This window comes from Vibrio sp. B183, from assembly GCF_000740665.1.
In the GTDB taxonomy this organism is placed as follows: Bacteria; Pseudomonadota; Gammaproteobacteria; order Enterobacterales; family Vibrionaceae; genus Vibrio; species Vibrio coralliilyticus.
This window is the reverse complement of sequence record NZ_JPQB01000010.1, coordinates 287,491-338,379: the sequence shown is the minus strand read 5'-3', so window position 1 is coordinate 338,379 and position 50,889 is coordinate 287,491. Positions and strand designations below refer to the sequence as shown.

Genomic DNA, 50,889 nt, shown 5'->3' with positions numbered 1-50,889 from the left:
AAGGGTGTGTCTCGGTGTAGAAAGGCGCTGGGACAATCAATGCTTTCTCTTGGGTCGTGCTTCCCGCTTAAATGAAACCCGGCTTTGCGGGGCGGGCTGCTTCTGCCGCTAATGCAAGTATTTTTTTAGCCTTTTCTCCACCGCCATAAATTTCTGTCGCCATTGCTTTGTCGTGCAGCCAAGGAGCAACCACGGCTGCGGCTTTTACTTTGTCGTTACCTGTCACCGCATCTAGCATGTAGCCTGCTGACGCACAGATACCCAAACCTGCGATGCGTGATGCATCAACACCGTCCAATTGACTCACCACATCAATTACTGCGCGGATGTCTGCCGTTTTACGTGCAGGATCTTCTAGGTACATCACTGGGTCTTTGCTTTCACCCCACCCACGAAAGTCAAACGTCAGTGCTGCGTAGCCTCGCTCTGCTAGTGCTTGAGCGTAAACCGCTGGCATCTGCTCTTTCACCGTTGTCCATGCGCCAGTCACAATCACAACTGGAGCATCTTTCGCGTCATTTGGTAGGTAAAGGTTTGCAGCAAGTTGACCTACTTGAGTATTAAGTTTGATGTGTTTCATGGTGGTCTCCTCTAATGCTAGGTTCGTGTTGTCATCATTTGCAGAAACTGAGTGAGCAAAAGTGGTGAACGGTAAACTACTCAATAGTAGTAAAAGCGATTTCTTAAACATGGCATCCTCTCTGTCTGGTGCATTGCCTGAGCTATGCGGCTAACTTGGGTATAGATTAGCGCTGCAGCGCGAGAGAAGATTGAACATTCCTGCCTGAGTTTTTGTATTTTCTTGCCCCTCAATAAGTTGACGAAATGTGCAAAACTTAGCTAGTTTCAGCTAGCAAGTGGAAGATAACTAAGGGAAGAAAATGAAGTCCGAGCTAAAGTTTTATGACTCTGAATCTAGTGAGCTATCAGGTTGCGGCGATGTGCTGGATATTGAGTTTTCAAACCATGGATTAGATTGGCTCGGCGTGTTGGTAGAAAAAGGATCATCCCCTTACTTCTACCCTAAGAATGTCTACACTCCATACTTCTACTTTGCTCTGGCGCTAGAAAAAGATTTGAATTGGAGTGTCGAAAAGGATGGCACGTTCGCCGACCTCAAAACCAGCCCAGGCAACATTTGGATTAACCCGCCTAAAACCCCATTTACCCACGATGTAGCTGAGCCTTGTTATTTCGTTATCTTAGCGATTGAAGAACAGGAGTTTTTCTCACACTGTCCATTAAATTTAGACGGGATTGAGCTGCAATTTTTGAACAACTACAATGTGTTAGATGAAACCATCAAAGGCATCATTGAATTGTTTATGCTGGAAGCAAAAGCTAAAGGGCGAAATGGTAAAACCTACCTCAATAACTTGGTCTCGTTGCTGGCAACCCACTACATTCAAAACTATTCCAACTACTTTGATCTAAAGAACAACCAGCTTGCTGCCTCTAAGTTCGACCAACACCAAGTCGATAAGATTGACCAGTACATTGAAGAAAACATCGGCAACAACATCGCGGTTGATGATCTCGCCGACTTGCTCGGCTGCAGCAAGTTTTACTTTCTGAGGGAGTTTAAAAAGCTCATCGGGGTAACGCCTTATCAATACTTGATGAACAAGCGTTTGGAGCAAGCACGATTGGTACTTTCGTTAGGCTCAGCGAATATTGCGTTAACGGCACACGAACTTGGGTTTAATGATCAGTCTCATTTTACGCGTGCGTTCAAAAATCATTTCGGCATGACGCCAGGGCAATTCGTAAAACAGAATGAAAACTAATAGACGAATTAAAGATTGGAAAGAGGGCCTTTTCGTATAAAGGCCCTCCTCAAAACCTGATTAATCCATCAGACTTTTGGATTTAATCGCTTTCTTGGCCAGCTCTTTAGCAAATTCACGGATATCGGCTTCGAAGGCTTCAACGCTCTGGCGAATGTCGTCTAACTGCACGGTTTCCATTTCACGTTCATGCATGACGACCTGTCCGTTGACGATGGTAGTTGAAACATTGCTTGGATTAGCTTGGTATACCAAAGTCGCGTACGGGTCATAGTTTGGCATCATGTTCGCAGACTGTGTTTCTACAATAATAATGTCCGCTTTTTTACCTTTCTCCAATGAACCGATCTGGTCTTCCATATGCAGGGCTCTTGCGCCGCCGATGGTAGCCAGCTCTATAGTTTGCTGAGGAATCATGATGGTACGGTCGTTATGCTTCAGTCTTTGCATGTTGGCGGAATAGCTGAGCGTACGCCAGAGATCGACTTGATTGGAACTCATTGGCCCGTCTGTACCCAGCCCCATACGTATACCAGATCGATACATTTCCCATGCTGGGGCAATACCTGTTGCACCTTTGGCGTTGGCCATTGGGTTGTATGACACACCTGCATCAGCCTGTTTGATCAGTTGTTGATCTTGTTCTGAGAGGTGGATGGTGTGAGCCAGAACGGTGCGTTCATCCAGTGCGCCAATCTGTGCTAGGTAATCAACCGGAGACTTGGCGTTGTGCTCCTCTTTGATGCGCTCCTGCTCATTCGGAAACTCGGCAACATGGATTAGTACAGGCACATCATGTTGTTTTGACAGCTGATTGATTTGTTGCAGCTTTTCTTTGCTGACCGTGTAAACGGCGTGAGGTGCGTAAGCTGGAGTGATCAGTGGATCGTTTTTGTATGTATCGATAAAGTGTTCCGCGTATTCAATGCCACCATAGGGTTCTTTGGCATCAACGACGGGAAACTTTATCACGGTCTCACCTAGTACCGCGCGCAGCCCCACTTCTTTAGTCGCTTTGGCCATCTCATCCATGTGGTAATACATGTCCGCGTAGGTCGTTACGCCACTTTGAGCGAGATCGATAGTGCCGAGTTTTGTGGCGTTATAAATCAGCTCTCGGCTGAGCTTTTCGCCCTCTAGAGGGAAGAAGTAGGCAAACAGGCGGTTGGAAATCCCTTCTTCGCCAAGGCCGCGAAAGGCAATCATCGGCAAATGGTTGTGGGCGTTGATAAAGCCAGGTAATACGATGCCATCATCAGCATCGATAGTTTGTTTAGCGTGATACTGATCTTGCAGTTCCTTTCCACCAATCGCGACAATGGTGTCATCTTTAACGACAACGACACCATTGTCGATCACGTCCATGTCGGCGTTAATGGTCAGAACTTGACCGTTGGTGATCATCAGATCGACTTGGTTTTCTGGTGCAAGTTGAGCACAACCAGAGAGGAATGTTGCTGCTATAGCAATGGAGAGAGTTTGCTTTTTCATGGATGCCCTGAAGCCTCTTGGTTTTCGAAACGTATCGATAGCAAGAGAAAAATTATCTGTATATAAAAAGCGCGCCAGCCTAACACCGAAATATGACAGTTTTAGGTCAGTGCAGTTACCGAATTTAGTAAAGTATCATGACGTGAAGAAAGAGGTTTGTCTGTGTTTAGTATCAAAAAATGCCAGTCGGCAAATGCTGACTGGCATTATTGTTTAAGGAAAAGTGGGAGAGTTAGTAGCTAGCCTGAACGCTGACACCGCTAAAGCTAGTGTAGCCATTAAGCATCACGTAGTAGCGACCATTTTGAGTGCTAGACACTGTGCATGTCTCAGTGTTGCCGTAGCGATATGGGCGGCAGTCCCAAGAGCTAGTCGTTGGTTTGGCGCCAAAGCGAACATAAAGATCGGCATCACCCGAACCACCGCTAGTGCTTACAGTCAGTGTCTGGCCAGCAGTCACGTCGATGTAGTAGTGCTTCTGTTCACCACGGCTGCCGCTGATACCAGTCACAGGTGTGCCGTTGGTGAGTTCACCATCTGGAGAAGGTGTACCACAATCTGGGTCACAACCGCTGTCGGTTTGGCTGTATAGCAGTTTATTCACGGTACCTTTAGTATCACTGACTTTGTTTACGCTCGCACGTTCACTGATCAGCGTTGATACTTGAGCAGGTGACAGAGAGTTGTTTTCTTGCAGATACAGAGCCGCGACACCTGCTACGTGAGGTGTTGCCATTGATGTACCACTGATGGTGCGGTAACCGCCATCGTACCAAGCTGATTTGATATCTGAACCTGGCGCAAATACATCAACACAGCTTCCCCAGTTTGAGAAGCTTGAGCGGCTATCGCTGCTGGTTGTTGAGCCTACAGTTACGCCGCTAGACTCGCGAGCTGGAGAAGAGTTACAAGCGTCAGCGTTCGAGTTACCTGCTGCTAGCATAAAGCTGATGCCTGATTGAACCGCGCTGGCAACCGCTTGATCAAGCGCTGTAGAAACGCCACCACCCAAGCTCATGTTGGCTACTGATGGGCCAGAAGCGTTTGCTGCTACCCAATCAACACCGCCAATGACGCCTGAAGTTGTACCTGAACCGCTACAACTTAGTACACGTACACCTACGATATTGACGTTTTTCGCCACACCATATTGTGAGCCACCAATGGTACCCGCTACGTGGGTACCATGACCGTTACAGTCGGTTGCGTCACTATCGTTATCGACGAAGTCATAACCTGATCTTGCGCGGCCACCGAACTCAACGTGAGTGTTTGTTACACCAGTATCGATAACGTAAGCGGTCACACCTGAACCATCGTAGTTGTAGGTGTAGCTGTTGCTGAGTGGTAAATCACGTTGATCGATTCGATCTAATCCCCAAACTGGGTTAGTCTGAGTCGCGTTGGCGGAGACGACAGGATCAAGTGAGATGATTTGGTCTTGCTCAATGAAGTCAACTTGTTGATCTGCACGAAGTGCTTTCAGTTGTTCAGCCGAAAGAGTCGCTACAAATCCACTTAACGAACGGTCGTAAACTTTATCGATCTTAAAGGCGTGTTGGCTAGCTAAACCAGAAACGGTTTGCTGCGTAAACTGCTGAAGGGCTTGTTGGTCGTTGCTCATCGTTAATGGCTGTTTTAGCACAACGATGTATTGATTTTTAATCGCAGATTCTGCCGACGCCGTCATTAAAGGCGCAAGCATTTGATCCTCAGATGCAATGGCTCCTCCTTCGTTCTGTTGCGCAAGCCCCGAGGTTGAGATCACTGAAAGAGTCGAGGCGATACAACAACTTAATAATTTCTTAAACATACTGTCTTCCTTTGAATAGTAAAAGAGATTGTTGAACATGGCCTACTACAAACATCAAGCATGTCTGGTGGGTTCTCGTGGTTCAAAGAGAACCTGACTACAGAATTCACACTATGCATATATTCAATATGTTGCATATTGTTGTTTTAGTTAGTCTATAAATCTGCGCGTGGTTTATAAGATTATTGAAATTGACTTATTACTATTTCTTGAATCGTGGGATAAGAATCATAAATGAGAGCTTTTGCTCTATGTGGTGGAATCTACGTGCTAAGGCAATAGTGATTTATTTTGGATGACGGGTTTGCAGAAGGCCCCTGTTAGACAAGAGGCCTTACTGGGGCTTAAATCAGTTGCTCAGTGTTTATCAACGGAACACGTGTAGAGATGGCATGAAGGGCGATATTATGAATCATTTCATCTGTGGTGGTGCAACAACCGGCCAGCACAGATACTTCATATTGCTCTGCTGCTTTGGAAATCGCAGTGTGAGTCACGCAGTTTTGCGTCATCATGCCGCAAACAATCAATTCAGTTACCCCATGCTTTTTGAGCACATTTTCTAGCTCTGTTTGTTCAAAGCTGTCTGCGAAAGATTTAACGACAATATCCCCTTCCGGTGCGCTCGCGAGGATCTCTGAGTGGATATCTGCACCTGTACTACCTTTGTTGAAAAAGGGTGCGATACCCATAGCAGGGTCTGCAATATGCTGAATGTGAATCACAGGAATTTGTTTCTGTTGGGCTTTTTTAATCGCTGCTTTGATATTGGTTAACGTGTTCTCTGTGTTCCAAAGAGGGAATTTCCCGTTTGGAAAGTAGTCGTTTTGTAGATCGATGACGAGTAGTGCTTTCTGGCTCATTTTCCCTCTCCTGTTTGGTATCGTTCAAAGTAGAGTCATTATGGCGCTTTATTTTTTGGCTTTTTAGAGTCTAAAATGACACAAATAATGCTAAAAACGACATTGTATGCCTAAGATTAATATTGCCGTATTTAACTATCCTTTTGCTCTCAAATCGGCCGTATTTGGTTTTGAAGAGCTTTTTCAGTTAGCCAACCGAGCATGCCGTGAGAGTGAACTTGAGACGGAGTTCAAAGCGCACATTATTGACGCGTGTAATATGCCTCCCAAGCAATTTGATGTCGTGCTACTCCCGCCCAGCATTGACGATCAGTTCTACCGAAAACCAGAAGCACCAGTACTCGAATGGCTGGTTGAGCAACACCGACGTGGCAGTGTGATTGCGTCGGCGTGTGCTGGCGCGTTTATCTTGGCGGCGTCAGGGATTGGTGGACAAAGGGCTCTGACTACCCATTGGGGGCTAGCTGAGACCTTTAAGTCACAGTACCCATCGCAGCCCATGGAGATAAATCAAATTTTAATTGATCATGGCGATGTGATTACAGCTGGTGGCATGATGTCTTGGTTGGATCTCGGACTGGAGTTGGTATCCAGGTATGCTTCACCACAAATCATGCGACAGCTGGGTAAGATGTTAGTCATCGATACTGCGCCAAGAGAACAGAGGTTTTATCAGCAATTCACGCCATCATTCTCTCATGGTGATATTGCAATTATTGAAAGTCAGCACAGAATCAGTGCCTGCTTTTCTCGGACAGTGTCGGTAAAACAATTGGCTGTTGAAGCAAACTTGACCGAAAGGACTTTTCAGCGTCGATTTATGAAATCCACAGGCATGAATCCAAACCAGTATTTGCAGCGAGTACGGGTGCAGAAGGCTTGTGACTACCTGGAAGGTTCAACTCATTCTTTTGATTGGATAAGCCATCAGGTAGGGTATGAAAACGCGAGTGCATGTCGCAAGGTATTCAGTCAGATAATGGGGCTGACCCCGGGGGAGTTTCGTCGGCGCTTTAGACGATAAATAAAAAGCCCGCAATGATTGCGGGCTTCTGGGAGCTGGAGGCTTACACCTTAAATCTGTCTACCAATTCGTACAGCTCATTGGCGCGTTGATTCAGCTCTTGGCTACCTGAACGGTTTTCGTTGGCCAGTTCAGCTGATTGAGAGCTCTGGTCAGAAATCACCACTATGCGCTGTGAAATTTCCTGGCCTACCAAGCTTTGCTCTTCGGTCGCGGTTGCGATTAGGGAGTTCATATCCATGATGGTGCCGATGGATTCCTGAATCTGAATCAGCGCCTGAGCAGCAGCATTGGCTTCTGCTACCGTGCTGGCACCACGCTTCTGGCTTGACTCCATGGCTCTTACCGCGTCGTCCGATGCAGCTTTTAATTGTTCAATCATCTGATGAATCTCACCAGTACTGTCTTGGGTACGACTCGCCAGTTTACGAACTTCATCGGCAACAACTGCAAATCCACGACCCTGCTCACCGGCACGAGCGGCCTCAATGGCTGCGTTCAGTGCCAGCAGGTTAGTTTGTTCTGCGATGTCTTGAATCACTTCCAAAGAGGAAGAAATGTTTTGCACATCACCTTCAAGACGAGAAATAACGCCATTCGCCTGAGAGACTTCTTCGGCCAGCGCTTCCACCGATTGGGCGGCAGAATTGACGATGCCTTGTGCTTCTTTGGCATTGTCATCAGCTTCTTTGGCAGAATGCGCCGCTTGGCTGGCATTGTTCGAAATTTCGGATGCGGTTGTGGTCATCTCGGTCATCGCGGTTGCCACTTGCTCAGTCTCTTGACGTTGACCTGAGGCCAACTCATCTACTTTCGCTGCGCGACCCGTCATGTCGCTGGTCTCGGAAACAACTTGCTGACCTACATCACTGACGCTTCGAATGATGGTTTGCAGACTAGCGACAAAAGCATTGAAGTTTTTGCTGAGTTGGGAGAATTCTGGCGCTTTGAAATCTTCCATACGGGCGGTCAAGTCCGCATCGCCGCTGGCAAAAGAACTGATCGAAGCATCGAACATTTCTAATGGCTTAAGAATGGTTCGGTTAACAGCCACAGCAAAGGCAGCAACGATACCAGCGATCACGATACAGAACAAAATGATGGCAGAGAGGGTTTCCTGTAGCGCTTCCGTCGTCGCATTTTCCATTTCAGCCACAATGGCATCGATGTCGTCGGTATAGAAACCAGTACCTAGCATCAAATCCCATTCAGGAATAAATATAGAGTAACTCAGCTTAGGTAATGCTTCGGTTTCTCCCGGTTTCGGGAAGTAGTATGTGGTGAATTCACCTGTTTTGGCGTTACGTATCAGATCTTGGATTAAGTAATTGCCTTGTTTGTCCTGTAGGTTCCAGAAACTGTCGCCAATCCCTTTGCTACTTTGACCTTGGACTCTTCGTATACCTTTAGAGTCGTAGCCAAACACATAACCTGTCTTACCGTATTCTAAAGTCTTTAGGGTTGGGTAGGCTTCTTCTAGGCTGGCGCCTCTATCAAGAAAAGGTTGGACGGCAGATTTTGCCATTTGAAGGTAGTTTCTCAGTTCCGCTTTCTTCATGTTCATCATGTTAGTGCGGGTTACATCGATTTGTTGGTCATTGAGTTCACTGGTTTTTACGTAAGTAAAACCAAGCATGCCCAGTGCAATTACCAGTAAAGGAACAAGCGCCAAAATGTACAGGCGACTTCGAATAGTTAGACTCATACAAACATCCTGTCTTTGAAAGGTCTTTGGCGTTTTTACATTGTCAGAGCTGCTTCTGGTATGAAACGCCTGTTGTTATTAATTTGGTTCACGCGTTCTTCTTCTGCTCGAGTTTGTGAGCAAAAGAAGGGCATTGTTCCAAACGTTTATTTTATAAGACTAGCCAATTTATCGACGTAGGACTGTGAATCTTGATAGGTTAATTCGTGTTCGATGTTAGACATTAGTCCTATTTTATCGGAAACATTGACCGGAATCGCATTTTCGCTTTCCAGTCAGCAGCTTAGAAATGGTATATCGGTTGTTTGCAAATCTGAGATAGCACCAATCTGCAACTGGACGGATGAGCTTCCAACGCAATGGAGCGTACAACCAGCCTTTTCCGACCAGTTTCCATGCGAGATAAGTCACATCTAAACCAAGCAGAAGCGTCCCGTTGTTATCCAATGCGTGAAGAATTTTAGTCGCATGTCTGGCGTCAATCTCAGGATAATTGAGGAAGTTTTCGGAGTGAATATCAACCAGCATCAAATGCTCTTGGTTGTCGTAGTGTGCAAGACGCTCCATTTCTTTCACACACAGTGGGCAGGTACCATCGTAGAAAATCGTAAGTTGAGTCATAGGTTTATCCTTTTTTCATCTTCTACGTATATACGACTTCATTGATCAGCCACAGGCTCTTTTAGATAAGTGTGCCAGTTATCGCTGAGCGACTGGTACTGGAAAACACAAAAATCTTTTCGATCAGCCAAGTAATCATTTTCTACTTCATCCAGCAAGTTGCTGTGCTTTTCAGGGTTACTGCCGTAAACCAAACATAAAGTTGAGAAGTAGCGTTGTAAGTCAAAACTGTGCTCGTCGATGTATTCACCAAAGTCGTAGAAATCTGGCCTGTCGTCGGACTCAAAAGCAAACATATCGGCGGCACTGATCGCGGCTTCATCACCATTATCCAAGTATTCGATCATCAAAATCGCCGCAAGGTTGTCTACCGCATCTTCTTCTTTACCAAGAATGGGAATATTTTGATCGGCGATATACGCATGCCCTGCTTCGTGGAGCAGAGTGTGCAAAACTGTGTCCATCGCCCCTAGTTTTGCCTCTTTGCCGTATTTTTCGTCGTACTTGTTGTTGATAAAGTAATCCAACGCTTCCTGATAGAAGTGATAAGGCATATGTACCGTGTGCTGCTCTGGGTCATACAATGGCCCGTCCTCGCTACCGTATTGAATCGTTAGCGTCTTATTAAATGGGAATAGCGTGTCTGACAGCTCTATTACGGTGTCGTTGACTCCGCTTGTTTCAATGTCTGCTTTCAGTTGTTTTTCGGCTTTGTTGGCGGGTGGCAGATATTGGATCTGAATGTTCTGATTAGCGGCATAGGTTGCTGGCGTGATGGCTGCCGTCATAGTAACTAGAGCCAGCGGAAAAAGGTGCTTATACATAGGCAAACCCAATCTAACAGTGTATTTAATATGCTGACTCAATATTGACATAAAAACCGCCTTTTTGCGTAAAGTTGCACCTCGAAAGGAGACCTGACCATGAAAATCATCCCGCTGCTTAAGCAGCCGCGCATCCAATAAGCGTTGTTTAGCTGAACGTCTAAGCAACGCCACGAAATTCGTTCCGTGGCAAATCTGAATTAAACATTGAGGATTTTGTCATGTCACAAAAACATTGGTCGACATTTCAGTTACTGCATCAAGTGGTGCAGAACAAAAACATTCATATCAAAGGGACTCACAGTTACTACAGCGATTGTTGGGATAACGGTTTTGAACAGTCTGTCGTCCGCTATTTGCATGGTGACGAAATCAGTAAGCAATGGCAGCCGAGATGGGATATTGATCAGCTCTATATCGGTGACTATGTTTGCATTGCAGCAGAAGCCGTAATTTTGATGGGTGGAAATCACAACCATAGAACGGACTGGTTTTGTCTCTATCCATTTATGGAAGAGGTTGAGCGCTCTTATCAAGGTAAAGGCGATACCGTCATTCATGATGGAGTATGGATAGGTATGCGTGCCATGATCATGCCGGGCGTGACCATAGGTGAAGGTGCGGTTGTAGCGGCCAACAGTGTGGTGACCAAAGATGTGGAACCATACTCGATTGTCGGCGGAAATCCTGCCAGATTGGTTAAGCATCGTTTTGCCCCTGAGCTGATAGAGAAGCTGGTGGCACTGGAAATTTACCAGTGGCCTGAAGAGAAATTTGCTGCGATGCGTAAGTTTCTGACTCAACCAGACTTCGAATTGCTCGAAAAAGCCATGAAAGATTACGACCAAAAACATGTCTAACGACTAAAATTAGGGCAGCGAGTCAGCTTGTGCTACACTCGCCGCCCTTTCCTGTTTCAATGAGATCAATACCATGAGTACTAAGCAAGAACTTCAAAACCTTCACAATCGTCTGGACAAGTGTCAGCGTAAGCTGGATGCGGCGAAATCTCGTGGTGATCAGGAAATGGTGACTAAGTTCACTGATGAAGCAGATAAGCTAAGCAAAAAAATTCACGTGATGAAAAGCAAACAGAAATACGACATGAACAAAGAGCGTAAGAGCTTGATTGACATGCCGTTCTCACGTGCAATTACTAAAGAAGAACAAGCAGACATGGGTAAGCTGAAAAGATCAGTCAAAGGTCTAATCGTGGTTCACCCAATGACTAAGCTGGGTAAAGAGCTGAGACTTGAAGTCATGACAGGTTACGCACCGAAAAAATTCTGATTTCCAGATAGCTGAAAAAGCGCCGTAAGGCGCTTTTTTGTTATTGCTTTCTGCTATCAAAGGAGACTTAGTGAATATCGAGTTTGCTAAGCAATGATGGATATCCCCAGCCATTTTGTCCGGCTTTGACGTCATCTCCGGTCAGGTATTGATACAGAGTCGGAGCCAGAGAGCCGTTCTCCTCACTACTCAGTGGCGTAGCTTGTTTGCCAATTGGAGCGCCCCAAAATCCGATAAAGGCGTCCTTCTCCAAATAGCTTTCGCCTGCGTGACGGCCCGGAACTTTCGTGTTGTAGCCAATCCCTTCTCGAGGGAACAAATTCACTGTACCTGCTCGCGGTTCGGCGTAAAGCTTGGCGAGTTGTACGACGGAATCAGGCCTAGGCGTAAATTGGGTTAGTTCGCGCCATTGTATTTCATCACACCAGCTTTGTGGGTTGTCGATGTCTGCTCGGTTGACACATTGATTGACCAACTGAGCAAACGTCTCAAGCTGTGCTTGATTTGGTGAAGGCAGATAAGGGTTGAGTTTGTTGACTTCCAGTAACGCTGTTTTGCTATTGGCTTTGTAGAAATAGCGCTCTCCTTGTTTGATGATGATCTCATCGATTCGTTTGCCGTCACGCTGAGCGACCAAACGTACCTGACACTCTGTCTCAAAGCAGGTTGATTCTCTGACGACTAGATAGTCGAGACTATCTGAAAGCTTTTCTACTGACTCTGCAATGATGTTCAGCTTTTCACCTTGTGGTGCATTGACCGGTGTCCAGTTGGTCAGCTCCGAATAGACAGGTTGTGTTTGCCAACCCGATTGCGAATTAAACATATCCATCATGAAGTTACCGCCAGCGGTAGAAGCTACCACAACATCAACACCTTGGTTACTCGGATAATTTAATGCATTGGTGATCTTTGGTCCTTCGCCTTCATCAGATGAGATTTTCTTGATCACTAGAGGGTAGTCGAGTGATTCCGAAAGTGGCTCAAAGATCTCTTTCTCCGGATTTAAGGTGTAGTAGACCGGAGATAAACCATGGTCCCCCGCCATTCCCCAAAGTGTCTGCTGGTAAATGCCGGCGTCCTTGTACGCTTGTTCAATTTGACGTATCCAGTAATCGAGGCGGTTGAGTTCACCTGTTGGCATAATGATTTCATCACTGAAAGGGCCAACAAAGTGGGCGAAGTGATCCGGCCACGGATTGTAAATCAGGGCGTAATCTGGCATCCCTTGGCCATCAAGCTCTGCATAAGTAGCGATGTCCTGCTCAATCTTCCATTTTCGGGTCAGCTTGGTGTAGAAGTCCCATAGCGGTATCGCTTGGTAGCTTTGAATATTATCGATGAGGGATTGGCGCTGCTTCGTTAGCACGTTTTCGACTTCGGCTCTTTCATTCAGCTCTCTCAAGCAACGTTTCTCACCAAAGTCACGCAGTGCTTCGCCTGCGCCAAGGTTAACCAGACCATCGTAACTGGTATGGGCATTCCAGTCGTATTGGGCGTTACAGTTAAGCGTTTTCAGGTGAACCAGTCGGTCAAACATCGTCTGAACCTGATTGGCCTGCATTAAGCGATCAAGTTGAAGGGCATCATTACCAAAGAAGTAATAGGCCCTGTCTTCGTTTCGGTCGACAAAGTGGAAATTCGGGATTCCTGTTCCTTGTTCGCCAGAGACTTTTGCCCCGGTTTTGATGATGGGCAGGTTTCTTACGCTGATCGTCGGTGTGGAGGAGATACCTACCCGAGCAATGGAGTCGGTATGGTTTTGGTAAAGTCGCTTGAAGAACGGTAAGTAATATGGGTCACGATACGTTTGTTCTGACAGAACCTGAAGAAAACGCATGGATTGAACGTGCTCTGGGCTGCTTGTTGTGACAGGGCTGCCGAGCTCAGTGCTCTTGATATGTTGCTGGTAAGCGTGGGAGAGAAAAGGTTTGTTAGGGTCAACCAACCCTTCGATTAATCCTTGTTGCAACCCGTCGACCGTTATCTGAACAGCAAAGCGGCGGTTCTGTTGTGACTCGAGAAACTCAATTGCTTGTTGAGGGTGATCGTCAAACGCGTTTTGTAGCCAGTCATTGAGGCGTTCTTGTCTCTCATCCTGATAGACAAACTGACGATAGGCTTTCAGCACATTGAGACGCACAAAATCAATTAAGGTAATGGTTAACGCTTGTGCTTTGTTATTCGGTTCGCTGGCTCTGTCGGCTGCACCATCGGCCACAATGCCGAGTATGGCCTGTTTCATGTCGCTCTCTTCCATCCCCGAAGCGGCTTGTTGCATGATGCCAACCACGATAGGTTGAATTTTGGCGACCAGTTCTAAATCCTCAGGTGACTTGGTCAGATATGTGTATTGCTCAGGCAGGCGGTCCATATCTTGCCATTCGCCAATCTGAACCAAAGCGTCATATACGGTCACCATAGCCGCCATAAACTGACCATTAATTTGGATGCCTTCGTGGTGAGCCTGGTCTTTAGCGTGTTGTTTAGGCTCTTTTTTGGCTTTCTCCTCAAGAGCAAAGAGCGAGTGCTCAAAGCCTTTCAGAGCTTGTTTGTCATACACAGTTTGCAGGTAGGCTTTAAATTCATCGTCACTGCTTATTCCTGTGTAGCGATCGTAGAACTGATAAAGAAAATAGCCGAGAGGAATGGAGTACGTCGGGTCGGCGAGCTGTGTCATGACCCGACTTTTCGTGCTTGCATCAAGTGGTAATGTCAGTAGGTAGGTCTCTAGAGTTAGGCCGCCAATGGTAAACAGGGTCATATCGCGAGCAAAGCGCGTCGAGTAGGACAATGATGAGGTGATTTGATTTTTCAGCACTTCTGTTGAGTTAAATAGCCCACCGATTACTGGGGTATCGCCGATATCGGCGTAAGCGGAACTCAAAGGGGTAAGTGCTGCCACAATTGCAACAGGAAGAAGCCGTTTTCTCAACCAAGCCATTGTTTATATCTCATTCATTATACTGATGATTTTCATTCTGGCAGGCTTATAGGAGAGTGCAAGAACAGGCTGACCAAAGCCTCGATTTGATAGCGTCAGAATGTGACTTGGTTCCAGTTGTCGTTGCTGCCAGATATTTATTCCTAGCTAGCAAAGTTGCACATTCGATGAATTTACAATGTAAACCCTAAGGGATGAGAAGGGAGTACCAAACTTTAAATGATGATTTTTTATCATGATTGGAATGATTTAAAGTGATTTTAATTCATTCTTGATTGGCCTTATCTTATTAGCTGTCCAAGATGATATTGAAGAGAGATGACTATGAGCCAAGAAAACCTTCGTATAGTGCCTATCACAGCGCAACACGACGCAGCGATCTGCCAGATAATCAAGCAGGTTGGCAAAGAGTATGGTGCTGTGGGAGAAGGGTTTGGGCCGTCTGATGCTGAGGTCGACAATATGAGTCAGCATTATCACGAGCAGAACCGTAGCTTGTACTTAGTGGCGCTCTTAGATGAAAAGGTGGTTGGCGGTTGTGGTGTTGCGCCTTTTGGGCAAGATGAGCAAACGTGCGAATTGAAGAAGCTCTTTTTACTTAAAGAGAGTAGAGGGCTTGGCTTGGGTAAAACCTTGTCGTTGGCCTGTTTAGAGTTTGCTAAGCAACAAGGTTTTGAACGTTGCTATCTGGACACTTTGTCCAATATGTCTGCGGCGGTGCGACTCTATGAAAGCTTGGAATTCGAACACCTCACTGAGCCTCTTGAGGGTACTTTGCATAACGGCTGCGATGTTTGGATGCTTAAGTCTTTGTGATTCTAAGAAGGTGATATGAATAACTACAAACTGCTGCGCCCATTGCTTGTATTGCTCCAAACTCGTAGCTTGACCGAGGCTGCACTGCAGCTCAACGTCACTCAGTCAGCGATGAGCCGAACCTTGAGCCAGATAAGGACGGCCTTTGATGACCCTATTTTGATTCGTGAAGGTAAACAGTTTGTAGTCAGTGCCAGAGGCCAGCAGTTACTAGCTCAACTGCCTGAGTTGATTGGGTCATTAGATGAGCTTTATGCAGTGGAAGCATTTTTGCCTCATGCTTGTCAGCGAGAGTTCAGACTGGCCTACACGGCATTTTTGTCTGAATCGAGTGTGCCTCTGGTGTCTTCTGAACTGCTTAGATTGGCCCCAAACGCAGGGGTAAATGGAGAATTGTGGCAAGATCAGCATGTCAGCGTTCTCGGTGACAGCCCGATTGATGTACTGGCGACCACACTCGACTACTTTCCTGAGAATATCTACGGCAAAAAATTGCTTGAAGACGAATATGTAGTACTGATGTCTGGTAATCATTCACTGGCTGACGCCAGCCTTGAAATGGATGATTATTTTAGTGCTTCCCATGTGATGGTGCATGGTATGCGAGAGATGCGTCAGTATGTGGGCGAGCAGTTCGAACAGCACAAGGTTCAGCGTAAGGTGATCGCCAGAGTGCCATCGTTCACTGCGGCAATGGAGTTGGTTTGTCAGAGTGACGCGCTGGTTACCGCGCCTTTGCATCTGGCGGGCTATTTTGCTAATCGGTTTGACTATGTTGTAAAACCATTGCCTTTCGACTTACCCAAGCATAGCTACTATCTGCTGTGGCACAGTCGGCATCAAAAAGATCCTGCCCATCGATGGTTTCGGGAGCAGAGCTTTGCGGCATTGCAGCGGCATTTGAAGCTGATGCACGCTTCAGGCGTTGAGTTGATGTAAAAAAGCCCTGATAGTCAGGGCTTTTTGCTGAGATTGAGGGCCTAGTATCAGTAACCCATTAATTGCAGGAGGTTTTCTGCTGTTTTTATCGCCTCTTTTCGATTCGCGATATTGAGTTTCTGGTACAGGTTACGAATATGAGTTTTGATTGTGGTGCCCGCTACATCCAACTCCTGAGCAATTTGCTCGTTACTAAAGCCAGAATAGATTAGGCCAAGTACCTGCCATTCACGTTGAGTTAGTGGACTGGTGCGAACCAGCTCAGGAATATTCGGGTGGTTAACCAGCTTTTCAACAAATTCTTCATCAAAGTGAACCGAGCGGCTACGCTGAGTTGTCGAGATATCTTTGAGCAACTGCTGAGCGCGATGGCGTTCAAGATCACCCAACTCATTTTTGTTGACCAGCTTTTCGAGAATATGACCGATCTTGCCGCCTTCAACGAGGAAGTTACCCAAAATACCCGTCTGATTCGTCAGTTCCAGTGCTTGTTTGAGCAGTAACTTAGCGCGCTCTTCATCTTGCTGTGTGGTCGCCAGTACAGCTTCAACAATCAGGTTGCGGTTATTGTCCGTGACCAGACTGTTGTGATTCGCTTGCTCTTGAAGGAATTTAAGCGTTTCAGCCGCTTCATCAAACATACCTAGATTGATCTGTGCACGGGAGATGTTACGCCACTGCAGTTGAGTAAAGTGGTTACACGCTTTTTCTGGGCGAGGTGTGGTTTCCAGCCAATGTTGGATGGCTTCCATATCGCCTCGTGCCTGCCAGAACAGAATCAGAGACAACGAAGCGTTAGCCGTCCAGTCAACATGGTAGGTAGACTGCTTCTGTAGGTGAACAATTTGCTCAATGAACTTGTTGGCTTTGTCCAGCTCACCACGGCCAATAGCGATGCGCGCCAGCATAGAGTAGCTATGTAGGTGTTTACTTGGGCTGTGATTACCCAGTACATCCAAGCCCTTATAGGCGCATTCCTCAGCTTCATCAAGACGGTTCCAGCACCAGAAAATCTGTGCACGAATACGTAGCAGAAACTCATGCATCGGAACTTGCTGCAGCTGCTGCTCTTCGATCAGCTTGAAGGCATTTTCCTGCACTTCAAAGGCTGCTTGAACATAACCTTGGGCAATTAGAATTTCGCTTTGCTGAAGCATCGCCCATAACGCCTGATGGTAAACTTGATACTGACGTGCCAGTTTTTCGGTCTGCTGCATCATAGGCAATGCGCGGCTAAGATGACCTAGCACGTGGTTTACTTCACCCACAACGGACGTTGCTACGATGCGGCTTCGGTAAACCGTGCTATCAAGTTGTCCTAGTGATAACTCAGCGAGTTCGAGCGCTTTTTCCGGTTCATTTTGGTTAATAGCTACCTGCGCACGTAAAGCGTTAAATTCGCCCTGTTCTTTAGTGCTAAGCGTTACATTGAGCGCTTTCATTTGCTCATCCGCTTTGGATAGCAGATCGCCAACATCATTATATCTGTGCTGACTTTGCGCTAACCATGCCTGAAGCATGCACAATTTTGGCTCACTATAGAGCTGCTCAGGGGCAAGGGTGTTGATCGCTTTTTCTACCGTTTGTAATTCACCACCATTAAACATTTTCCAGCCATATTGGCTCAAGATGTCCGCAGTAAGCTGACGGTTCCCTGCTTTTTGCGCATGACGAAGCGCCTGATGAGGAGAAGATAAATTCAACCACGCCTTGGCAGCGGTTTGATGCAATTCTTGCTCTTGCTGAGGAATACGTGCCGAGCGCTCATGGGATAAGAATTCAGCAAACAGATTGTGGAAGCGGTACCAGTTCTGTTCGCCTTCAAGTGGGTGGATAAATAGGCCATAGCGGTTGAGTGACTCAATCATGCTCAGGGCATCATCACGTTTTGTCAGAGTAGAAACCAACACATCGTTGAAATGATCGAGAACAGAACATTGCAGCAGGAACAGGCGTGTTTCTGCATCCAGTAGGTCAAACACCTCTTCCACCAGATAATCCCAAAGGTGGGCATGGTTAAACTGAGAGAATGACTCGGCGGATTGAGCCAGTGTTTTGTGTTGGTGTTGAGCCTGAAGCGCGATCAGTTGCAATGCTGAAGGCCAGCCTTCGACATAGTTTCTTAAGTTGTCAGCAGTCGTATCATCAATCCCATCTGCGACTCGCTGATTAAAGAAGCGGGTGGTTTCTTCTGTATCGAATGCCAGCAATTCGTCACCAATCTCGATCATCAGGTCGCGAACACGTAAGTTAGCCGTACCGAGCGGCGGTGTCGCACGACTGGTGACAACTAGGGTTAGGTTGTCTGGCATGTGTTTGAGGAAAAAGCGAATCGCCTCATGGATATCATCGTTAGAGATAAGATGGTAGTCATCCAGGACCAGATAACACTCTTGATGAAAATTGGCGAACTCGGCAAACACTTCGCTGAAAAGGGAGTGAAGTGAAGAGAACTGGCGCTTTTCAGCCAGCTTCTGAGAATTTGGACAAGCGTTATGTGTAGCTTTATTCAATGCCTGTAGCAGGTAGTTGATAAAGCGGAACGAATCGTTGTCGCTTTCATCAATACTGTACCAGCCCGCATTGGCTTTATCAGCCAGCCATTGCGAGGCCATAGTCGTCTTCCCGTAACCCGCTGGCGAGCGGAATAGGACCAGTTTATAGCAGGGGGCTTGCTGTAATAAATCGAGAACTCTTGGGCGGACAATTGCGTTGTGTAAACGTCCCGGACGGGTTAATTTCGAAGGAATCCACATCTTCTTTTCCCTGTTCTTAAACACTCTCGAATCCAGATTCTATTCGGAGTGTGTTGATTAAAACTTAGTCAATCAGACCTAATGACAGGGATGTTACTTGAGAACAATAGCGACAGTTATTGATCAACCACCAGATTTTCGCGTATTTCACACTTTGCCTGACTCTACGCCCTTTATTTGTGATGTTTGTCACTTTATGTTGATTTTATAAGTGAGAGTTATCGCTCCTTCTGCACCAAAAACAATGAAAGTTGCGTAAATCTTCCGCTCAATATGTGATCAGATGAACATATTGATTATTTTATTGAGAATCCAGACACCTAACATTCATACATCAGCGTTAAGGTGAAATCCGTTGATGGTGTGATCTTTATCACCAGAGCTTAGGTGTGAGCCCAATTGATTTGAGAGTTAGATCACTGAGCCTCTGGTCATACGCCCTCTACGCCCTTCATCCTCCTCCTAATAAGCCGTGTATTTGGGAGGATGTTTTGGTTGTCGTGTCAATGCACGATATGTCTCAGATGGATTAAACCCAATAAGTGAGATTTCTCTAATGAAACCTACGCAACAGAAAAATTTTGATAAGGCGTCATTCCAGGAAAGCGTCAAGAAGCATCTGACCGCAACGTACGCTACGACGGTTGAAAAAGCTGACAGCCGCGCTTGGTATCTGGCAATGGGCCGAGCTCTGGCTGAGCTGACTACGTTTGATATGCTGCAAACGGAGCAGGATGACAAAATCCTTAACGCAAAAAGCGTTAACTACTTATCTCTTGAGTTCTTGATTGGCCGTTTGACAGGCAACAACTTGATCAGCCTTGGTTTGTACGAGCAAATCACAGCAGCAATGGAAGAGATGGGTCAAAATTTAACAGACCTGCTTGAAGAAGAGCGTGACCCGTCATTGGGTAATGGCGGTCTGGGTCGTCTGGCTGCGTGTTTCATGGACTCTCTAGCGGCACAAGAATTCCCAACAGTAGGTTACGGTCTTCACTATGAGTACGGCCTGTTTAAACAGTCGTTCCAAGAAGGTCATCAGCAAGAAGCGCCAGACGCATGGCGTGGTGTTGAAGGCTATCCGTGGGAAGTTGCACGCCCTGAGCTAGCTCAGGAAATTGGTTTTTACGGTCACGTTGAAGTTTACCAAGAGGACGGCAAAGAGAAGCGTCGCTGGGTTCCAGGCATGTCTGTAAAAGCAATGCCATGGGATTTGCCAATTGTGGGTTACGAATCTGATACGGTTTACCCATTGCGCCTTTGGGAATGTCAGGCTATTGCGCCATTCTCACTAGCGAGCTTTAACAATGGTGACTACTTCGAAGCTCAGCACTCGCTAATCGATGCAGGCAATATCACGAAAGTTCTATACCCGAACGATAACCATGAGAAAGGCAAAACGCTGCGTTTGATGCAGCAGTACTTCCACTCAGCAGCATCGGTACGTGACATTCTTCGTCGCCACGAAGAAGCTGGCCACACACTGGCATCGCTTCCAAAATACGAAACCATTCAGCTCAACGATACTCACCCGACTATCGCGATTCCTGAACTGATGCGTATCTTGATCGATGAAAAAGGTCTAGGTTGGGATGAAGCTTGGGATATTAGCTCCAAGACGTTTGCTTACACCAACCACACATTGCTTCCAGAAGCCTTGGAAACGTGGAGTGAGTCTCTGATTCAACGTCTGCTTCCTCGCCATATGGAAATTATTTACCACATCAACCACCTGTTCCTGCAGGAAGTACGTCAGAAGTGGCCGGGTGATGTCGCTAAACAGCAAAAGCTATCGATTATCCAAGAAGGTTTCCACCGTATGGTGCGTATGGCGAACTTGTGTGTGATCGGTTCCTACGCGGTGAATGGTGTAGCTGCGCTGCACTCTGAACTGGTTAAACGTGACTTGTTCCCTGAGTTTGATGAACTGTATCCAACTCGTCTGCACAACGTGACTAACGGTATCACGCCACGCCGTTGGCTGAAATTCTGTAACCCAGGTCTGTCTGCACTGATTTCAGACAAGATTGGTACAGAATGGCCAGCAAAACTGGAACAGCTAGAGCAAATCGCTAAGTTTGCGGATGATGCGAAGTTCCAGAAAGAATTCATGGCTGTGAAGAAAGAGAACAAACAGCGTCTTGCGGACTGGGTGTCTGAAAACATGGGTATCGAACTTGATACCAACGCGATTTTCGATGTTCAGATCAAGCGTCTGCACGAGTACAAGCGTCAACACCTAAACATGCTGCACATTCTGTCACTCTACCACCGTCTATTGAACGATCCTGATTTCGATATGGCGCCACGTGTTGTGTTCTTCGCAGCTAAAGCGGCACCAGGTTACCACTTGGCGAAAGAGATCATCTATGCGATCAACAAGATTGCTGAGAAGGTGAACAACGATCCTCGTATCGGCAACAAGCTGAAAGTTGTGTTTATCCCAGACTACCGAGTGAGCATGGCAGAAATCATCATTCCTGCTGCTGACGTATCAGAGCAAATCTCTACCGCGGGTAAAGAAGCGTCAGGTACAGGTAACATGAAGATGGCTCTAAACGGAGCACTGACTATCGGTACAATGGATGGTGCAAACGTTGAAATCCGTGAAGAAGTCGGCGACGACAACATCTACATCTTCGGTCTAGAAGTTGATGGTGTTGAAGCGTTACGAGCACAAGGTTACAACCCATTTGATTACTACCACGCAGACCCACTACTGAAAGCGTCTCTGGAGCTATTGCTAGGTGAAGAATTCACTCCGGGTGAACCAGGTAAACTGCGTGCAACATACGATAGCCTACTTGATGGTGGTGACCCGTACCTATGTCTGGCCGACTTTGCATCTTATGTGAAGGCGCACGAAGACATGGATAAGCAATACCGTGACCAAGCGGGGTGGGCGAAGAAAGCGATTCTGAATACGGCATTAGTTGGCAAATTCAGCTCCGACCGCTCTATTCGAGATTACGTCAATAACATCTGGAAATTAGAAAGCGTTAAACGCTAATTCCTAACAATAAAGCCAAGGCTGCAAAGCCTTGGCTCTCTTAATTACATATTAATAAAAACCCTACATGTTGAAGGTATTCAGTCCTTCGGAGAGAGCGATGAAAGAACAAAACGCATTAAAACAAGTCGCTGAAATGGCAAAAATTGTCGACAGCTACGTTAGCGCGTGGGGAGATGAGGCAAAAGTTGACGATGAAACGATTCGTTACTTACTGGCGTCTTTAGGCTACGACACGACAAATGATGAAACTCTTCTGCAATCGGCAGAGAAAAAACACAAGAAGGATGTCCTGGATCCGGTACTGGTAGTACGTGATGGTGATCCGGTTGAAGTGGCACTAAATCTTGGTGCTAGCGCTCGTGAAAGCGAGTTCAGCTGGCGTTTAGATACCGAGCAGGGAGAGGTACTTGAAGGCTATCTTCAGTCTCAAATCGTTCGTGATGAGCGTAAAGAGGGTGGCCCTTTAGTGTTTGCATTGCCGAGTGATTTAGCGTGGGGTTACCACAAGCTAACCATCACTCGTAAGCGTCGTAAGTCCCCTTATGAGATGACTCTGATTGTCACGCCGAGATCTTGTTTCAAGCAAGACGAAATTGAGGGTGGCAAAAAAATGTGGGGCCCGAGTGTTCAGCTTTACACATTACGCACTCAGCACAACTGGGGTATCGGTGATTTCGGTGATCTGAAACAGTTGGTGGCTGATATTGCGTCCCGTGGTGGTGATTTTGTTGGCTTGAACCCAATTCACTCTCTATTTCCAGCGAATCCTGAAGGGGCGAGTCCTTATAGCCCATCTTCACGTCGCTGGTTGAACATCATGTACATTGATGTCAGCTCTGTTCCTGAGTTTGCATTGAGTATTGAAGCGCAGCAACGTGTCGGCAGCGCGGAATTCCAGCAACGTCTGCAAAAAGCTCGCGAATCGCATTGGGTCAATTACACCGAAGTGGCGGATCTCAAGCTGAGCGTATTGCCATTGCTGTTCAGTGAATTCAAAAAGCGCCACTTAGACAAGAACACTGAGCGCGCTCAAGCGTTCCTTGCGTTTGTGGAGGAAGGCGGTGACAGCCTGATGCATCAAGCAGCGTTTGATGCTCTGCATGCTTCTCTGCACGCTGAAGATTCCAACGTCTGGGGTTGGCCTGTGTTCCCTGATGAGTACCGTCGTTTTGAAAATACAGCGGTTCAGAAGTTTATTGAACAGAACCACGACCAAGTACACCTCTACATGTACCTGCAGTGGGTAGCGGATATCCAAATTAATGAAGCTCAGGCGTTAGCTGAAGAGAAAGGCATGTCTGTTGGCCTATACCGTGACTTAGCGGTTGGTGTCGCTGACTCCGGCGCCGAAACTTGGGCAGATGACGGTAACCTTGTAATGGATGCCAGCATTGGTGCACCGCCAGATATTCTTGGCCCGTTGGGTCAAAACTGGGGTCTACCGCCATTGAACCCACAAGTACTTCAGGAAACCAGTTACGATGCGTACATCAAATTGTTACGCGCCAATATGAAGCATTGTGGTGCGCTGCGCATTGACCACGTTCTTGGTTTGCTGCGACTTTGGTGGATTCCGAAAGGTGAAAACGCAACGAAAGGCGCGTACATCTACTACCCAGTTGAAGATATGCTAGCGATTCTTGCGCTGGAATCTCATCGCCATCAATGTAGCGTGATTGGTGAAGACCTAGGTACGGTGCCAGATGAGATTGTCGAAATTCTGCGTGAAGCAGGTGTGCACTCTTACAAGGTATTCTTCTTCGAAACGTCTGAGGAAGATGGTGGCTTTATTTCACCAGCGCACTATGCGGAGCAATCTATGTCTGCGCTGTGTACGCATGATATGCCGACTTTACGTGGCTTCTGGCATTGTGACGACTTAAAGATGGGCGAAGAGCTGGGTCTGTACCCAGATCCAGAACAGTTAAAAGGCCTGTTTGCTGATCGTCTTGAATGTAAGCAGGGCATTTTAGACTCTGTGGCATGGCACGGTTATCTGCCAGAAGGCGTGGGGCGTGATGCTCAATACGTTCCAATGGATTCGTATCTTGCAGAAGCGCTGCAATTGCACGTTGCTGCGGGTTCTTCCACTCTGCTCAGTGTTCAGCTAGAAGATTGGCTAGAAATGGACAAGCCAGTCAACATTCCTGGCACCGTTGAGGAGTATCCAAACTGGCGTCGTAAACTGTCGATGAATCTAGATGAAGTATTTGCTCAGGAAGGGGTGAATCGCATTGCGCATAAGTTGACAGAAGTGCGTGCTAAGGTCAGTAAATAACAGGATCTTATCTCGAATAACATAGAAAAATATCGACTCTATCACTCTATGTGAAACCGGAATTCGGTAAACTTTCAGAACGCTATATTAAGCCCGCAATCATTAGCGGGCTTTGTTTTATAAAACCAGAAGCTGTTTACGTTGCGCCTCGATTTTAACGCTTATCAACCAGCGTTCCTGTCCGCAATTATCTATCTCAAAAAGTAAGCAGACTATCGGGATTTTTTAGAAAGTTAGGTTAGGGAGAGAATAACTTGAAAGCGGCAACACTAGACAAAAAAACCAGAGTGTATAACCAACTTTCACATGCGTCGTATGCGGATCCTTTTTCGTTTATTGGGCCTTTCTTAGATCCGGAACACGGTGCTCTTCGGGTATGGATGCCCGGTGCTGACAAAGTGGAGCTGGTGATTGAAGGAGAAGAACGTGTTGAGCTGGTACGCGAAGATGCGTCTGGCTTTATCATGCAGCAACAACGCGATCTGAAATTTACTCACTATCAGTTAGCTGTTCACTGGGGAGGCGAAGAGCAACTGATCGATGACCCATATCAGTATCACACTATCTACGCAGAGTACGATGACCTGCATACGCCTAAAGATATGTACCATCATATGGGGTCGCAATTTGTTACTCTTGAACGCGATGGCAAGCAGATTTCGGGCATTCGTTTCCTAGTTTATGCACCCCATGCTTCAGCTTGTAGCTTAGTCGGCGAGTTTAACCAGTGGGATGGCCGACGCACACCGATGCAGCGTCTCGATTACGGTATCTGGGGCATTTTCATTCCAGGTCTGGAAGAAGGGACTCAGTATAAATTTGAGCTGAAAGGGCCAAATGGTGAAGGACTGCCGCATAAGGCAGACCCTTGGGGAGCGTATGCAGAACAATACCCTTCCTTTGCCTCGGTGACTTATGATCACTCTCGCTACGACTGGCAGGATACTCAGTGGCAAAGCCGACCAGTCACGGAAAAGCGTAAGGAAGCGTTGTCTTTCTATGAGCTTCACGCGGGCTCATGGCGTCGCAATGAAAATGGCGATTTCTTGAACTACCGTGAATTGGCTGATCAGCTTATTCCTTATCTGGTCGATATGGGTTACACCCATGTTGAGTTGATGCCAGTCTCTGAGCATCCTTTCTACGGCTCTTGGGGTTATCAACCTGTTGGGTTGTTTGCACCAACAAGTCGATTTGGTTCGCCGGATGACTTTAAATATTTCGTCGACCAGTGTCACCAAGCTGAAATTGGTGTGGTACTAGACTGGGTTCCAGCTCATTTCCCTTCCGACGAGCACGGGCTGGCCAATTTCGATGGAACACCGCTTTTCCATGACCCTGATCCACGCCGAGGCTGGCATCAGGACTGGAATTCCTACATTTACGACTTAGGCCGTGAGCACGTACGCCGCTTCTTAGTATCCAATGCTCTGTACTGGTTTGAACAATTCCACATTGATGGTATTCGAGTCGATGCGGTCGCATCCATGTTGTACCTTGATTACTCGCGTAGCCACGATCAGTGGATTCCAAATGTCGATGGTGGCAATGAAAACTACGATGCTATCGCGACTCTGAAATGGATGAATGAGGAAGTGTACAAATACTTCCCGAATGCGATGACTATTGCTGAAGAATCGACAGCATTCCCTAGGGTTTCTGCCCCAACCTTTATGGGTGGCCTAGGCTTTGGTTTTAAGTGGAATATGGGCTGGATGCACGATTCATTGCAATACATTCAGGAAGATCCTGTCCACCGTAAGTACCATCATGACACCATTACTTTCCCACTGGTGTATGCACATAGTGAAAACTACGTGTTATCGCTTTCACATGATGAAGTGGTGTACGGCAAGGGCTCAATCCAAAATAAGATGCCGGGCGATGAGTGGCAGCAGACGGCCAACTTACGTGCTTACCTTGGTTACATGTACGCTCAGCCAGGTAAGAAGCTCAACTTTATGGGGGCTGAAATTGGTCAGACGGCGGAGTGGAATCATGACGATCAGCTGCAATGGTTCCTGCTGGAGTTTGAACGCCACCAAGGTGTGCAAGCGCTAACTCGAGATCTTAATAAGCTTTACACCTCTGAGCGTGCGATGCATGAACTGGATTGTGAGCCACGAGGTTTTGAATGGCGTTTGCAGGATGCTGCTGAGTCTTCGATTCTTGCCCACGAACGTTTAAGCGATAATGGTGAGCGTATCTTGGTTATCACCAACTTTACCCCTGTTCCTCACGATCAGTTCCGATTAGGTGTACCATTGGCTGGTGAATATGAACTGCTGCTTAATACGGATGACCAGCGCTATAACGGCAGTGGTTATGAGGTGAAACAGAGTGTGGTGACAGAAGAGGTTGAGAGTGAAAGTCAGCCTCAATCCTTGTACCTCAGTCTGCCACCATTAGCTACGGTGTTCTATAAACTGAAGTAATGCTGATGCAGATAACAGAAAGGGCCAGTCAATCGACTGGCCCTTTTGTTTTTTGCGATTAAATCGTTAAGGTAGGGGGAATGGAATAGTTAAAGGGACTGCGAGAGCGAATGGAGACGACGCAAACCACACAGCGCTTTGAAGTGACAACTTTTAAGCCAGGCCACACTCATGATGTCGTGTCTTTGTGGCGAGATTCAATGCAGGACGCCATTGGTATACCTCCGATTCATCCCTTTGAATCACAGGCGTTTTTCCTCAACCATATCTTACCCGAAACGCATAGTATCTATGTGGCGTTGAGCCACGAGACGCATCAGCCTATTGCCTTTGCTGCCATCAATGAATGTGAAATCAATCAGCTTTATGTCCATCGAAAGTTTCAGTCAATGGGGATCGGCAGCCAGCTTTTGGCAATGGCGAAACAGCAGTCGTCAGGACGCCTGAGTTTACGAACGTTCGAAAACAACATTCGAGCTCAGCAATTCTATGAGCGACATGGTTTTGTTGCGATTGGCGGCGATGCAGAAAACGAAGAAGGACTGCCGGACATTCTATACGAATGGAGGCGTTAACCATGACGGTAAAAGTATTCTGGGAAAATCCTTATCAAACTGAGCTGGTTTCTACCGTCAGTTGGATTGAGGGCCGCAATATCAGACTGGATAAAACCATTTTCTATGCTGAGTCAGGCGGTCAGGAAAGTGACGAGGGTACAATCGCAGGCATTCAGGTTGAGTGCGCACAAAAGCAGGGAGCAGAGATTACCTATACTCTAGCAGCAGAACCGCCATTTCAGGTTGATGACGAGGTTATTACCTTGATTAATTGGACTCGTCGCTACGCTCTGATGAAGCTCCATTTTGCAGCAGAGGTGATACTTGAATTGTTTACACAGCGTTATTCTGATATCGAAAAGATTGGGGCGCATATTGGTCAAGACAAAAGCCGAATTGACTTCGTCTGGCCCGAGAGTCTCTCCCCTCTACTTCCAGAGTTTGAAAATAAAGCTCAAGCCCTGATTAATAAAGGTCAATTAATTGAGAGTCAGTTTGAGGATAAAGCGAATGAAAGGCGTTTTTGGCGCGTCGAAGGGTTTGCTCAGGTGGCATGCGGTGGTACACACCTGAGAAAAACCTCTGAGGTGGGCAAAATAGCGTTGAAACGTAAGAATATTGGCCGAGGGAAAGAGCGGGTAGAAATACGCCTAGTGGTTTGATCTATCATACATTTTTATCTTGAACGGTGGCTAATTAACACAAGGATTGGTTACACTCGGCATAAATTATTTAGGGTTAAGGAGTACCCGCTTTGTCTATATTATTGCCGCGCCGTTTATCGAAAGGTGACACCATAGGATTTTTCTCACCTTCGTCACCAGCTACTTATTTTGCCCCGAGTCGGTTTCAACGAGCTAAAACGTATCTCGAAAGCAAAGGATTCAAGCTCAAAAGCGGGAAGTTAACCGGAAAGTCAGATCACTACCGCTCGGGTTCGATTCAAGAACGTGCCGAGGAACTTAATATCTTGATTCGTGACCCGGAAGTCCGTTGTATTATTTCGACCATTGGTGGCTCTAACAGCAACGCATTACTGCCCTATATTGACTATGAGGCCCTGAAAGCTGATCCGAAAATCATCATTGGTTACTCTGACGTCACGGCACTTTTATTGGGTATCTATGCTCAGACAGGGCTCATCACCTTTTATGGCCCTGCTTTGGTTGCATCATTTGGCGAGTTTCCACCTCTGGTTGACAACACTTTTTCTTCGTTTGAATCCATACTATGCTCCGCACCTTCGCTACCGTATCGCTATCAGATGCCAGAAGTCTGGACAGATGTCATGATTGACTGGGAATCCCAAGTGAATGCTAAACCTGTGACAGCCAATGAATGGCAGTTTATTGGTGACGGGAAAGTACGAGGTCGTATTATTGGTGGAAACCTGAACACCATGAATGGGATTTGGGGAAGTCCCTACATGCCTGACATTAGTAAAGGCGACATTCTGCTTATCGAAGACTCTCTTCATAACATTGCTGTGGTAGAGCGCAGTTTCAACCTACTCAAGCTCTGCGGTGTGTTTGACCGTGTCGCTGCTATCGTACTTGGTAAGCATGAGCTGTTTGATGACAAAGGGACAGGCCGCACGCCTCTTGATGTGTTGTATGAGGTGTTGAACGGTCAAAAAGTTCCGATTCTTTGTGGCTTCGACAGTTGCCACACGCACCCTATGCTGGTCACACCATTAGGTGTTGAAGCAGAGCTCGATTTTGATCAAGGAACTATATCTCTCACGTCTCCTTGGGTAGCTAACTAACTGACAGGAGAAGAGTAATGGCAAGGCTGTATCTCGTGCTAGCTGTTATTGGAGTGGCTGTTCCCTATGCAGCCTTTGCACCATGGTTATTGCATCATGGTTTGAATATTCCAGAGTTGATGTCTGAGGCAATGGCATACCCTCTCAGTCAGTTCGCCTGGCTAGACGTCATCATTGCAGCGATCGCACTGATTGTTTTTATTCTTGTTGACGGTAAACGTCTCAAAGTAAAAGGGCGTAATTGGGCTATTGCTGCGACGCTATGTGTGGGTGTTTCCTGTGGCTTACCTTTTTACCTTTATTTGCGCGAGCGCCAGCTAGAGTCTGAGTAACGGCACTGGCATGTATTGTTTTCAAAAGACGAAACTTTTACATTGCGTAGGGTAAAACAATGTAAAGCTCATTATTCTCTGACGGACTCTGATTACACTTACTGTATGTCGTATCAGGAAGTACGTTATGAATTATTACCCAGACGCGAAAATCCTTGCGGAACAAAGGTTTGGTTTTGGCCCCCGACTCGGGCAACAGACTGTGCCACTGGTGAATCAGCTTGATGAAACAGGCTATATTCACCCTGCTATTCAGACACTGCCAACCACCGAAGAGATTCTGGCGCAGTTTGGTCACAACCAAGCCCAACGCGCCAAAGTTAAAAATGACGATGTGAAAAAGCGTGAGCTACAAAAACAGACTCAGGCATTTTTTCGCCAGCACTATCGACAGCAGGTTGAAGCGAGGCATCAGCAGAGCCTGCATACCCCTTACGGCTTTCAAGAACGCTTAATCCAATTCTGGAGTAATCACTTCGCCATCTCAGTGGATAATCGACGCTTAATGCCACTCGCTTCTCGAATCGAAAATGATGTAGTCCGCCAATACTGGAATGGCAACTTCAGCGATATGCTGATGAGGGTGGCGAAACACCCTGCCATGTTGATGTATCTGGATAATCAGGTTTCAGCGGGGCCTAATTCCAAGCTAGGAAAAAGACGAGGTAAAGGGCTCAATGAGAATTTAGCGCGAGAGATTTTAGAGCTTCATACTTTAGGTGTTGATAGCAGCTATACCCAACAGGATGTGATTGAGCTGGCCAAGGCGATTTCGGGCTGGAGCGTTAAGCTAAAAACCCCCAATGTTGGATTCCGCTTTGTGCCCAATATGCATGAACCCGGAGCCGTGACAGTCATGGGGAAAACTTATGCGCAGAAAGGGACAGAGCAAGGTGAGGCTTGTCTAAAAACGTTAGCTTTGCAACCTGATACGGCGAAACACCTTACCCGAAAACTGTGCCAGCATTTCTTTGGTGAAACGCCCCCCGCGCTGCAAGAGAAAATGGTGGATGCCTACCTGAAATCAAAGGGTGATTTACAACCCGTGTATCGGGTTTTGATTGACAGTGAGCAGGCGAAATCAGCCAAACCGATGCGATACAGGATGCCTAAAGAGTGGATGTTTGCCGTATTGCGGAGCGCACAAATTGATATTAATGATAAGCAGGCGTTTAATGCGCTGAATGCTTTAGGCCAAGCTCCATTCAAACCAGGCTCTCCGGCGGGGTGGCCGGACAGAGATAAAGATTACAACAGCCCATCTGCTCTCACGCAGCGATTGCAAATCGCCAATATGCTGGCAGCGAAAACGGTAAAAAATGCCAAAGCCAAAGGTATCAAGCCGCAAAAAGTGGTCGATGAAGTGATTGCACGGCTTTATCACTCTGATTTGGATGAGCACACGCGTTTAGTGCTCAATAAAACCAAGAACCCCATGATGCAGCTGTCGCTACTTTGGCTCAGCCCGCAGTTTCAATATCGCTAAGGAGAATTTTGATGTCGAATTTACAGCTAAATCGTCGCCGTTTTCTCCAGAGTGCCACTGCGCTGAGCATTAGTTCACTGTTACCAATGCCTGTGTTTGCTAAGACGAGCTCAGATAATCTGTTTGTCTGGATATCTTTGCGTGGAGCAATGGATGGATTGAATGTCGTCGTGCCTCATGGTGATAAGTCGTATACCTCGCTCAGACCTTCGATTGGGCTCAAGCCGGAACAGTCACTTAATCTGACTTCTTTCTTTGGTCTTCACCCTTCTTTGAAGCAATGTCATCTGTGGTTTAAGGAGCGGGAAATCAGTTTTGTCCACGCTTGTGCCACACCTTATCGTGAGCGCTCTCATTTTGATGGCCAGAAGATACTGGAAAACGGCACTCTAGACCCGTTTTATGGGGAAGGCTGGCTAAACCGGTTGCTGAGCTTGGAAAGTCAAAATCACGGTATTGCGATTGATTCGGGCCTACCGCTTATCATGCAAGGCGATGCGAGTGTTGATAGCTGGTATCCGAACCGACTTAAAACCCGAGAACGGCAAACCGAACTTCTGGAGCAGCTATTTCAAAGTGATGCCACCTTGTCTGCCAAATTTGAAAGCATGATGAAAATTGACAAGCTAGTCGGTGATGAAGGCGTCGGTAAGCAGTTCAAGTCCTTGACCCAGAAGACCGGAGAAATTCTGGCTGATCCAACTGGGCCTAACATTGCAGCCTTGGAAATTGGCGGCTGGGATACTCATGCTAATCAAGGCAGCGTTAACGGTAGATTGAGTAATCAGCTGAAACTACTGGACAGCGGTTTAGCAGCACTTAAGCAAGCTTTGGGTAAGCAGTGGCAACGAACAGTCGTTATTGCGGCCAGTGAGTTTGGCCGAACAGCACGTGAAAATGGCACCAAAGGGACGGATCACGGAACGGCCAATGTCATGCTGGTGGCAGGGGGAGCCATCAATGGTGGTCAGGTGCTTGGTGACTGGCCGGGGCTCGGAGAAGCCGAGCTGTATCAAGGCCGAGACCTCAAGCCAACCACTGACATGCGTTCTGTGATTAAAGGCGTGCTGGGCCAACATCTATCGGTCACTGCCGATAAACTTGAGACCATCTTTCCGCAAAGCGAGCAGGCACCACCGTGGAAGTTTGATTTCGTCTAAGTGTTACTCTTTGATTTTTGGATGAGTCGCAGTCTGGTAGTGAGGGAGCTGCTGTCGTAAGCCTTCGAAAGTATTACGAGCGCTCTCTTTTGCCAGATCATTGGCCAACCAGTCAGGTAGCGCACCTCCGGGATCGGCAAATGCGATGTACTCGATGTGAGTCGTCCCATTAGTAAGCTTTTGTAGCGTCCAAGTGGCTTTAACCCGAGTGATCCGAATGTAATCCTCCTGCTCAGGTAAGGTGTTGCTTGGCGCATCCTTGATGCGTAATGAAAAACTGGCATCGTCGATTAGGAACTTGGAATACGTCACCATGTCGCGATCCTTTGCAGGCTAAGGCGCCGCGAACTGGGTATAGACGATGTTTTCAGTCTCGCTGATTTGCCGTAGTACTCGGCTGTGACTGACGTTATCAATCCAGTTCGGCACATTGTCACTGTCTTCCAATAGGGTTAGAAAGGCGCCATAGGTGGTGGGCGCAAACATTTCTGCACGTACTTCAATTAACCCATCCGTATGCTCCCTGATGTAAATAGAAATGCCGTTGTCACTGCTATCAAACTGCCATGGCTGAATAGGCTCAGATTGGGCGGATACTGATAACCCAACGCTGGCGATAGTGGTTAGGTAGAGTTTCATCGTCGTTTAAAAATCGGCACGGAATAGATTAAAAATAACGCTGGGTTACAGAAAACACAAAAATGGGATTCATTCGAGCGTATTTGTTTTCGCCACGCTACTATGGAACAAACAAATAAAAGGAGTCTCTGTGATGGAACCTAGAATCAGCATCATTACGCTTGGCGTCAGTAACCTCAAAACTTCATTCGACTTTTACACTAAGCTCGGCCTCGAATCGGCTAAAACGCCAGAAGAGGGGATCGTATTTTTCAAAACGCGCGGAACCTGTTTGGCGCTTTACCCCCTTGAAGCGTTAGCTGACGACGTCTCGCCGGATTTTGCAGCGAAGCGGGAGGGTTTTAGCGGAGTTACATTAGCGCACAACACACGAAGTAAAGACGAAGTGGATGAAGTCCTACGTGTGGCCGTTGAGGCGGGAGGAAAGCTTGAGAAACCCGCACAAGATGTCTTTTGGGGTGGATACAGTGGTTACTTTTCAGACCCAGACGGGTATTTGTGGGAAGTGGCTTATGGCGACTGCTGGGAGTTCAATGAAGATGGCAGTTTGGTGATTTGATTGAACGTCAAGCCCATAGTGAGAGCTATGGGCTGAGTTATTTTATAAGCGACTAAAGGGCTAGCGCACCGGGCAGCTCGCCCTTAGCGTATAAGCCGAGGCTGACTTTGTTGAGTGCTTCTGCTTGCTTGGGCATCACAGTCAGAGTCGGGCTGATCCCCATGGGAATATTCTTCACCATTTGCTTAACCTGCACTAATGCTTCCTTTACCTCAGGGACTTTAGTTTCAATAAATGAGAACCACCCATCGTTCATGTGCTCTCGGATTTTAATCACCACGTCGGGGTTGCTGATGGTATAGGGCTTGGTTTGATCTTTCGATTCACGCAAAATATCGTAAATCACATGCTCTTTCTCTTTAGCAATCAGCATGTCCTTGGTGTTAAGTTGCAGCTCGCCGATGACGCCATTGCTCATTTTTAGGAAAAATTTAATATCCTTGTAGCCAGACTTCTGTGCAGAGGAGTTGAATTTGAGCAGACCGTCTTCCTGTGTACCACTTGAATATCGGTCTTTGAGCGCTTTCTGGTAGCCCTTGACGGCCAAGAACTCCTGAGATTGAGCAATTTTTGCTTTCGCCAATAACATTTGTTTCTGGTTATCAAACTCGATTGTCATACGCGCGCAGTCTTTTAGGTCTCCCACTTCATCGCTACGTTCACGTTGGGTGATTTTGTTGAGGGCGCCGTTAAAGCTCTTGATACCGTTGAAAGCCCCCGGAGGCGCGCAAACTTTGCCTCCTATGGTACTGGTTACATCTTTACACAAGACACGTAAGGCTAGCTGAGCCTCTATAATACGTTTGTAAAACAGGAACAACTGTTTTCGTTTTAATCTCAAACTGGCGAGTTGGCTTCGGGCGTGATTGCTGAGATTACTGCCTGTCACTAGAGTGCGGCTGCTGAACATCTTTACAATGCTCCAGCGTGGGTCTTTGGCATGGATTTCGTTTAAGACATCTTCATCGAGATATTTTTCTAGCTCGGAATCGTCTTCCAAAATCGCAAGCATTAACTGGGACATTTTTCCTTCTGGAGTTTGCTGAAAGGTGGTGCTTTGTAGCTTAGCTTTAAGTTCAGACAATTCACGTTGGAACTCCGCACGGTTCACGAGCAGAAAACCTTGGCTGAGATTTTGTTGCTTGTTTATTTGGGCCAAGAATTTCTTACTTTTCTCTCGGGTTTTAGCAATTTCTTTCTGCTGAATCTCGTTGATGATGGCTCTGGAAAAGTCGTTGAGCATTTCTCCCCCTTTAGACAACAGATGACAGTTCTTGTTAACAACGGTCTGGTTTCTATGGTATTTCGTACACCAGCCACAACTATTACCGCAGGTGTAAATCTGATGTTAGGGGCAATTCTATGGTTTTCATAGTGAGAAAAATGCGCGTCTGTGGTGCATATTTGAACCAAGGAGAAAAAGATAATTCAGACTTGGATCAATATCACATCAGTATGTTCTAGCTGAATTTATTAACAGAGCATTATAGTTTATAGATTGATGAGTTACGTTTAGTTAGGAATATATTGGTGCAAAATTCATCCATGGACTGGAGCGATGTGGCGATTTTTCTCCAGACAATGCGTGCTGGCAGTGCACGCTCGGCAGCAGCAAGTCTTAATGTCAGCCATTCAACCATTACTCGTAGAATTGCTAGCCTAGAGAAAAGTCTGGGAGTATCTCTATTTCGTAAAGATACCTCAGGTTACACACTCTCTCCTGAAGGGGAGAGCTTGCAGCGTTATGCTGAGCAAGCCGAAATGTCACTACGACAAGCAGAGATCGAGCTCAAAGGGAAAGACGCCAAATACAGCGGTGAAATTCGTATTACAACTGCGGATGCGATTGCCAACCATTTATTGATGCCGACGATTGCTATGTTCAGTCAGCAGTATCCTGATATCAACGCCGAAGTGGTTTTGTCGAGTCAGGTGCTGGACTTGGGTGATCATGAAGTCGATATCGCGCTGCGGATTATGCCAATGAATCAAATGCCTCCCGAGCACTTAGTGGGGCGGATCATAGGTAAAATTGCCATCTGTTACTACGCTACACCACGCTACCTTGAGCAACACGATCCTTGGATGTCAGATTCCAGCGCTCAACTGATAGGTTGGGGAGAGCTAGGCAAAGAAAGCCCTATTTTTAATGACTCCCCTCTGCGTTATTTATCTATTTCGTGTCGAATGAACCATAGCGCGATGCAGTTAGAAGCCGCTAAGCAGAGCATGGGGATTACGCTCTTGCCGTGCTTTATTGCCGACAAAGAACCAACATTGGTTCGTGTTCCCAAATGTGAACCGGAAATCAAACACGATATCTGGATGTTATCAAAATCAGAGCAGAGAGAAGTAGCACGTTTGCGTGCGTTCAAAGAACGACTCATCGACGACTTCAACAGTAAGCAAATGAAAGAGCGGCTACTTGGTAACTGATTGGTTGTATATAATGGATAGTCGTGACCTTAGGACGAGTCGCGGTGTCTCTATCTGCATATCAGTAATCCATTTTTTGCTGTTCAAGATCTAATGTCATTGAGACAAAACATTCATCTTCTTCAGTGACTTGATAGCCTAATCGAGTGTAAAACTGGATCGCTTTGGTGTTGCGAGTGAAGCTGGATAATGTGATTTTGTTACGGCCTTCACTTTTAACGAGAGTGTTGATCTGCTGCATGACTATGTGTCCAAAGCCCTGATTTTGATACTGAGGGAAGAGGATCAACAAGTGAATGTGGTAAGCGGTGTCGTAAGGTTTGAAGCACACTAGCCCGATTTTGTTCTGTTTGCTAACGACCCAATGAAACCATTCTGGTTGATAGTCGGTAGACAGTCGATGCTGCTGGAACTGATCATCCCAGCCAAACACAGAATCAACATGCTCATAAAGCGCCTGTTTTACAACAGGAAAAACCTCAGGAAACTCTTGCTCGGAGATAGGCAGTAGCTGAATAGACACTAATTTCAACGCCTTGATTTAATTAGAGTTGATAGTAAGCGATGTTGGCTTAGAAAAGGCAACTCGGATGTGTCGTAATTGTGATACTAGATGAGAAGAAAGCCCCGCCGGATAAGTTCAGGGCTTGATGCAGTGGAAGTCGTGCTGAATTTACTTAATGTGGATGCGGAAATGCTGTGCGACTGCTTGAGTCGCTTTCTCTACATGCACGGGCACATCATAAAAATCGAATTGCGAAACGCCCTCCAACCAAATAGCACTTACGTTATCTTTGGCATTTTCCAGATACTGATGCGTGCCATCAGGTAAAGCCATGTCCTCAGAAGCAACCAATAAAATAGGTTTGTCCTGATCTGCTGCACCGGAAACCGCATCATAAGTTAACCAGCCTTTCCAAGAAGCGACATTGAACAGATTGTCATATTGAGCCACTTGTCCACGATTGGCTTCTGTGTAGTATGGCGCTTGGTACATTAACGCATTCTGATTTGTCGTACTTGCTGCTTCAATGTAGACAGCTTGTTCACCGTGTGCAGCGTCTTCACTTAACTGAATGAGGTTTTGAACACTGGCTTCGCCGCCATAGATAGCGTTCGCTAAGTCGGCGTTGTGTAGCCAAGGAGCGACAGCCGCCGCAGCTCGGATGTGCGGGTTTGATTCTACTGCATCCAGCATGTAGCCAGAGGAGGCGCAAATACCCAGTCCAAAAATGTTTGAGCCATCGATATCTTCGCGTTGAGCGAGTGAATCAATAACCGCTCGTATGTCCTCTATTTTTCTTGCAGGCTCTTCCAGATATTTAACTTCATCCAGCGACTGACCCCAGCCTCTGAAGTCAAAAGTAATAGCGGCAAAACCTTGTTTAGTTAGAGCTTCGGCGTAAACCGCGGGCATCTGTTCTTTCACTGTTGTCCAAGCACCAGTGACAATAACGACGGGTGGTGTCTGTTTGATTTCTTGAGGAAGATACAGATTGGCGGCCAGTGTTCCGATTTGAGTATTTAGAATGATAGATTTCATGAGCATGCTCTTTATTTGGCTGACTAAATAGTATTTTCAGATGCTTGATACATCTACGGTAGAAAAGATATCCAGAGTCCCGGCTCGAAAGCAGGGACTTCTTGGTGATTAACTCACGACAGGTGCCACAAGATAATTGTGGATAAGAACATCACCTTGTGTATCGAAGCTTACTTGCCAAGTTTCATCGACTAAAATGTTCACCGATTGACCGACAAAGGTGGAATCAGGATAAGTGTCTGCCAGTAAGCGGACTCGTAGTTTTACGTCAAACTTATCGCCATTGGGTATGACTTCGACTTGCTCTACCAAGTGTTGGCAGTTGGGTTTAAATGTTTCTAGTGCAATTCGATACCAATCACGAAATCCCTCATGACCAAGGAATTGTCCTTCAGGCATTGAAAGGGTGAGGTCTCGTGCAAGATGGCGCGTAAAGAAATCGCTGTCCTCTGGTAATACGTCAAATCTTGCAAACCATTCGGTGATGAATTTATTAATTCGTGTTGTTGGTGAAGTCAGTAGTTCCGAAATTTGCGAACACAGACGCTCTGCATGATTTTTTGCGCGCGCTTGAACATCCTCCAACTCGTTATATACGTTTGGAATGTAAACCATGCGATGGGTGTAGATAGGTTGACGGTAGTTCATTCCAGCAAGATAAGCGGTTTGCTGCAAAGGATGAAGCATCTGCTCAACCGTGAAATGGTTGTAGCCCAGCGGATCATAGCTTTCAGCAGGACCGCCTACAGTAAAGGATAAAATGAAATCTTTACCTTTCAGCTTGTCACCCTCAGGCCCATAAGCGAAGTTGAAACTGAAGACATCGTCGATCCACTTCTTCATTAACGCGGGAACCGCATACCAATAGAATGGGAACTGAAGCACAATAACATCCGCTGCTAACATCGCTTGTTGTTCAGCCGCTACATCAATTCGATAGTCTGGGTAAAGACTGTCGAGGCGACGTACTTCCACATCACTCAAATTGCTTTGGATCTGCTCCAAAATAACGGTGTTGGTATAAGAAGCGTTAAGATCAGGATGACCTGAAATGACTAATACTTGGCTCATGATGGTTCTCCCGTTACTGAGCAAAAAATGCGTTAAAGAAAGCGTCAGAGGTGTATAAATCACCTGAAAAATTTTGAACGCGTTTGATCTTACCGTCTTCAATTTGGTAGAGAAGAATCCAGTTCAGGTCGATATTTTCGTCGGCAGCTGTACTGAACCCACGGTGAGCATCAATGACATAGGTATCATTTGCCGCAAGAATCATGACTTCCGCTTTAAATCCTGCCTGTCCAAGTTTGCTGAAGAACTCGGTAAATTCGGTGATGCCGCGTTTTGTGCCTGCTGAGGAGTGGCGACCGGGAATGTGCCATTCCACCTCTTCAGAGACATATTGTTTTATTCCTTCAAGGTCACCTTTGGCGTAAGCGGCGAAAAAACCTTGCACGACTTTGAGTGCTTCGCTGTTTTCAGAGCCAACTGCTACTGGGTTGTCGGGTTTGGGCCAAAGTTTGGCATTATTAATCGCTTTGGCGTCTTGAATTGCTGACATGTTTTCGACTCCTGACTGCGCTAACACGGAATGTGAAAAGGCGATAGTACTTGCTAAAAGAGCGACAGATTTGATGGTTCTGAACATGATTTCCTCACTCATTACGTGATTGCTGTTGGTATGGAAATCAGTCTAAGAGAATTGATTCGTAATGATTAGATAGTATTTATCTAAATAATTGTTAGTCTTGAGCTAATAATTGGAGGGTTTGAGATGAATGGCACTATCTTCAATCAGTTAACGGTTTTTCATGCCATTGTGCGTGAAGGGAGCATTACAAAAGCGGCGCAGAAGCTTGAAGTGGCTTCACCTTCTGTGAGTAATGCATTGAAAGCCTTGGAGGAACAACTGGGGCTACCTTTGTTTACTCGCACAACTCGACGTATTGAATTAACGGAAGCAGGGCGCTTGTTGCATCTGAGGACATCGGATTCGATGTCAGATCTGAGTCTGGCGTTTGAGAGTATCAGTGATCTTAGCAAAGTGCCGTCCGGCAAAGTCAGGCTGACAACCCCACGATTTGTCTATCAATACCTACTTCAGCCTATATACGCGGAGTTCTGCCAGCGTTACCCCAATATTCAGTTGGAAATATCTATCTCTGATGCGGCAATTGATATTCTCAATGAAGGTTTTGATCTGGGTATTCGCTTTGGTGATCGCGTCGAGGAAGGCATGATCGCGAGGCAGCTGACGCCAGCGATGAGGGAAGCCTTGTTCGCCTCTCCGGAGTACATTGAGCAGTACGGAATGCCTGACTCACCCGAAGCTCTCAAGCAACATAAACTCGTCCAGTATCGATTCATTTCTTCTAATCAGCTTGCACCCTTAGAGCTTAGCAATCAGGGGGAACGATTAACGGTGGAAATGCCTCATGCCCTAGTTGTTAATGATACCGGGTTAATGCTGGATGCCGCGCTAAAAGGTTTAGGTATTGGCAGAATTGTCGATCCTATGGTGGAAGATCTATTTGCCTCTAAGCAACTAGTACCAGTACTTGAGGAGTATTGGGCACCTTACTCTGGGCTCTACGTTTATTTTCATAAGAACACCCAAAAAGCTAAGCGTGTCCGAGTCCTGATTGACTTCCTGCTGGAGAAAAGCGCGTTATCAAATTAATGACACTGCTCGCGAAAGTAGCCCGGTGACACCCCTTTCCATGAACTGTAGGCACGAATAAAGGAGTTGGACTCTTGAAAGCCGAGCAGAAAAGAGATTTCCCCTAGAGACATCTGAGATTTTTCTAAGTAATGGTCGGCTAGCTCAGCACGCACATTTTGCAGCAATACCTGGAAGCTCTCTTTTTCACTGCTGAGCTTGCGCTGGAGTGTGCGCTTACTCATTGCCAGTTTTTCAGCAACACCTTCAATAGAACTGTCCCCACTTGGCAAGGCTTCTAAGAGAACCGCCTTCACGCGCTCAGCGGTTGAGGCGGACTGATCTAAGTCAGCTAATTTCTGGTTGAGTTTGGTTTCAAAAAATTCCCACATGGCTGAATTTGAAGTCAGAAAGGGACGTGCGGCGTCCTGCGCTGAAAAACGAATACTCACGCTTTTACCTTTGCTTAGCGTACAGCCGAAATAGTCTTCGTACAGAGATAATTGCTCAGGCAGTTCAGGCAGAGACAAGCGAATGGGTTTGACGTTCTCACGGGTGGTTGTGCGTATGAGCTGCGTAAAGAATACTAACTCCATCAGTCCTAACGCACGAGGCAGTGGACCACGGTGGCCGTAACAGCTGGTGGTCAATTCGGTAAAGCTCTTTGCCTGATTGACGGTCAAAACCATCGGCCCTATCAGTGGCTTGTACTGGCTCAGACGCCTGAGTGCCACATTCATATTCGGGCTACATATCGCGGCGAAGACAGGTGCATCAAATGACTCCACTGAAAAGTTTTCCGCAAGCAACAAAGGAACTTCACGCTCCCCGGCGGCTAGCTCCATTCCGTGACAAAGCTGGAAATATTCGTGAGGCGCCAAACTGGCGTGCTCACGGTTAAACAGGTCGGCGGGTAACTCTGCGAATTTGAGAACATCAGCAGGGTCAATTTGCATATCACTGAGCAGTAACTTCCAGTTGGGCGCAATGATAAATTTGTTGGCTCTTTTCATGGTGTCAGTTTTTTTCCATAAATTGACGTGACATTTTTAGCACAGTTTTACGTGGTAGTAGGGGAACCACCCAGTTAAGCATAAGCTTCAACCCTGTTTCATTAAAAGCGACCAACTCACCTTTTTCCATTGCCTTATAGCCACATTCAGCGACAGATCGTGGGGATTTGGCATTCTTCCACACATCGAGCCCATCTAAATCTCCTGCTTTAACAAAGCCGGTATCAACCGCACCAGGGCATAAAGCAGTGGCAGTCACATTGTATTCAGAGACTTCTTCGGCTATCGCTTGAGTAAATGAAGTAACATAGGCTTTAGTTGCGTAATAGACTGCTTGCAGCGGGCCCGGCATGAAGGAAGCAGTGGACGAGACATTGAGAATTTTTCCGCGCTTACGTGCGACCATATCTTGCAGAAAATGATGGGTCAGGTTAGTGAGTGTAATCATGTTCACTTGCATCATCGCTTGATCGGCACTCAGTTCGCGCTCATGGAAAAGACCATGGCCACCAAAGCCAGCGTTGTTGATGAGGATGTCAATCTCAAGTCCTAACTCTTTAACTTTCTCGGCAATACGATCAGCGGAAAGAGGATCGGACAGATCTTCAGCAATGACATACACTTGCGTCTGATGTTTCGCTTCGAGCTCTTGTTTAAGCTCGTTAAGTTTGTCTTCAGAGCGGGCGACTAAAATCATATCTCGACCTTTTTCAGCGTGTATACGCGCTAGCTCTAGTCCTATACCGCCAGAAGCACCTGTGATTAATGCTGTTTCTATCATCTCTTTTTCCTCACTGTGACTGCCATTCTGCTAGGTTGCATCATGTCGTTGAGGAAATATTAAGCAATCTGATCGCGCCACGCACTGGCAGATAATGACAGCTTACTCGCGAATTGTGCCATCGAGTCTTGATCTGTATCGCGAAAAAACTCAGTGGTTTCTTCCCCTTAGCGGATTTTTTTCAACTAAATTGTATGTATGTGAAATTTTCTTATTGATTTCCCTATCTTGTTAACCATGGCGTAGTAATAAACGCCATGGATAGTTAGCCGGCCTATGCGAGTAGCGCTGAACATTTGAAGAAGTATTGCTGAGGTTAGAGATGGAGTTAGCAAATCAGATACAGGCATGGTTGTACGCTGGGCATACATCAGTCGCAATGCTGTTTGTTGGCATCATCCTGCTTTCTTATTTACTGGAAGACTTAGCCATAGTGACCGCGGCAACGCTCGCAGTACAAGAGCTAATGCCAATGAGTATGGCGCTAGCGGCTATCTTCGTTGGGATTGCTACAGGAGATCTTGGCCTCTATCTGATGGGGAAAAGTGCACAACGTGTACGCTTCCTACGATATCGAATTTTCCAATATCAACGTGTCCGTCAAGTGAAGAAGAAACTTCACCAGAGCGCGTTTATCACCCTGTTTATTGTTCGTTTCATTCCTGGCCTACGCACGGTGGGCTTCACGCTAAGCGGTTTTCTTGATGTGCCTATGATGCGATTTTTTGTCGCGGTGATTGGTGCAACAGGGCTTTGGACTGCTTTGATTTTTGGTTCGTTCTATCAGTTAGGCAGTGTGGCTTGGCTGAAAGAGGGTCACGTAAGCTGGGTGCTTATTCCGGCAGGTCTATGCTTAATGTGGATGCTCAATAAAATTATTACAAAAACATTCTTAAGAGGCTCTTATGACACAGCTCGCTAATGTCGAAATGATTCCACAAGGAAAGGTCAATGCGGGAATGCCAGTTCTCCATGAACCGAAAAGAGTCATCTCGCCATTTGAATTTTTACCAGCTTGGTTCGTTTATGCCCCTGTGGTTGTCCAAAGTGCAGCATTAAGCCTGTATCACAGAGATTGGGCACTGCCGCTGATTGCAAACCCTGCGATCAAACTTAGCGGTATGGTTGGAGAATCCAAACACGACATTTTCAGCGCGGCTGGAGATATTACGCGCCAGTGGATTTTGCCTTTCATTACGTTGGAGAAATCTGACACCGACGAAGAGCAATTGTTTACACAAGCAAAAGAACAACTCAAACAGCAAGGAATTACTTACCCTCTTGTGGCAAAGCCTGATTTGGGTTGCCGAGGGGTTGGGGTCAAGTTGGTGAATGGCGACCAACAACTCAAAGACTATATTGCTCAGTTCCCTTCTCAAGGACGCTTTCTGTTGCAAGTTCGCTCGGACTACAGTGCTGAAGCGGGCATATTTTATGTCAGACAACCGGGAGAGGAGCGAGGTAAGGTTATTTCCATCACTCTTAAATACTCCCCACGTGTAACGGGTGATGGACGCTCTTCACTCAAACAGTTGATTGAACACTGTCCACGTGCAGGCAAACTTCAGCATTTGTATTTGCCTCGTCATAGCGAACATCTCGATGTAGTTATTCCGGAAGGGGACGAGTTTCAGTTGGCATTTGCGGGTAGCCATTCACGTGGTTGTATCTTCCGCGATGGCAATCAATTTATCACAGAGGCTCTCGAGCAAAAGCTGGATGAAGTTCTCGGTGATTTTGATGGCTTTAACTACGGTCGCCTTGATGTGAAATTTAAAGATATCAATGCATTAATGCGTGGTGAAGCGTTCGATATTCTCGAAATTAATGGTGCGAGTAGTGAAGCTGCGCATATTTGGGACAGCGACACATCACTGTCGCATATCTTCAGTACGCTGCTTAAGCAGTACCGTTTGCTTTATCAAATTGGCTCTAAACACAAACAGCAAGGCCATCAGACGCCTTCTCTGGGTGCGCTACTACGGGCGTGGCGAGAAGAAAAATTGCTGACTCAGCTTTATCCCATGACCGATTAATAGCTCTGCGCAGGAAAAATGTTTATGAAGAATACTTCGACGCTTTCAGCCATGCTTGCTAAATCTCAGACTTCTCAGGCCGTTGTCGGCTGTATTGAGACGCTCAATCAGGGCTACGAGTTTTTAGAAACGCTGCAACCGGAAGATTATACTTATATCGCCCAGCCTCATGTGAGCAGCTCGATTGGTGAGCACTATCGTCATTGGCTTGACCTATTTCATGCGATTCGTTTGGACCGTGACAAAATTGATTACAACGTTCGCCGCCGCGGTCATAACGTCGAGCGAGATATTAATGTCGCTAAGCAGGAGATAGCTGAGCTGATTGAGTGGCTGTTTGGTTTACCAGCCAATGAACTGAATCAACCTGTTCAGGTTGAAACAGAAGTGATGCTCTCTCAAACGCACGTTGAAGAAGTGACTTCGACCTTTGTCCGCGAAATTACTTTCGCCGCGTTGCACGCTACGCATCACTTTGCGATGGCGAAAGTCGTGGCATCGTTAAGAGGCGTGGCATCAGATAGCCATTTTGGCGTCGCACCAACGACGGCAACTTACCAAAGGGCGCAGTAATCTATGTGTACATTATCTTGGGTTTATCATGGCAATAACCACTACGAGGTTTATTTCAATCGCGACGAGCAGCGTTCTCGCCTGCCAGCGCTTGAGCCACAAAGTCTGGTCATTGATGGTGTGCACTGTGTGATGCCGATTGACCCTGTGGGTGGAGGCAGTTGGATTTCCGCCAACGAGCACGGTGTTACTGTGTGTTTGCTTAACTTCTACCAAGGGAAGACACCAAAAGGTCCGCTAACCAGTCGGGGTATGATCATTAAACGTCTTGCTAGCAGTTGTTCCAGTCAGACTGTCGATGCTCGACTGTTGGAAATGGAACTGACACATTTTGCACCTTTCACTGTGGTTTCTTTCGATACACGCAGAACGGCGAATGAAACCGTATTGTGGACGTGGGATGGGGAGCAGCTTACGCGTTCACACGCGTTTGCTCCGATAGTCTCGGCGGCTTTGCACTACGAAGACGCGAGACAATATCGCCTAAGTTTGTTTAACGAATTAGTGTTGACGACGCCAGATGAAGAGATAGGTAAACGCTTTCATCAGACGTTTGATGACAGCTATCCGCACCTTTCTCCTCTTATGGAAAGAAATGACGCTCGCACTGTAAGTTTTACCTCAGTTGTCGTGTCTTCTACTAAACAAGAGATGAATTACCAATCAATCGACAATCACCGCAATGTTGATTTTCGAACGACACAAAGTTGTTTGAAGGCCGACGTTGTAGAACAAGGAGTCTTCAAATGAAGAAGTTATTTGCCCTTTTAATCATGTTAGTCAGTTTCCCATCTTGGTCAGCAGATAAAATTTACACCGGAATATTCAGCAGCAAAGCAGTGAGCGGTTATGACACGGTTGCCTATTTTACCGAAGGTAAACCTGTTAAAGGAGACAGCAAGTGGCAAGTCGAATATGAGGGCGCTGACTGGTATTTCTCTTCTCAGGAAAATTTAGACAAATTTAAAGCAGACCCTGAAGCTTACGCTCCTCAATATGGCGGTTACTGCGCGTGGGCGATTTCAGCTAAAAACGATTTTGCGTCAGCGGATCCAAAACAATGGGCGATCGTCGACGGTAAGCTTTACCTAAACTATGACGCAGAAGTGAAAAGCTGGTGGGATGACGACCGCGCTGGTCACATCAAGCAAGCTGATATCAATTGGCCAACTTTAGTTAACTAACAAGGACTTCCCTCTATGAAATTTTCTCCGATTAAGCATATTCCTTCAGCGTTTATTGCCTTTGTTTTTATTCAATCGTTGTTCTTCAAGTTCTCTGGTTCTTACGAGACAGACCATATCTTTGGCACTTTGGGAGAATGGTCAGGGATTGAATGGTTTGGTGTTTACGGTGGTTACTTAATTGGTTTTTCCGAGCTGATTGCCTCAATCCTGCTGTTTACTCGTTTACACGGTGTTGGTGCGGCAATGAGTGCTGGCATCATGACAGGTGCGATTTTCTTCCACCTATTCACACCATTAGGCATTGTAATGCCTGAGTTCAACGCTATGGGTGAGATTGTTGGTGACGACGGTGGCTTGCTATTCGGTATGGCATGTATTGTTTGGTCGTGCGGTGTATTCCTCTTCATCCGTGATGTGAAAACGGAAGGAACGTTTACCAACAACCTGCTAGCAAAAGGAGCTTAATATGTTGGATAGTCCTTTCAGATTACCGCGAAAAACGCCGTTTGGTATTGGTGAGTCAATGGTGGAGTGGGCAACGGGTTTATCAACGCTCGACGCCCTCTACAAGCAAGATATCTTGCCGGAAGACAGCTTTGAGTTTATGCAAGAAGCGCTCAATCGAATTGGCACCCAGTATGAAGTCGACCATGGCAGTCTGGAAAATATCCCCGCCGAAGGTTCGGTACTGATTGTTGCTAACCATCCGTTTGGTGGCATTGAAGGGATAATTCTCGCGTCTCTGATTTCTAAGGCGCGAAAGGACGTAAAAGTGCTGGCGAATGAACTGCTAAAACGCATTCCTGAACTGGATGACCTGTTCATTGGAGTGAACGTATTTGGTGGAGAACAAGCCAGACAGACCAACAGAAAAGCGATCAAAGAAGCCAATCAGCACCTTAAAGAGGGTGGGGTGTTGATTATCTTCCCTGCGGGCGAAGTCTCCGCTTGGCAGGCAAACGAAAATAAAATCACCGATAAAGCGTGGAGTAAGTCCGTCGCTAAGTTTGTGAAGCATGCCGAAGCGACAACGGTGCCGGTTTTTATCAATGGTATGAACAGCAAGCTCTTCTATCAAGCGGGACGAATCCACCCTTTGCTGAGAACGGCGCTACTTGGACGTGAACTGCTCAACAAATCAGGGCAGACGATATCCGTATCAATCGGCAATGCTATTCCATTCTCAGAAATCAAAGGTTTTGAGGATGAAGAAGACATTACCCAGTACTTCCGCCTGAACACGTATTTAATGGGCAGCATGGGAAAGACACAGACGTCTGCACTACAGACGGATGATGCCGAGCCAATCATTGCCCCTGTTGGTGTTGCCACATTGGAGAATGAGTTGTCGCAGATTGAACAATACAAGCTCCTCGAACAAGGTGACTTTGATGTTTACTGCGCTCCAACGGATGTGATTCCACACATGATGGAGGAGATTGGCCGTGTGCGTGAAGAGAGCTTCCGTGAAGTCGGTGAAGGCAGCGGTTTATCGTGCGATATCGACAGATTTGACCCGCACTACCATCAGTTGTTTGTCTGGAACCGTGCAAACCAAGATTTAGTGGGTGCTTATCGCTTAGGTCTTGTGGATGAACTGATCGCTAAAGGTGGGATAGAGCAGCTGTATTCCACCAGCTTGTTCAACTATGACGAAGCGTTTGTTGATACGTTAGGCCAGTCGATTGAGCTTGGGCGTTCTGTGGTGTCGAAACAATACCAACGTAACATGCATTCCTTACTCCTGCTATGGAAAGGCATCGCCAAGTTTGTTGAGCGCCATCCGAAATACACACATTTATTTGGTCCGGTCAGTATCAGCAATGATTACAGCCCGGTCGCGAGACAGCTGATTGCATCGGTAATGTCTGTCCATTATTACGATGAAGAGAAGGCAAAGCTTGTATCGCCAACCACACCACTAGAGAAAAGTGGTCAGGAATTCTGGCGTCCGGACATGCTGAGTTCATTAGCTGATTTACCGTTGCTCTCTAAAGTGCTGAGTCGCCTTGAGCAAGGCATGGGGTTACCTGTGTTATTGAGACAATACCTCGGAATGAACGGTAAGCTGGTTTGCTTTAATGTTGACCCTGCCTTTAACTTTGCGCTGGATGGCTTGATTGTCGTCGACCTGACTTCGGTACCAGTCAGAACATTAGGTAAATATATGGGGCGGGATGAAGCGAAAGCGTATCAAGAGATTCATTCTGCACAACTAAGCAGTGAACAGTCTCACTAAACTCAGCCATGAGTCTAAGCCGCGATAATCATCGCGGCTTTTTAATTGTCTATCGATATAGCTTTCGAGTATTAACCAGAAACAACCGAGCTATCCTGAACCTCAGCTTTCGCCATACAATCCTATGGTTGAAAGGGAAATTTATGCATAAATCTATTCTTCTTGTCGCTGCGCTCACTGCGTTTGTCGCTAACTCATTTTTCTGTCGGTTTGCCCTCGCAAATCACGCTATTGATCCTGGCTCATTTACTTGGATTCGTTTGGTGTCTGGGGCGGTGACGCTATGGCTTATCTTAGCTTTCAGAGGCCAGATGAACTACCAATTTGTCAGCGACAGAGCCAGTTGGTGGGCTGGGGGAGCACTGTTTGGTTATGCGGTAAGCTTTTCATTCGCGTATACCCAGCTCACTACAGGGACGGGAGCGTTGATTCTATTCGGAATGGTTCAGATGGCACTGATTGCTTTCCATTTAATGACAGGTAACCGCCTTAAAATAGGTGAGAGCATTGGCATTGGTATTTCTCTGACGGGGTTTGTTGTGCTTATGTTGCCGTCTGCCGAGACACCCGATTTCGGTTCCGCTGCTTTAATGTTGATCTCAGGTATTTGTTGGGCTGGGTTCACATTGCTGGGCCGTAATACTGCCAACGCTGCTCAGTCGATAACTCATGGTTTTTTGGTGGCGAGCCTGATGGCTCTGATGCTCAGCCCCGCATTACTCTCATTGGAGTCCGTCACTGCGCAGGGAGCAATGTGGGCGCTACTGTCTGGGGTGTTCGCATCAGGGTTCGGTTACATTCTTTGGTATCAGGTTTTAAAGCAACTTTCCGTTCTTCAAGCTTCTGTTTCTCAGTTGGCGGTACCTGTAATTGCGTTTATTGCGGGTAGTTTACTACTTGGTGAAACGATCACTCTAAATGCAGTCATGTCGTCATTGCTGATTTTAGGGGGCATAGCGCTGATTTTTACTGCTCGTTTCAGGAGTTAACTCTCGTTTTTGTTATGTGTCTCAGTAACGCGCTGAAATCAAAGCTAAATTATGGAGAAGAAATATGAATTTAATGAGAAGTAATCGATGAAAATCTGGATGATGCTGGGGCTTGCTTTAATCTCTCTGAGCGCTTTTGGACAGCAACCACCTGAGAGTGACAGTGCATTTATTGACGTTAATGTGACGCTGGAGTTGGACGGGATAGAGAATTCCATCGATCAAACTCGTGCATCGTTGGATAACATTGCGGGTGCTCTCGATGGTATTGCGCACAGTGATAATCTGACCGAACAACAAAAGCAGACGTTGAGTGAGACTATTTCCAACCTCAATCAACTGGTCTCCATCTCCAGAGACTCCGTTGCTAGCTTCCCTGCCGCTATTCAGTACTCGCAACAAGTTGTCAGTGAAAATAGTCAGCGATTTTTCGACGATTTGCAGTTTAAGATCGTGTTGATCGTCGCTTTAGTCGGTGTCATCTTGATCGCTGTCATCGGTGCTGTGTACTGGTTATTGCTAAGACCACTTCAGAGTACGGTATTCAGTGCAACACACAATGTGTCTCAGATGGCTAAAGCCCTTAAGGTGACCGCAGAGGCAGTTGAACGCTGTTCCAAGAGGCAAGAAGAAATCACGCAGCAACTCGCAGAACTGTCGGAGAAAGAAAAAGCCGCCGTGACAATCGAAGATGAGAAAAAGCCCTAAAACGACGGTGACGGGCTTTAAATTGATGCGCTTTAAAGCAGCTTGTCCTTAATGACTTTAAGGACGCCATTCTCTCGATTACTTGGTGCGCGGAATCGAGCGGTCTGCTTAATGGTGTCGTGAGCATTCTCCATCGCGTAGGAGTGGTAGCTCTCTTTGAGCATTTCTAAGTCATTTAGGTAGTCGCCAAAGCTCATGGTTTGTTCATGACTAAAGCCAAGTGTTTGTTGTAGATGTTTAATGGCTGCGCCTTTTGAAGCCTCTGCATTCATCACATCTAGCCAGATCTTAGCACTCACAACCACTTGATGACTGTCACCAAAGTGCTCGTTCATGGCAGGGAACACGAGTTCTTCAGTTCCATCGAAGTGGCAAATGGCGATTTTAATGAACTCTTCTTCAACGCTGAGTAGATCTTCAACATACTCGCAGCGGTGGTAATACTTGGCAAACTCTTCCAACGCTAGAGGATCTTGAGTTTCGATGTAAGCTGAGTTTTTGCCGCAAAGCACAATGTGTGTTCCACTAATTGCTCGTGCCTGTTGAATGATGGCTTCAATGGCACTGCCATCGATTGTGCAACTGTAAAGCTCTTTGCCTTGGTGCATGACCAGCGTGCCGTTTTCAGCGACAAACATCATACGATCTTTAACTGGAGAGAAAGTCTCCATCAGGCTGTAATACTGACGCCCCGATGCCGCTGCAAAAATGATCTGTTTCTGTTCAAGCTGTTCGTATAGTTCGAAGAATTCAGGGTTTAGCTGGCTGTTTTCATCCAGCAGAGTGCCGTCCATATCGGCAGCGATGAATTTGATATCTGAAAGCGACATGTTGTGTTTACCTAAAAATGCAGAAAGCGAAAGGCTCGAAAAGTGTTCAAGCGAATATCAGGTAAAGTACAGGAAATTGTGGCGATCTCAAGCAGAAATGCAGAGCAGGAGTCAGTCAGATTGTGGCCTGAGGTAGTCAGGCCACACAGTCTGAGAGAATTTTTTAATAATCCTGATATGCCCCACTTTCTACCATCGCAGTCTGGAGCATTTTGTGCAGACGCGAGCCAGGCTTGAGGGGATTGCCATACTGACTGGCTAATACGCTATTTTTGATTGAGACCGACATATAGTAATTTACCGCAGTTACCAGTTTATCGGACTCTCTGCGTGTTACTAAGTTTTTCAGCGTTTTGACAGCGTGTTTGGATTGACTGCTTTGTCGAAATTTAGTTGCGCCATCGTATTTCGCCAATGCATCTGAAATGAGGTTGATAAAGTAATTGTTGTCAGACACGTTATCTTCACCAATTACATAATCAAAGATAATCTCCGGATAAGCTTGGCTGGCACCAGTGATCATAAATTCATTGTTGCCACTGGATATATTCCAGAAGTTGTTGTTGGTACCTCTGGAAATGACCGAATCATAACCCAGCTCTTTGGCGTGATCTGAACTCACTTTTCTAAAATCATTCCTGGCAGATGTGAATGGAATTGCTTTATGGATAAGGTGAGGAAACAGTTTAGAGTGTCCAAGGCAAACTCTGGAGATTAGTGCTGTTTTACTGAATTTTCGGCCTGTATTATCTCTGCAAAAACAGCGATAGTCACCACACTGTGGACAGGTCGAATAGG

The 50,889-nt window shown here is 46.5% G+C and carries 45 protein-coding genes and 1 pseudogene (1 of these 46 only partly in view); 27 read left to right on the top strand and 19 right to left on the bottom strand.

Annotation, left to right across the window (positions count from 1 at the left end; genetic code table 11):
• Positions 1 to 67: 67 nt before the first annotated feature.
• A complete protein-coding gene (locus IX95_RS12505) occupies positions 68 to 691 on the bottom strand; it encodes an alpha/beta hydrolase (RefSeq protein WP_268745324.1) in 624 nt (207 codons plus the stop codon).
• Positions 692 to 881: 190 nt separating this feature from the next.
• Here IX95_RS12505 and IX95_RS12500 point away from each other — a divergent pair, with 190 nt between their 5' ends.
• Entirely contained in the window at positions 882 to 1,787 is a 906-nt protein-coding gene (locus tag IX95_RS12500) for a helix-turn-helix transcriptional regulator (protein ID WP_038160470.1), read from the top strand.
• A gap of 60 nt (positions 1,788 to 1,847) precedes the next feature.
• On the opposite strand, the gene IX95_RS12495 is transcribed toward IX95_RS12500, so the two are convergent.
• The 3 genes from IX95_RS12495 to IX95_RS12480 all read right to left on the bottom strand — a co-directional run bounded on the left by IX95_RS12495 (position 1,848) and on the right by IX95_RS12480 (position 5,954).
• Entirely contained in the window at positions 1,848 to 3,278 is a 1,431-nt protein-coding gene (locus tag IX95_RS12495; protein ID WP_038160467.1) for an amidohydrolase, read from the bottom strand.
• Positions 3,279 to 3,510: 232 nt separating this feature from the next.
• Entirely contained in the window at positions 3,511 to 5,091 is a 1,581-nt protein-coding gene (locus tag IX95_RS12485; protein ID WP_021455271.1) for a S8 family peptidase, read from the bottom strand.
• Between the two features lie 344 nt (positions 5,092 to 5,435).
• Positions 5,436 to 5,954: a cysteine hydrolase family protein gene (locus IX95_RS12480; protein ID WP_038160462.1), complete on the bottom strand. Its 519-nt coding sequence runs from the start codon at positions 5,952 to 5,954 to the stop codon at positions 5,436 to 5,438.
• Between the two features lie 106 nt (positions 5,955 to 6,060).
• On the opposite strand from IX95_RS12480, the gene IX95_RS12475 reads away from it, so the two are divergent.
• A complete protein-coding gene (locus IX95_RS12475) occupies positions 6,061 to 6,978 on the top strand; it encodes a GlxA family transcriptional regulator (RefSeq protein ID WP_038160459.1) in 918 nt (305 codons plus the stop codon).
• Between the two features lie 43 nt (positions 6,979 to 7,021).
• On the opposite strand, the gene IX95_RS12470 is transcribed toward IX95_RS12475, so the two are convergent.
• From IX95_RS12470 to IX95_RS12460, 3 genes are all read right to left on the bottom strand, one after another.
• Positions 7,022 to 8,683 carry a methyl-accepting chemotaxis protein gene (locus tag IX95_RS12470; RefSeq protein ID WP_006961823.1) on the bottom strand — a complete coding sequence of 554 codons (1,662 nt, stop codon included), beginning with the start codon at positions 8,681 to 8,683 and terminating at the stop codon, positions 7,022 to 7,024.
• A 234-nt stretch (positions 8,684 to 8,917) separates the two neighbouring features.
• Complete coding sequence (locus tag IX95_RS12465) at positions 8,918 to 9,304, bottom strand: thiol-disulfide oxidoreductase DCC family protein (protein ID WP_006961822.1); 387 nt, start codon at positions 9,302 to 9,304, stop codon at positions 8,918 to 8,920.
• 38 nt (positions 9,305 to 9,342) lie between these two features.
• Positions 9,343 to 10,128, bottom strand: coding sequence for a DUF4344 domain-containing metallopeptidase (locus IX95_RS12460; protein ID WP_038160529.1), 786 nt, complete (start codon positions 10,126 to 10,128; stop codon positions 9,343 to 9,345).
• 221 nt (positions 10,129 to 10,349) lie between these two features.
• Between IX95_RS12460 and IX95_RS12455 the strand changes: the two genes are divergently transcribed.
• Positions 10,350 to 10,988 carry a CatB-related O-acetyltransferase gene (locus IX95_RS12455; protein WP_006961820.1) on the top strand — a complete coding sequence of 213 codons (639 nt, stop codon included), beginning with the start codon at positions 10,350 to 10,352 and terminating at the stop codon, positions 10,986 to 10,988.
• A 73-nt stretch (positions 10,989 to 11,061) separates the two neighbouring features.
• A complete protein-coding gene (locus IX95_RS12450) occupies positions 11,062 to 11,418 on the top strand; it encodes a YibL family ribosome-associated protein (protein ID WP_006961819.1) in 357 nt (118 codons plus the stop codon).
• Positions 11,419 to 11,485: 67 nt separating this feature from the next.
• Here the strand turns inward: IX95_RS12450 and IX95_RS12445 are convergent, their stop codons facing one another.
• Positions 11,486 to 14,362: an alkaline phosphatase family protein gene (locus tag IX95_RS12445; RefSeq protein ID WP_038160454.1), complete on the bottom strand. Its 2,877-nt coding sequence runs from the start codon at positions 14,360 to 14,362 to the stop codon at positions 11,486 to 11,488.
• Positions 14,363 to 14,686: 324 nt separating this feature from the next.
• On the opposite strand from IX95_RS12445, the gene IX95_RS12440 reads away from it, so the two are divergent.
• Together IX95_RS12440 and IX95_RS12435 are read left to right on the top strand one after the other, a co-directional pair.
• Positions 14,687 to 15,178 (top strand): GNAT family N-acetyltransferase, encoded by a 492-nt coding sequence (locus tag IX95_RS12440; RefSeq protein WP_171354541.1) that lies wholly within the window; start codon positions 14,687 to 14,689, stop codon positions 15,176 to 15,178.
• 15 nt (positions 15,179 to 15,193) lie between these two features.
• Positions 15,194 to 16,117, top strand: coding sequence for a LysR family transcriptional regulator (locus tag IX95_RS12435; protein WP_038160448.1), 924 nt, complete (start codon positions 15,194 to 15,196; stop codon positions 16,115 to 16,117).
• A 47-nt stretch (positions 16,118 to 16,164) separates the two neighbouring features.
• Here IX95_RS12435 and malT read toward each other — a convergent pair whose 3' ends face one another.
• Positions 16,165 to 18,873, bottom strand: coding sequence for an HTH-type transcriptional regulator MalT (gene malT / locus IX95_RS12430; RefSeq protein ID WP_038160445.1), 2,709 nt, complete (start codon positions 18,871 to 18,873; stop codon positions 16,165 to 16,167).
• 556 nt (positions 18,874 to 19,429) lie between these two features.
• Here malT and IX95_RS12425 point away from each other — a divergent pair.
• From IX95_RS12425 to IX95_RS12385, 9 genes are all read left to right on the top strand, one after another.
• Positions 19,430 to 21,883 (top strand): glycogen/starch/alpha-glucan phosphorylase, encoded by a 2,454-nt coding sequence (locus IX95_RS12425; protein WP_038160442.1) that lies wholly within the window; start codon positions 19,430 to 19,432, stop codon positions 21,881 to 21,883.
• 100 nt (positions 21,884 to 21,983) lie between these two features.
• Positions 21,984 to 24,164, top strand: coding sequence for a 4-alpha-glucanotransferase (malQ, locus tag IX95_RS12420; RefSeq protein ID WP_038160438.1), 2,181 nt, complete (start codon positions 21,984 to 21,986; stop codon positions 24,162 to 24,164).
• A 254-nt stretch (positions 24,165 to 24,418) separates the two neighbouring features.
• Complete coding sequence (glgB, locus tag IX95_RS12415) at positions 24,419 to 26,599, top strand: 1,4-alpha-glucan branching protein GlgB (RefSeq protein WP_038160435.1); 2,181 nt, start codon at positions 24,419 to 24,421, stop codon at positions 26,597 to 26,599.
• A gap of 110 nt (positions 26,600 to 26,709) precedes the next feature.
• Positions 26,710 to 27,174: a GNAT family N-acetyltransferase gene (locus IX95_RS12410; protein ID WP_038160432.1), complete on the top strand. Its 465-nt coding sequence runs from the start codon at positions 26,710 to 26,712 to the stop codon at positions 27,172 to 27,174.
• 2 nt (positions 27,175 to 27,176) lie between these two features.
• Positions 27,177 to 27,818 carry an alanine--tRNA ligase-related protein gene (locus IX95_RS12405; protein ID WP_038160429.1) on the top strand — a complete coding sequence of 214 codons (642 nt, stop codon included), beginning with the start codon at positions 27,177 to 27,179 and terminating at the stop codon, positions 27,816 to 27,818.
• Between the two features lie 98 nt (positions 27,819 to 27,916).
• Positions 27,917 to 28,921, top strand: a complete 1,005-nt coding sequence (locus tag IX95_RS12400; RefSeq protein ID WP_171354546.1) for a S66 family peptidase — start codon at positions 27,917 to 27,919, stop codon at positions 28,919 to 28,921.
• Between the two features lie 17 nt (positions 28,922 to 28,938).
• Positions 28,939 to 29,253, top strand: a complete 315-nt coding sequence (locus IX95_RS12395) for a DUF2834 domain-containing protein (RefSeq protein ID WP_038160422.1) — start codon at positions 28,939 to 28,941, stop codon at positions 29,251 to 29,253.
• 127 nt (positions 29,254 to 29,380) lie between these two features.
• Entirely contained in the window at positions 29,381 to 30,739 is a 1,359-nt protein-coding gene (locus IX95_RS12390) for a DUF1800 domain-containing protein (protein ID WP_038160418.1), read from the top strand.
• 11 nt (positions 30,740 to 30,750) lie between these two features.
• Positions 30,751 to 31,899: a DUF1501 domain-containing protein gene (locus IX95_RS12385; RefSeq protein ID WP_038160415.1), complete on the top strand. Its 1,149-nt coding sequence runs from the start codon at positions 30,751 to 30,753 to the stop codon at positions 31,897 to 31,899.
• 3 nt (positions 31,900 to 31,902) lie between these two features.
• Here IX95_RS12385 and IX95_RS12380 read toward each other — a convergent pair.
• A pseudogene (locus IX95_RS12380) lies at positions 31,903 to 32,538 on the bottom strand (START domain-containing protein).
• A gap of 133 nt (positions 32,539 to 32,671) precedes the next feature.
• Here IX95_RS12380 and IX95_RS12375 point away from each other — a divergent pair.
• Positions 32,672 to 33,097, top strand: coding sequence for a VOC family protein (locus tag IX95_RS12375; protein WP_038160411.1), 426 nt, complete (start codon positions 32,672 to 32,674; stop codon positions 33,095 to 33,097).
• 52 nt (positions 33,098 to 33,149) lie between these two features.
• Here IX95_RS12375 and IX95_RS12370 read toward each other — a convergent pair whose 3' ends face one another.
• On the bottom strand, positions 33,150 to 34,340 hold the full coding sequence (locus IX95_RS12370; protein ID WP_038160409.1) for a hypothetical protein: 1,191 nt from the start codon (positions 34,338 to 34,340) through the stop codon (positions 33,150 to 33,152).
• Between the two features lie 287 nt (positions 34,341 to 34,627).
• Here IX95_RS12370 and IX95_RS12365 point away from each other — a divergent pair, with 287 nt between their 5' ends.
• Positions 34,628 to 35,533 (top strand): LysR family transcriptional regulator, encoded by a 906-nt coding sequence (locus IX95_RS12365; RefSeq protein WP_235202628.1) that lies wholly within the window; start codon positions 34,628 to 34,630, stop codon positions 35,531 to 35,533.
• A gap of 61 nt (positions 35,534 to 35,594) precedes the next feature.
• Here IX95_RS12365 and IX95_RS12360 read toward each other — a convergent pair whose 3' ends face one another.
• From IX95_RS12360 to IX95_RS12345, 4 genes are all read right to left on the bottom strand, one after another.
• Positions 35,595 to 36,056, bottom strand: coding sequence for a GNAT family N-acetyltransferase (locus IX95_RS12360; RefSeq protein WP_006961796.1), 462 nt, complete (start codon positions 36,054 to 36,056; stop codon positions 35,595 to 35,597).
• 150 nt (positions 36,057 to 36,206) lie between these two features.
• Entirely contained in the window at positions 36,207 to 37,076 is an 870-nt protein-coding gene (locus tag IX95_RS12355) for an alpha/beta hydrolase (protein WP_038160398.1), read from the bottom strand.
• A gap of 108 nt (positions 37,077 to 37,184) precedes the next feature.
• Positions 37,185 to 38,147, bottom strand: a complete 963-nt coding sequence (locus IX95_RS12350; protein ID WP_038160395.1) for an NAD(P)H-dependent oxidoreductase — start codon at positions 38,145 to 38,147, stop codon at positions 37,185 to 37,187.
• Positions 38,148 to 38,160: 13 nt separating this feature from the next.
• Positions 38,161 to 38,739 (bottom strand): nuclear transport factor 2 family protein, encoded by a 579-nt coding sequence (locus IX95_RS12345; RefSeq protein ID WP_235202627.1) that lies wholly within the window; start codon positions 38,737 to 38,739, stop codon positions 38,161 to 38,163.
• Between the two features lie 111 nt (positions 38,740 to 38,850).
• On the opposite strand from IX95_RS12345, the gene IX95_RS12340 reads away from it, so the two are divergent.
• Entirely contained in the window at positions 38,851 to 39,756 is a 906-nt protein-coding gene (locus tag IX95_RS12340; protein WP_038160392.1) for a LysR family transcriptional regulator, read from the top strand.
• On the opposite strand, the gene IX95_RS12335 is transcribed toward IX95_RS12340, so the two are convergent.
• Together IX95_RS12335 and IX95_RS12330 are read right to left on the bottom strand one after the other, a co-directional pair.
• A complete protein-coding gene (locus IX95_RS12335; protein WP_038160389.1) occupies positions 39,753 to 40,748 on the bottom strand; it encodes an AraC family transcriptional regulator in 996 nt (331 codons plus the stop codon). The genes IX95_RS12340 and IX95_RS12335 overlap by 4 nt on opposite strands.
• 4 nt (positions 40,749 to 40,752) lie before the next feature.
• Complete coding sequence (locus IX95_RS12330; RefSeq protein ID WP_031343434.1) at positions 40,753 to 41,529, bottom strand: SDR family NAD(P)-dependent oxidoreductase; 777 nt, start codon at positions 41,527 to 41,529, stop codon at positions 40,753 to 40,755.
• Positions 41,530 to 41,851: 322 nt separating this feature from the next.
• On the opposite strand from IX95_RS12330, the gene IX95_RS12325 reads away from it, so the two are divergent.
• From IX95_RS12325 to IX95_RS12285, 9 genes are all read left to right on the top strand, one after another.
• Positions 41,852 to 42,451 carry a DedA family protein gene (locus IX95_RS12325; protein WP_038160385.1) on the top strand — a complete coding sequence of 200 codons (600 nt, stop codon included), beginning with the start codon at positions 41,852 to 41,854 and terminating at the stop codon, positions 42,449 to 42,451.
• Positions 42,435 to 43,565: a hypothetical protein gene (locus tag IX95_RS12320; RefSeq protein ID WP_038160382.1), complete on the top strand. Its 1,131-nt coding sequence runs from the start codon at positions 42,435 to 42,437 to the stop codon at positions 43,563 to 43,565. The genes IX95_RS12325 and IX95_RS12320 overlap by 17 nt, the downstream gene beginning before the upstream one ends.
• Before the next feature lie 24 nt (positions 43,566 to 43,589).
• Positions 43,590 to 44,138 carry a hypothetical protein gene (locus IX95_RS12315; protein WP_019276287.1) on the top strand — a complete coding sequence of 183 codons (549 nt, stop codon included), beginning with the start codon at positions 43,590 to 43,592 and terminating at the stop codon, positions 44,136 to 44,138.
• A 3-nt stretch (positions 44,139 to 44,141) separates the two neighbouring features.
• The gene (locus IX95_RS12310) at positions 44,142 to 44,888 is read left to right on the top strand and encodes an NRDE family protein (protein ID WP_006961786.1); all 747 of its coding nucleotides are present in this window, start codon (positions 44,142 to 44,144) and stop codon (positions 44,886 to 44,888) included.
• Positions 44,885 to 45,322 (top strand): YHS domain-containing (seleno)protein, encoded by a 438-nt coding sequence (locus IX95_RS12305; protein ID WP_006961785.1) that lies wholly within the window; start codon positions 44,885 to 44,887, stop codon positions 45,320 to 45,322. The genes IX95_RS12310 and IX95_RS12305 overlap by 4 nt, the downstream gene beginning before the upstream one ends.
• Before the next feature lie 15 nt (positions 45,323 to 45,337).
• Positions 45,338 to 45,790, top strand: a complete 453-nt coding sequence (locus IX95_RS12300) for a hypothetical protein (protein WP_038160379.1) — start codon at positions 45,338 to 45,340, stop codon at positions 45,788 to 45,790.
• A 1-nt stretch (position 45,791) separates the two neighbouring features.
• Complete coding sequence (locus tag IX95_RS12295) at positions 45,792 to 47,564, top strand: lysophospholipid acyltransferase family protein (protein ID WP_038160376.1); 1,773 nt, start codon at positions 45,792 to 45,794, stop codon at positions 47,562 to 47,564.
• Between the two features lie 143 nt (positions 47,565 to 47,707).
• Positions 47,708 to 48,553, top strand: a complete 846-nt coding sequence (locus IX95_RS12290) for a DMT family transporter (protein ID WP_038160372.1) — start codon at positions 47,708 to 47,710, stop codon at positions 48,551 to 48,553.
• Positions 48,554 to 48,640: 87 nt separating this feature from the next.
• Positions 48,641 to 49,261, top strand: coding sequence for a hypothetical protein (locus tag IX95_RS12285; protein WP_038160370.1), 621 nt, complete (start codon positions 48,641 to 48,643; stop codon positions 49,259 to 49,261).
• 32 nt (positions 49,262 to 49,293) lie between these two features.
• Here the strand turns inward: IX95_RS12285 and IX95_RS12280 are convergent, their stop codons facing one another.
• Both IX95_RS12280 and IX95_RS12275 read right to left on the bottom strand, forming a co-directional pair.
• Positions 49,294 to 50,091 (bottom strand): Cof-type HAD-IIB family hydrolase, encoded by a 798-nt coding sequence (locus IX95_RS12280; protein WP_038160368.1) that lies wholly within the window; start codon positions 50,089 to 50,091, stop codon positions 49,294 to 49,296.
• Positions 50,092 to 50,254: 163 nt separating this feature from the next.
• Positions 50,255 to 50,889: the final stretch of a hypothetical protein gene (locus IX95_RS12275; RefSeq protein WP_038160365.1), read on the bottom strand. The gene runs 673 nt beyond the window's last position; only the last 635 of its 1,308 coding nucleotides appear in the window; its start codon lies beyond the right edge, outside the window — the gene reads right to left on this strand; its stop codon occupies positions 50,255 to 50,257.

What these genes read in the sequence shown, in the direction of transcription:
- IX95_RS12505 (WP_268745324.1), bottom strand. Translation starts at nt 691, where the DNA reads ATGTTTAAGAAATCGCTTTTACTACTATTGAGTAGTTTACCGTTCACC.
- IX95_RS12500 (WP_038160470.1), top strand. Translation starts at nt 882, where the DNA reads ATGAAGTCCGAGCTAAAGTTTTATGACTCTGAATCTAGTGAGCTATCA.
- IX95_RS12495 (WP_038160467.1), bottom strand. Translation starts at nt 3,278, where the DNA reads ATGAAAAAGCAAACTCTCTCCATTGCTATAGCAGCAACATTCCTCTCT.
- IX95_RS12485 (WP_021455271.1), bottom strand. Translation starts at nt 5,091, where the DNA reads ATGTTTAAGAAATTATTAAGTTGTTGTATCGCCTCGACTCTTTCAGTG.
- IX95_RS12480 (WP_038160462.1), bottom strand. Translation starts at nt 5,954, where the DNA reads ATGAGCCAGAAAGCACTACTCGTCATCGATCTACAAAACGACTACTTT.
- IX95_RS12475 (WP_038160459.1), top strand. Translation starts at nt 6,061, where the DNA reads ATGCCTAAGATTAATATTGCCGTATTTAACTATCCTTTTGCTCTCAAA.
- IX95_RS12470 (WP_006961823.1), bottom strand. Translation starts at nt 8,683, where the DNA reads ATGAGTCTAACTATTCGAAGTCGCCTGTACATTTTGGCGCTTGTTCCT.
- IX95_RS12465 (WP_006961822.1), bottom strand. Translation starts at nt 9,304, where the DNA reads ATGACTCAACTTACGATTTTCTACGATGGTACCTGCCCACTGTGTGTG.
- IX95_RS12460 (WP_038160529.1), bottom strand. Translation starts at nt 10,128, where the DNA reads ATGTATAAGCACCTTTTTCCGCTGGCTCTAGTTACTATGACGGCAGCC.
- IX95_RS12455 (WP_006961820.1), top strand. Translation starts at nt 10,350, where the DNA reads ATGTCACAAAAACATTGGTCGACATTTCAGTTACTGCATCAAGTGGTG.
- IX95_RS12450 (WP_006961819.1), top strand. Translation starts at nt 11,062, where the DNA reads ATGAGTACTAAGCAAGAACTTCAAAACCTTCACAATCGTCTGGACAAG.
- IX95_RS12445 (WP_038160454.1), bottom strand. Translation starts at nt 14,362, where the DNA reads ATGGCTTGGTTGAGAAAACGGCTTCTTCCTGTTGCAATTGTGGCAGCA.
- IX95_RS12440 (WP_171354541.1), top strand. Translation starts at nt 14,687, where the DNA reads ATGAGCCAAGAAAACCTTCGTATAGTGCCTATCACAGCGCAACACGAC.
- IX95_RS12435 (WP_038160448.1), top strand. Translation starts at nt 15,194, where the DNA reads ATGAATAACTACAAACTGCTGCGCCCATTGCTTGTATTGCTCCAAACT.
- malT (WP_038160445.1), bottom strand. Translation starts at nt 18,873, where the DNA reads ATGTGGATTCCTTCGAAATTAACCCGTCCGGGACGTTTACACAACGCA.
- IX95_RS12425 (WP_038160442.1), top strand. Translation starts at nt 19,430, where the DNA reads ATGAAACCTACGCAACAGAAAAATTTTGATAAGGCGTCATTCCAGGAA.
- malQ (WP_038160438.1), top strand. Translation starts at nt 21,984, where the DNA reads ATGAAAGAACAAAACGCATTAAAACAAGTCGCTGAAATGGCAAAAATT.
- IX95_RS12410 (WP_038160432.1), top strand. Translation starts at nt 26,710, where the DNA reads ATGGAGACGACGCAAACCACACAGCGCTTTGAAGTGACAACTTTTAAG.
- IX95_RS12405 (WP_038160429.1), top strand. Translation starts at nt 27,177, where the DNA reads ATGACGGTAAAAGTATTCTGGGAAAATCCTTATCAAACTGAGCTGGTT.
- IX95_RS12395 (WP_038160422.1), top strand. Translation starts at nt 28,939, where the DNA reads ATGGCAAGGCTGTATCTCGTGCTAGCTGTTATTGGAGTGGCTGTTCCC.
- IX95_RS12390 (WP_038160418.1), top strand. Translation starts at nt 29,381, where the DNA reads ATGAATTATTACCCAGACGCGAAAATCCTTGCGGAACAAAGGTTTGGT.
- IX95_RS12385 (WP_038160415.1), top strand. Translation starts at nt 30,751, where the DNA reads ATGTCGAATTTACAGCTAAATCGTCGCCGTTTTCTCCAGAGTGCCACT.
- IX95_RS12375 (WP_038160411.1), top strand. Translation starts at nt 32,672, where the DNA reads ATGGAACCTAGAATCAGCATCATTACGCTTGGCGTCAGTAACCTCAAA.
- IX95_RS12370 (WP_038160409.1), bottom strand. Translation starts at nt 34,340, where the DNA reads ATGCTCAACGACTTTTCCAGAGCCATCATCAACGAGATTCAGCAGAAA.
- IX95_RS12355 (WP_038160398.1), bottom strand. Translation starts at nt 37,076, where the DNA reads ATGAAATCTATCATTCTAAATACTCAAATCGGAACACTGGCCGCCAAT.
- IX95_RS12350 (WP_038160395.1), bottom strand. Translation starts at nt 38,147, where the DNA reads ATGAGCCAAGTATTAGTCATTTCAGGTCATCCTGATCTTAACGCTTCT.
- IX95_RS12345 (WP_235202627.1), bottom strand. Translation starts at nt 38,739, where the DNA reads ATGAGTGAGGAAATCATGTTCAGAACCATCAAATCTGTCGCTCTTTTA.
- IX95_RS12340 (WP_038160392.1), top strand. Translation starts at nt 38,851, where the DNA reads ATGAATGGCACTATCTTCAATCAGTTAACGGTTTTTCATGCCATTGTG.
- IX95_RS12335 (WP_038160389.1), bottom strand. Translation starts at nt 40,748, where the DNA reads ATGAAAAGAGCCAACAAATTTATCATTGCGCCCAACTGGAAGTTACTG.
- IX95_RS12330 (WP_031343434.1), bottom strand. Translation starts at nt 41,529, where the DNA reads ATGATAGAAACAGCATTAATCACAGGTGCTTCTGGCGGTATAGGACTA.
- IX95_RS12325 (WP_038160385.1), top strand. Translation starts at nt 41,852, where the DNA reads ATGGAGTTAGCAAATCAGATACAGGCATGGTTGTACGCTGGGCATACA.
- IX95_RS12320 (WP_038160382.1), top strand. Translation starts at nt 42,435, where the DNA reads ATGACACAGCTCGCTAATGTCGAAATGATTCCACAAGGAAAGGTCAAT.
- IX95_RS12315 (WP_019276287.1), top strand. Translation starts at nt 43,590, where the DNA reads ATGAAGAATACTTCGACGCTTTCAGCCATGCTTGCTAAATCTCAGACT.
- IX95_RS12310 (WP_006961786.1), top strand. Translation starts at nt 44,142, where the DNA reads ATGTGTACATTATCTTGGGTTTATCATGGCAATAACCACTACGAGGTT.
- IX95_RS12305 (WP_006961785.1), top strand. Translation starts at nt 44,885, where the DNA reads ATGAAGAAGTTATTTGCCCTTTTAATCATGTTAGTCAGTTTCCCATCT.
- IX95_RS12300 (WP_038160379.1), top strand. Translation starts at nt 45,338, where the DNA reads ATGAAATTTTCTCCGATTAAGCATATTCCTTCAGCGTTTATTGCCTTT.
- IX95_RS12295 (WP_038160376.1), top strand. Translation starts at nt 45,792, where the DNA reads ATGTTGGATAGTCCTTTCAGATTACCGCGAAAAACGCCGTTTGGTATT.
- IX95_RS12290 (WP_038160372.1), top strand. Translation starts at nt 47,708, where the DNA reads ATGCATAAATCTATTCTTCTTGTCGCTGCGCTCACTGCGTTTGTCGCT.
- IX95_RS12285 (WP_038160370.1), top strand. Translation starts at nt 48,641, where the DNA reads ATGAAAATCTGGATGATGCTGGGGCTTGCTTTAATCTCTCTGAGCGCT.
- IX95_RS12280 (WP_038160368.1), bottom strand. Translation starts at nt 50,091, where the DNA reads ATGTCGCTTTCAGATATCAAATTCATCGCTGCCGATATGGACGGCACT.